General features: G+C 35.2%; 55 protein-coding genes and 7 pseudogenes (1 of these 62 running past the window's edge). 47 read left to right on the top strand and 15 right to left on the bottom strand.

Annotated features, from left to right (window positions below):
- The 4 genes from amyS to CQZ94_RS09420 all read left to right on the top strand — a co-directional run.
- A protein-coding gene (gene amyS, locus CQZ94_RS09435) for an alpha-amylase (RefSeq protein ID WP_105585197.1) crosses the window boundary here: on the top strand, positions 1–549 show its end. 993 nt of this gene lie to the left of the window's left edge; 549 of the gene's 1,542 nt are visible here — the last part of the coding sequence; its start codon lies off the left edge, out of view; the stop codon is at positions 547–549.
- A gap of 531 nt (positions 550–1,080) precedes the next feature.
- Complete coding sequence (locus CQZ94_RS09430) at positions 1,081–2,982, top strand: endonuclease MutS2 (RefSeq protein WP_105585196.1); 1,902 nt, start codon at positions 1,081–1,083, stop codon at positions 2,980–2,982.
- Between the two features lie 6 nt (positions 2,983–2,988).
- Positions 2,989–3,513: a GNAT family N-acetyltransferase gene (locus CQZ94_RS09425; protein WP_105585195.1), complete on the top strand. Its 525-nt coding sequence runs from the start codon at positions 2,989–2,991 to the stop codon at positions 3,511–3,513.
- 167 nt (positions 3,514–3,680) lie between these two features.
- Positions 3,681–4,391, top strand: coding sequence for a histidine phosphatase family protein (locus tag CQZ94_RS09420; protein WP_105585194.1), 711 nt, complete (start codon positions 3,681–3,683; stop codon positions 4,389–4,391).
- A gap of 65 nt (positions 4,392–4,456) precedes the next feature.
- On the opposite strand, the gene CQZ94_RS09415 is transcribed toward CQZ94_RS09420, so the two are convergent.
- Entirely contained in the window at positions 4,457–5,422 is a 966-nt protein-coding gene (locus CQZ94_RS09415; RefSeq protein ID WP_105585193.1) for a quinone oxidoreductase family protein, read from the bottom strand.
- Between the two features lie 123 nt (positions 5,423–5,545).
- Here CQZ94_RS09415 and CQZ94_RS09410 point away from each other — a divergent pair, with 123 nt between their 5' ends.
- The gene (locus tag CQZ94_RS09410; RefSeq protein ID WP_105585192.1) at positions 5,546–6,433 is read left to right on the top strand and encodes a LysR family transcriptional regulator; all 888 of its coding nucleotides are present in this window, start codon (positions 5,546–5,548) and stop codon (positions 6,431–6,433) included.
- Positions 6,434–6,622: 189 nt separating this feature from the next.
- On the opposite strand, the pseudogene CQZ94_RS09405 reads toward CQZ94_RS09410, so the two are convergent.
- Positions 6,623–7,111, bottom strand: a pseudogene (locus tag CQZ94_RS09405) (DinB family protein).
- Between the two features lie 205 nt (positions 7,112–7,316).
- On the opposite strand from CQZ94_RS09405, the gene CQZ94_RS09400 reads away from it, so the two are divergent.
- The gene (locus tag CQZ94_RS09400) at positions 7,317–7,772 is read left to right on the top strand and encodes a DinB family protein (protein WP_105585191.1); all 456 of its coding nucleotides are present in this window, start codon (positions 7,317–7,319) and stop codon (positions 7,770–7,772) included.
- Positions 7,773–7,862: 90 nt separating this feature from the next.
- On the opposite strand, the gene CQZ94_RS09395 is transcribed toward CQZ94_RS09400, so the two are convergent.
- Entirely contained in the window at positions 7,863–8,630 is a 768-nt protein-coding gene (locus CQZ94_RS09395; protein ID WP_105585190.1) for a DUF817 domain-containing protein, read from the bottom strand.
- A 268-nt stretch (positions 8,631–8,898) separates the two neighbouring features.
- Here CQZ94_RS09395 and CQZ94_RS09390 point away from each other — a divergent pair, with 268 nt between their 5' ends.
- The 5 genes from CQZ94_RS09390 (at position 8,899) to CQZ94_RS09370 (ending at position 12,984) form a co-directional block, all read left to right on the top strand.
- Entirely contained in the window at positions 8,899–9,933 is a 1,035-nt protein-coding gene (locus tag CQZ94_RS09390; RefSeq protein WP_105585189.1) for a FecCD family ABC transporter permease, read from the top strand.
- Positions 9,934–10,950: a FecCD family ABC transporter permease gene (locus tag CQZ94_RS09385; protein WP_105585188.1), complete on the top strand. Its 1,017-nt coding sequence runs from the start codon at positions 9,934–9,936 to the stop codon at positions 10,948–10,950.
- A 21-nt stretch (positions 10,951–10,971) separates the two neighbouring features.
- Positions 10,972–11,880: an iron-hydroxamate ABC transporter substrate-binding protein gene (locus CQZ94_RS09380; protein ID WP_105585187.1), complete on the top strand. Its 909-nt coding sequence runs from the start codon at positions 10,972–10,974 to the stop codon at positions 11,878–11,880.
- 226 nt (positions 11,881–12,106) lie between these two features.
- Complete coding sequence (locus CQZ94_RS09375) at positions 12,107–12,658, top strand: GNAT family N-acetyltransferase (protein ID WP_105585186.1); 552 nt, start codon at positions 12,107–12,109, stop codon at positions 12,656–12,658.
- Positions 12,659–12,756: 98 nt separating this feature from the next.
- Positions 12,757–12,984, top strand: a complete 228-nt coding sequence (locus CQZ94_RS09370; protein WP_002111012.1) for a coiled-coil domain-containing protein — start codon at positions 12,757–12,759, stop codon at positions 12,982–12,984.
- Between the two features lie 70 nt (positions 12,985–13,054).
- On the opposite strand, the gene CQZ94_RS09365 is transcribed toward CQZ94_RS09370, so the two are convergent.
- Positions 13,055–14,380, bottom strand: coding sequence for an ArsB/NhaD family transporter (locus CQZ94_RS09365; protein ID WP_105585185.1), 1,326 nt, complete (start codon positions 14,378–14,380; stop codon positions 13,055–13,057).
- Positions 14,381–14,642: 262 nt separating this feature from the next.
- Here CQZ94_RS09365 and CQZ94_RS09360 point away from each other — a divergent pair, with 262 nt between their 5' ends.
- A complete protein-coding gene (locus CQZ94_RS09360; protein WP_098220375.1) occupies positions 14,643–14,993 on the top strand; it encodes a YojF family protein in 351 nt (116 codons plus the stop codon).
- 15 nt (positions 14,994–15,008) lie between these two features.
- A complete protein-coding gene (gene bshB2 / locus CQZ94_RS09355; protein WP_105585184.1) occupies positions 15,009–15,671 on the top strand; it encodes a bacillithiol biosynthesis deacetylase BshB2 in 663 nt (220 codons plus the stop codon).
- A gap of 70 nt (positions 15,672–15,741) precedes the next feature.
- Here bshB2 and CQZ94_RS09350 read toward each other — a convergent pair whose 3' ends face one another.
- A complete protein-coding gene (locus tag CQZ94_RS09350; RefSeq protein WP_105585183.1) occupies positions 15,742–16,974 on the bottom strand; it encodes a MerR family transcriptional regulator in 1,233 nt (410 codons plus the stop codon).
- 186 nt (positions 16,975–17,160) lie between these two features.
- Here CQZ94_RS09350 and CQZ94_RS09345 point away from each other — a divergent pair, with 186 nt between their 5' ends.
- The 15 genes and pseudogenes from CQZ94_RS09345 to CQZ94_RS31680 form a co-directional block, all read left to right on the top strand.
- Positions 17,161–18,447, top strand: a complete 1,287-nt coding sequence (locus CQZ94_RS09345; protein ID WP_105585182.1) for an NAD(P)/FAD-dependent oxidoreductase — start codon at positions 17,161–17,163, stop codon at positions 18,445–18,447.
- Between the two features lie 13 nt (positions 18,448–18,460).
- Positions 18,461–19,933 (top strand): aldehyde dehydrogenase family protein, encoded by a 1,473-nt coding sequence (locus CQZ94_RS09340; RefSeq protein WP_105585181.1) that lies wholly within the window; start codon positions 18,461–18,463, stop codon positions 19,931–19,933.
- Positions 19,934–19,978: 45 nt separating this feature from the next.
- Complete coding sequence (locus CQZ94_RS09335) at positions 19,979–21,397, top strand: MATE family efflux transporter (RefSeq protein WP_105585180.1); 1,419 nt, start codon at positions 19,979–19,981, stop codon at positions 21,395–21,397.
- Positions 21,398–21,441: 44 nt separating this feature from the next.
- Positions 21,442–21,723: a cupin domain-containing protein gene (locus tag CQZ94_RS09330; RefSeq protein ID WP_105585179.1), complete on the top strand. Its 282-nt coding sequence runs from the start codon at positions 21,442–21,444 to the stop codon at positions 21,721–21,723.
- 186 nt (positions 21,724–21,909) lie between these two features.
- Positions 21,910–23,370: pseudogene (locus tag CQZ94_RS09325) on the top strand (CoA-acylating methylmalonate-semialdehyde dehydrogenase).
- 30 nt (positions 23,371–23,400) lie between these two features.
- Positions 23,401–24,756, top strand: a complete 1,356-nt coding sequence (locus CQZ94_RS09320) for an aspartate aminotransferase family protein (protein WP_181149470.1) — start codon at positions 23,401–23,403, stop codon at positions 24,754–24,756.
- A gap of 79 nt (positions 24,757–24,835) precedes the next feature.
- A complete protein-coding gene (locus CQZ94_RS09315) occupies positions 24,836–26,455 on the top strand; it encodes an amidohydrolase (RefSeq protein ID WP_105585177.1) in 1,620 nt (539 codons plus the stop codon).
- 481 nt (positions 26,456–26,936) lie between these two features.
- Entirely contained in the window at positions 26,937–28,136 is a 1,200-nt protein-coding gene (locus CQZ94_RS09310; protein ID WP_105585176.1) for a multidrug effflux MFS transporter, read from the top strand.
- Positions 28,137–28,932: 796 nt separating this feature from the next.
- Positions 28,933–29,034 (top strand): annotated as a pseudogene (locus tag CQZ94_RS31685) (DDE-type integrase/transposase/recombinase); the annotation flags it as partial.
- Positions 29,035–29,202: 168 nt separating this feature from the next.
- Positions 29,203–30,993: an ATP-binding protein gene (locus CQZ94_RS09295; protein WP_105585174.1), complete on the top strand. Its 1,791-nt coding sequence runs from the start codon at positions 29,203–29,205 to the stop codon at positions 30,991–30,993.
- A gap of 502 nt (positions 30,994–31,495) precedes the next feature.
- On the top strand, positions 31,496–32,209 hold the full coding sequence (locus tag CQZ94_RS09290) for a response regulator transcription factor (RefSeq protein WP_105585173.1): 714 nt from the start codon (positions 31,496–31,498) through the stop codon (positions 32,207–32,209).
- Positions 32,206–33,285, top strand: a complete 1,080-nt coding sequence (locus tag CQZ94_RS09285; protein ID WP_105585172.1) for a sensor histidine kinase — start codon at positions 32,206–32,208, stop codon at positions 33,283–33,285. The genes CQZ94_RS09290 and CQZ94_RS09285 overlap by 4 nt, the downstream gene beginning before the upstream one ends.
- A gap of 478 nt (positions 33,286–33,763) precedes the next feature.
- On the top strand, positions 33,764–33,976 hold the full coding sequence (locus CQZ94_RS09280; RefSeq protein ID WP_078174106.1) for a hypothetical protein: 213 nt from the start codon (positions 33,764–33,766) through the stop codon (positions 33,974–33,976).
- A 331-nt stretch (positions 33,977–34,307) separates the two neighbouring features.
- Positions 34,308–34,583, top strand: a complete 276-nt coding sequence (locus tag CQZ94_RS09275) for a hypothetical protein (protein WP_105585171.1) — start codon at positions 34,308–34,310, stop codon at positions 34,581–34,583.
- Between the two features lie 345 nt (positions 34,584–34,928).
- Positions 34,929–35,052, top strand: a pseudogene (locus CQZ94_RS31680) (recombinase family protein); the annotation flags it as partial.
- 186 nt (positions 35,053–35,238) lie between these two features.
- On the opposite strand, the gene CQZ94_RS09265 reads toward CQZ94_RS31680, so the two are convergent.
- The 3 genes from CQZ94_RS09265 to CQZ94_RS09255 all read right to left on the bottom strand — a co-directional run bounded on the left by CQZ94_RS09265 (position 35,239) and on the right by CQZ94_RS09255 (position 38,474).
- Positions 35,239–35,451 (bottom strand): hypothetical protein, encoded by a 213-nt coding sequence (locus CQZ94_RS09265; protein WP_105585170.1) that lies wholly within the window; start codon positions 35,449–35,451, stop codon positions 35,239–35,241.
- 118 nt (positions 35,452–35,569) lie between these two features.
- Complete coding sequence (locus CQZ94_RS09260; protein ID WP_105585169.1) at positions 35,570–37,813, bottom strand: N-acetylmuramoyl-L-alanine amidase family protein; 2,244 nt, start codon at positions 37,811–37,813, stop codon at positions 35,570–35,572.
- Positions 37,814–38,354: 541 nt separating this feature from the next.
- Positions 38,355–38,474, bottom strand: coding sequence for a YjcZ family sporulation protein (locus CQZ94_RS09255; protein WP_105585168.1), 120 nt, complete (start codon positions 38,472–38,474; stop codon positions 38,355–38,357).
- Positions 38,475–39,035: 561 nt separating this feature from the next.
- Here CQZ94_RS09255 and CQZ94_RS09250 point away from each other — a divergent pair.
- Complete coding sequence (locus CQZ94_RS09250) at positions 39,036–40,427, top strand: amino acid permease (RefSeq protein WP_142395793.1); 1,392 nt, start codon at positions 39,036–39,038, stop codon at positions 40,425–40,427.
- Between the two features lie 48 nt (positions 40,428–40,475).
- On the opposite strand, the gene CQZ94_RS09245 is transcribed toward CQZ94_RS09250, so the two are convergent.
- Positions 40,476–41,495 (bottom strand): zinc-binding alcohol dehydrogenase family protein, encoded by a 1,020-nt coding sequence (locus CQZ94_RS09245; protein WP_105585166.1) that lies wholly within the window; start codon positions 41,493–41,495, stop codon positions 40,476–40,478.
- Between the two features lie 165 nt (positions 41,496–41,660).
- Here CQZ94_RS09245 and CQZ94_RS09240 point away from each other — a divergent pair, with 165 nt between their 5' ends.
- Together CQZ94_RS09240 and aiiA are read left to right on the top strand one after the other, a co-directional pair.
- Complete coding sequence (locus CQZ94_RS09240) at positions 41,661–41,873, top strand: hypothetical protein (RefSeq protein ID WP_105585165.1); 213 nt, start codon at positions 41,661–41,663, stop codon at positions 41,871–41,873.
- Between the two features lie 135 nt (positions 41,874–42,008).
- Positions 42,009–42,761, top strand: a complete 753-nt coding sequence (gene aiiA / locus CQZ94_RS09235; protein ID WP_105585164.1) for a quorum-quenching N-acyl homoserine lactonase AiiA — start codon at positions 42,009–42,011, stop codon at positions 42,759–42,761.
- A gap of 41 nt (positions 42,762–42,802) precedes the next feature.
- Here aiiA and CQZ94_RS09230 read toward each other — a convergent pair whose 3' ends face one another.
- From CQZ94_RS09230 to CQZ94_RS09220, 3 genes are all read right to left on the bottom strand, one after another.
- The gene (locus CQZ94_RS09230; RefSeq protein WP_105585163.1) at positions 42,803–43,297 is read right to left on the bottom strand and encodes a hypothetical protein; all 495 of its coding nucleotides are present in this window, start codon (positions 43,295–43,297) and stop codon (positions 42,803–42,805) included.
- Between the two features lie 89 nt (positions 43,298–43,386).
- Positions 43,387–43,851, bottom strand: a complete 465-nt coding sequence (locus tag CQZ94_RS09225; RefSeq protein ID WP_105585162.1) for a DMT family transporter — start codon at positions 43,849–43,851, stop codon at positions 43,387–43,389.
- A gap of 13 nt (positions 43,852–43,864) precedes the next feature.
- The gene (locus tag CQZ94_RS09220; RefSeq protein WP_105585161.1) at positions 43,865–44,287 is read right to left on the bottom strand and encodes a DMT family transporter; all 423 of its coding nucleotides are present in this window, start codon (positions 44,285–44,287) and stop codon (positions 43,865–43,867) included.
- A gap of 134 nt (positions 44,288–44,421) precedes the next feature.
- Between CQZ94_RS09220 and yeiL the strand changes: the two genes are divergently transcribed.
- From yeiL to CQZ94_RS09195, 5 genes and pseudogenes are all read left to right on the top strand, one after another.
- Positions 44,422–45,114, top strand: a complete 693-nt coding sequence (gene yeiL / locus CQZ94_RS09215; RefSeq protein ID WP_105585160.1) for a transcriptional regulator YeiL — start codon at positions 44,422–44,424, stop codon at positions 45,112–45,114.
- Between the two features lie 13 nt (positions 45,115–45,127).
- Positions 45,128–45,481 (top strand): glyoxalase superfamily protein, encoded by a 354-nt coding sequence (locus CQZ94_RS09210; protein ID WP_105585159.1) that lies wholly within the window; start codon positions 45,128–45,130, stop codon positions 45,479–45,481.
- Between the two features lie 42 nt (positions 45,482–45,523).
- Positions 45,524–45,715: pseudogene (locus CQZ94_RS09205) on the top strand (metallophosphoesterase family protein); the annotation flags it as partial.
- A gap of 130 nt (positions 45,716–45,845) precedes the next feature.
- Positions 45,846–46,880 (top strand): flavin-containing monooxygenase, encoded by a 1,035-nt coding sequence (locus CQZ94_RS09200; RefSeq protein WP_105585157.1) that lies wholly within the window; start codon positions 45,846–45,848, stop codon positions 46,878–46,880.
- 288 nt (positions 46,881–47,168) lie between these two features.
- Entirely contained in the window at positions 47,169–47,417 is a 249-nt protein-coding gene (locus CQZ94_RS09195) for a hypothetical protein (protein WP_105585156.1), read from the top strand.
- A 49-nt stretch (positions 47,418–47,466) separates the two neighbouring features.
- Here the strand turns inward: CQZ94_RS09195 and CQZ94_RS09190 are convergent, their stop codons facing one another.
- Complete coding sequence (locus CQZ94_RS09190) at positions 47,467–48,504, bottom strand: serine hydrolase domain-containing protein (protein ID WP_105585155.1); 1,038 nt, start codon at positions 48,502–48,504, stop codon at positions 47,467–47,469.
- A 159-nt stretch (positions 48,505–48,663) separates the two neighbouring features.
- Positions 48,664–48,858: a hypothetical protein gene (locus tag CQZ94_RS09185; RefSeq protein ID WP_105585154.1), complete on the bottom strand. Its 195-nt coding sequence runs from the start codon at positions 48,856–48,858 to the stop codon at positions 48,664–48,666.
- 134 nt (positions 48,859–48,992) lie between these two features.
- Here CQZ94_RS09185 and CQZ94_RS09180 point away from each other — a divergent pair, with 134 nt between their 5' ends.
- A complete protein-coding gene (locus tag CQZ94_RS09180) occupies positions 48,993–49,274 on the top strand; it encodes a hypothetical protein (RefSeq protein WP_105585153.1) in 282 nt (93 codons plus the stop codon).
- A 28-nt stretch (positions 49,275–49,302) separates the two neighbouring features.
- Here the strand turns inward: CQZ94_RS09180 and CQZ94_RS09175 are convergent, their stop codons facing one another.
- A complete protein-coding gene (locus tag CQZ94_RS09175; protein WP_105585152.1) occupies positions 49,303–49,593 on the bottom strand; it encodes a DUF3784 domain-containing protein in 291 nt (96 codons plus the stop codon).
- Between the two features lie 125 nt (positions 49,594–49,718).
- Between CQZ94_RS09175 and CQZ94_RS09170 the strand changes: the two genes are divergently transcribed.
- From CQZ94_RS09170 to CQZ94_RS09135, 10 genes and pseudogenes are all read left to right on the top strand, one after another.
- Complete coding sequence (locus CQZ94_RS09170) at positions 49,719–50,000, top strand: MazG nucleotide pyrophosphohydrolase domain-containing protein (RefSeq protein WP_105585151.1); 282 nt, start codon at positions 49,719–49,721, stop codon at positions 49,998–50,000.
- Between the two features lie 150 nt (positions 50,001–50,150).
- Positions 50,151–50,924, top strand: coding sequence for a BcII family subclass B1 metallo-beta-lactamase (bla2, locus tag CQZ94_RS09165; RefSeq protein ID WP_105585150.1), 774 nt, complete (start codon positions 50,151–50,153; stop codon positions 50,922–50,924).
- Positions 50,925–51,333: 409 nt separating this feature from the next.
- Entirely contained in the window at positions 51,334–52,620 is a 1,287-nt protein-coding gene (gene hcp, locus CQZ94_RS09160; RefSeq protein WP_105585149.1) for a hydroxylamine reductase, read from the top strand.
- Between the two features lie 586 nt (positions 52,621–53,206).
- Entirely contained in the window at positions 53,207–53,527 is a 321-nt protein-coding gene (locus CQZ94_RS09155; protein ID WP_000429483.1) for a PadR family transcriptional regulator, read from the top strand.
- A gap of 76 nt (positions 53,528–53,603) precedes the next feature.
- Positions 53,604–53,945: a DUF1048 domain-containing protein gene (locus CQZ94_RS09150; RefSeq protein ID WP_105585148.1), complete on the top strand. Its 342-nt coding sequence runs from the start codon at positions 53,604–53,606 to the stop codon at positions 53,943–53,945.
- Between the two features lie 169 nt (positions 53,946–54,114).
- Positions 54,115–54,876, top strand: coding sequence for an ABC transporter ATP-binding protein (locus CQZ94_RS09145; protein WP_105585147.1), 762 nt, complete (start codon positions 54,115–54,117; stop codon positions 54,874–54,876).
- A complete protein-coding gene (locus CQZ94_RS09140) occupies positions 54,877–55,626 on the top strand; it encodes an ABC transporter permease (protein WP_105585146.1) in 750 nt (249 codons plus the stop codon). It begins immediately after the preceding gene.
- Between the two features lie 57 nt (positions 55,627–55,683).
- Positions 55,684–55,879: pseudogene (locus CQZ94_RS32360) on the top strand (PRK06770 family protein); the annotation flags it as partial.
- A gap of 691 nt (positions 55,880–56,570) precedes the next feature.
- Positions 56,571–56,775 (top strand): annotated as a pseudogene (locus CQZ94_RS32355) (hypothetical protein); the annotation flags it as partial.
- A gap of 46 nt (positions 56,776–56,821) precedes the next feature.
- On the top strand, positions 56,822–57,671 hold an 850-nt coding region (locus CQZ94_RS09135), incomplete at its 3' end, for an amino acid permease (RefSeq protein ID WP_308727705.1).

The raw sequence follows: 57,671 nt of genomic DNA, 5'->3' as shown, positions 1-57,671 counted from the left end.
TATGATATGAGAAATATTTTAAATGGAACAGTAATGCAAGATCACCCTGCACTCGCAGTTACTCTCGTTGAGAATCATGATTCACAGCCTGGGCAGTCATTAGAATCTGTAGTAAATCCGTGGTTTAAACCGTTGGCATATGCATTTATTTTAACACGTGCAGAGGGCTATCCTTCAGTTTTCTATGGTGATTACTATGGGACAAGCGGAAATAGTAGTTATGAAATTCCAGCGTTAAAAGATAAAATTGATCCAATTTTGACGGCACGAAAAAACTTTGCATATGGTACGCAGCGTGATTATTTAGACCATCCAGATGTGATTGGCTGGACAAGAGAAGGTGATGGTGTACATGCTAATTCTGGTTTAGCGACATTAATCTCTGATGGACCAGGAGGATCAAAGTGGATGGATGTTGGAAAGAATAACGCAGGGGAAGTATGGTACGATATTACGGATAATCAAATAAATACTGTAACAATTAATAAGGATGGATGGGGGCAGTTCCACGTAAGTGGAGGCTCAGTTTCAATATATGTTCAGCAGTAAATCTGCTATGAAAAGAAGAGGCAGACTGGAAGATAAGTTTTCCTCTTCTTTTTTACATGCCGTATAGTTATTAAAGTATGACACCTTTACTTCTTATAAAACATATAGTATGATGATTTCAATAAATTAGATTTCAATGACTATAATATAAATTAATGAGAGGTGCTTTTTGTGAGTGCGGTAGGTTCTAAATAGGAAAAATTTAATGAAATAAATCGGATAAGAACAGGGGATTTTTATGTGCATCATACCCCTAATTTTGTCATGGATTTATTTCGAAACCTATGAAGATACCTACACTACTTTATAAAGCGTGTAATATGAGGAGTGCCATATACTTTTTAGATGGCTTATTTCCTTATACGTTATTACACTTGCCTTGTAAATGTAAAAGCTGCGGTATCCCCGCAGCTTTTTTGTATATGTTTTCAATGTATAAAAATGGTAATTGAATAATGTAGAACTCATTGGAATCTAATGAATAGGTATCTTCATTGATGATAGAAATCAATCATAGTGAGGAGAAACAAAATGAATACGATGACTTTTGAAAAGTTACAATATAACGAATTAATGGAAATAGTGAAATCATATTGTGTAAGTGGATTAGGAAAAGAATTATTAAATAAATTAGTGCCGAGTACGAGTATAAAAGTAGTGAGAAATCGTTTAAATGAAACGACAGAAGCACGAGCTATACTAGATGCAGAAGGGCATGTTCCTTTCTTCGGAATTTCTAATATTGCTAGTACAATTCAAAAATTAGAAAAAGGGATGATTTTAGACCCAGCAGAGTTAGTGAGCGTTTCAGACTTTTTACGTGGGTGTAGAAAGATTAAAAAGTTTATGATGGATAAAGAATTTTTTGCGCCAGTATTAGCTTCTTATGCAAATTCAATGACTGAATTTAAAAGTATCGAAGAAGAAATTAATTTTTCGATTAAGGGAAATAGCATTGATGCAGCGGCTAGTAAAGAGTTGAAACGAATTCGAAATAACATTGATTCTGTTGATGGAAAAATAAAAGAACGTTTAACGAAGTTTTTAAATAGTAGTGCAAATAAGAAATATATTCAGGAATTCTTTATTAGTAAGAAGGATGATCGCTATACGATTCCGATCAAATCTACCTATAAAAATCAAGTTGCGGGAAGTATTGTTGAAGCATCTGCAAAAGGTTCTACTGTATTTATAGAACCACATACGGTTACAAAGTTAAATGCGGAACTAGCAAGTTGGAAAGCAGAAGAAGCGATGGAAGAGTATCAAATTTTAGCAACTTTATCAGGAATGGTATTAGAAAATATTTATCATATAAAAATTAATATGGAATTGATTAGCCAATATGATATGGTATTTGCGAAAGCGAAGTTTAGTAAATCGATCGATGGAATAGAGCCGAAATTAAACGATCATGGCTACATTCATTTAGTGAATTGTAAGCATCCGCTTTTAAGTGAGAAAGTAGTACCATTAAACTTTGAAATCGGTCAAGAATACCGTAGTTTAATTATTACTGGGCCGAATGCAGGCGGGAAAACAATCGTGCTAAAAACAATTGGATTGTTAACATTAGCGACGATGTCTGGTTTGCACATTGCTGGAGATAAAGAAACAGAAATTGCTATTTTTGAAAATGTGTTTGTAGATATTGGTGATAATCAAAGTATTGAAAACGCACTAAGCACATTTTCATCTCATATGAAAAATCTTTCCGAGATTATGAGGATGTCAAATAATAATACGTTGCTATTATTTGATGAAATAGGAAGCGGCACAGAACCGAATGAAGGTGCTGCGCTTGCGATATCAATTTTAGAAGAATTTTACCTTGCAGGATGTATTACAATTGCGAGTACGCATTACGGTGAAATTAAACGATTTTCAGAAATGCATGGTGATTTTATGAACGCGGCAATGCAATTTAATAGTGAGACATTGGAGCCGCTTTATAAATTAATGATCGGTAAATCTGGTGAAAGTAATGCACTTTGGATTGCAAATAAAATGAACGTAAAAGAACATGTACTGCAAAGAGCGAAAGAGTATATGGGGAATAAAGAATATCGTTTAGAAAAAGTGAATGAAAGTAAAATTAGAAAACCGAAATTCGTGCAAGAAAAAAGAGAAAATGACTATGAATATAAAATCGGCGACCGTGTGAATTTATTGGATCATGATGATTTTGGTATCATCTATAAGGAAAAAGATAATTTCTATAATGTCGTTGTATATTATAATGCTGAATTCGTTGAAGTGAATGTAAAACGTATTACTTTAGAGGTAGCGGCGAAAGAATTATACCCAGAAGGATATGATTTAAATACACTATTTGTCGATTATAAAGAAAGAAAAATGCAACACGATATTGAGCGCGGATCGAAAAAGGCGCTTCGTAAAATTGAAAAAGAAATGAGAAAGAATAGAGGATAATATAGAATGGTAACGATGAGACAAGAACAACAAAATGATTATAGTAAGACTGAAGAAGTTGTAAAAGCAGCGTTTTCAAAAGAAGAATTCAGTGATAAAACAGAACACGAACTTGTGAGTCGTATTAGAAAATGTGATGCATTTATTCCAGAATTATCATTAGTTGCGGTAGATGAAGAAATAGTTGGGCACATTCTGTTATCAAAAATTAAAATAGAACAGGATGGAACTTCTGTAGAATCATTGGCACTTGCACCAGTATCGGTTGCTCCAAGTCATCAGAAAAAAGGAATTGGTGGCAAACTTATATTAGTGGCGCTAGAAAAAGCGAAAGAACTTGAATATGGATCAGTTGTAGTATTAGGGCATCCGGAGTATTATCCGAAATTTGGTTTTGAACGCGCGAGTAAGTGGAATATAAGAGCGCCATTTGAAGTGCCGGATGAAGTGTTTATGGTTATGGAACTAAGATTGAATGCTCTTCAAGGTGTTGAAGGGGTTGTTCAGTATTCGAGTGCTTTTTCTGAATAAAAGTACCGATTAAGAAATGTAATCATAAAAAACGCTATCTTTTTGTAGGGATGTACAGAAAGATAGCGTTTTTTTATTAAGCAGATCCACTTACGTATATGTATATTTTGCTCAATGAATAATTGAGATGGTAAAATTGATATAGAAATGTAAAGGGAGAGAATATGATGAAGAAGCGAGAAGCTAATAGTAAAGGTAATCTAGTCACGCTATATGTTACAAGACACGGTAAAACAATGTTAAATGCTAGTCATCGCGTGCAAGGTTGGGCGGATTCTCCACTAGTAGAAAAAGGTGTTGAAATTGCCGCAAATTTAGGAACTGGATTAAAAGATATAAATTTTGCTAGCGTTTATAGTAGTGATAGCGGTCGAGCGATTGAAACTGCTAATTTAGTATTAAAATATAGTGAGCAATCAAAGTTTAAACTTGAGAAAAGAAAAGATTTACGTGAATTGAATTTTGGCACTTTTGAAGGTGAAAAGGTTGAAAATATGTGGGACGCTATTGGAAAAGCGGCGGGTGTTAAATCACCAGATGAACTAATGAAATTTTCTATTGAAGAAATTATTAATCTAATTAGGGCAGCAGATCCTACGAAACAAGCTGAAGATTGGGAAGTATTTTCTACTCGTATAAAAACAGAGATTGATAAAATTAGTGAAGAAGCTGCTGAAAATGGTGGAGGTAACGTTTTAGTTGTAGTCCATGGACTTATGATTACTGCATTAATAGAAATGCTAGATCGCAGTAAAACAAAACTTGGAGTGAAAAATGCAAGTGTGACGAAGATTTTATATCGAGATGGAACATACACCGTCGAATCGGTTGGGGATATGAGTTATGTTGAAAAAGGAAAAGAAAGTGTGGAAATATAATAATATCTCAAATAGAAATAAGAAAAGGAAGTTAGAAAAATCTAGCTTCCTTTTCAGTTTGTGAATTATGGGATTAATAAAATCTTCCCAGTACTTTTTCTGCTTTCTAATAATTCATGAGCGCAGGCACCGTCTTGTAAAGAGAATGTAGTAGGACTCGCGATTGTTACTTTTCCGGTCGCAATCCATTCGAATAATTGAGAGGATCGTTTTTTCCGTTCTTCATAAGTCGTAAGAACATTCCAAAGGTCTCCGCCAGTTAAAGTTTTTGAAGTATCCATAAGCATACGCGGATCAACGGGCGCAGGATTACCACCAGCCATTCCGTAAAATACGACAGTACCACCAGTTTTAGTAGCATTAAAACTTTCCTCTAATGTAGAGCCTACTGATTCATATACAACATTTACTCCAGTACCATTTGTTATTTCAAGTACTTTCGTATGCCATGATTCAGTATATAAAAATACGTGATCGGCACCAGCGAATGCGGCTACTTTTGCTTTTTCATTTGATGACGTTAGGCCGATTACTTTTCCGCTTTGTAGTTTAATCATTTGAATAAGAAGTTGACCAACACCACCAGCTGCGGCATGAACTAAAGCTATATCACCCTGTTTTATTTGATAGCTATCTTTCGTTAAATAATGTGCTGTTAATCCTTGTAATAAGACAGAAGCGGCTGTTTCAAAAGAAATAGAATCTGGAAGTGGGATTGCTTTTTCTGATGGAACGGCAACTAATTCTGCATTTGCAAATGGAACGTCAGCAAATGCAATGCGGTCTCCAGGATTGATTGTAGTAACGTCAGCTCCTACTTTTTCAACAATACCAGCCCCTTCATAACCTAATATATAAGGCGGGTTGCCAGCGAGATGATAATCACCACGGCGTCTATAAATATCAGCGAAATTTAAACCGATTGCTTTCGTACGGACAAGAATTTCATTTGGATTTATGATTGGATTAGGTATTTCGTTATATTGTAGTACATCCGGATTTCCGAACTGTTCGAAACAAAGTGCTTTCATATGGAATACCTCCATTTATATTGTTTGTAGATGTTCTTTATCATACAATACAACTATCAATAGAAAAAGAAGATTATTTCGATGAAATCAATCGGAAATACCGATTGAGAAGAGGGATGATAAATGGAGATAAAACAATTAATTACATTTAAAGTAGCAGCAGAAAGTTTGAATTTCACACAAACTGCGAAGAAATTAAACTTTGCTCAGTCGAGCGTGACAGCGCAAATTAAAACGTTAGAGGCTGAGCTCGGTACGCCGTTATTTGAGAGATTAGGAAAACGCCTTTTCTTAACTGAAGCAGGAAAGAAGTTTCAACTATATGCCGATAAGATGATTGCGCTTAGTAATGAAGCGAAAATGGCTGTGAAAGATGATGAGGAAATAGCAGGTACGTTAATAATAGGTGCGCAAGAAAGTCAATGTACATACAGGCTTCCTTCCATATTAAAGAGGTTTAAAGCACAATTTCCACAAATAAAGCTTATATTTAAACCTGCGCATTCCAATAAAGATGCGAAGGAACAATTGATGGAGGGGAAAGTAGACCTTGCGTTTATTTTAGACGAATGTAAAACAGAAGATGTTTTACATGTGGAGCCACTTTTGAAAGAAGAATTAAAAGTAGTAGTTGCTCCGGGGCATCGTTTACTTGAACAACCGTCCGTTTCTACAAAAGATTTAGAGAGTGAAACACTTTTACTAACAGAACTCGGTTGCTCCTATCGAACTTTATTTGAAGAGTTATTTCGTGCAGATGACGTATATCCAGCAAATAAGATTGAGTTTGTTAGTGTAGAAGCAATTAAACAATGCGTCATTGCAGATTTAGGTATAGCGGTTTTACCGGCGATAGTAGTAGAAAAAGATATACGAGAAGGAACGATAAAAGAGTTACATCTAGAAAATACAATCTCTCCAATTTTTACGCAAATTGCTTGGCATAAAGATAAATGGATGACAGCGCCGTTACAACAATTTATTGATGTAACGAGGGAGTCTTTTAATTAACAGGTGTTGCAGTTGGACGAGTAACATAATAAATGATTAAGCTTATTTATGGAAAGAAAGAGCGTGCTTTGAAAAAGATTGATCAAAACGTGCTCTTTCTTTTTGTGATTATTTAGTTCAGTTGTATTAGTATAAATAAATTTTAACGTTATTGGCGGTTATTATAAGTCGATCTTTAGAACAATTGAATTAACTAAGGTCTGTATCAGGAGGAGTGTATCCGAGGTGACGAGCCATTGATACAATTTGTCCTTTATGATGAAATTCATGTGTTTCCGTATGAGTTAAAAGCCATAGCGGAGTTGTGCTCCAAGGTTCTTTTTGTCATTTTACTTCATTTGCTATATTTTCGAGCCACCGGTCATTGTATTCATCTAAAAAATGTTGTACAGTTTCATCTACTAACTTAAACCTGGCACGGACTTTCGCGACATCTGCATGTTCAATTTCATAATCGCTAGCAAATGAAAAATCTGCTCGTTTTTGGTTAAATGCGAATGATCCGAGCCAGTATCGATAGCAATCTGCTACATGAATATGGGTTTTTATAATGCTGCCATTTCCGAAGTTAGGAACCGTGCTGTGCAATTTTTCTAGTGAAATTTCTTCTAAAAACGTAAATAAAGCTTCTCGAGTGGAGCTAATAAGATTATATTGTTGTTTTAAAACATCTAACATGTAATTACACTCCTCTTTTGTTTACTGAAATATTTGTGCAGTAAGTAATTCTATATTTACGAGGAGTGGACCTTTTTTTATTGTTTTCAGTAAGCATATTAGGTGTATTTCTTGATTGTTTCTGATAGATTAAACAAAGTGAAACTTTAGTCAGTGGGATATTCTCCGCTGATAATAAACTGTATATAAGAAAGGAAATGATAGAGTGAATAGAATAGTTGGTTTAAAACAATTTGAAATAACGCGTGGAGCATTACTTAAATTTATGGAAACTTTAGATGACAAAACTGCGGATACGCAGCCGGATGGCTTTAATAACACAATCCGTTGGCATATCGGTCACGTGTTAAGTGCAGCAGAAACTTTCATGTTTGGAAGAGAGTTTAAACACTTACCAACTGAATATCCAGGTATGTTTGGATATGGATCGAGACCATCTAAATGGGAAAAAGAAGGACCATCATTAGAAGTGTTAACAGCTCAATTAAAAGAACAAGCAAAGCGCATTCATGAAATTCCAGCAGAAGCATTTGAAAATAAACTTCCAGAGCCATTCCTAGGATTGGAAACAGTAGGGGAGCTTTACGGTATGATGCTTTACCATGAAGCGGATCATATTGGTCAAATGAAGGCGATGGAACGAATTATTAAAGCTCTTTAGTAAAAAAACGAAATCCTAGATGGATTTCGTTTTTTTATTGAGCAAGCAAAGAAGATTAGTTGTTTCTAATATGTATTTACATAATCATCATTATCTTTTCGACTGCTTCAAATGTTTTAATTGTGTAACAATCATAATGCTAATGACAACGAGTAAAAACCATGAGCTAATTTTGCTAAGGTGAACGAGGTTCCATGTTTCCCATTGATTTGGGTATTGCCATGCTCCGAAGAAAGTAGCGATGTTTTCTGCAATCCAAATAAAGAATCCAATAAGGAAAAAGGAGAGAACGAGCGGCATTTTATATGTAACACCTTGTAATGAAAATTCCACAAATGTTCGAAAGAAAACAATAAATAAAAGTAAAGTTAATACCCATCTAAAGTCATATAGAAAATGGTGTGTGAAAAAATTGAAGTAAATCATTGCTCCTAACGGCACGGCAAAAATGGCTTTCGGCCAATTATACATTTGTAAATGCAATCTTCTCCACGCTTGACATATGTAACTTGCGACGCTTGCATACATAAAACCGCTATAAAGTGGAACTCCAAAAACCTTCGAATACGCTTCTTCAGGATAACCCCATGAACCGAAATGTACTTTATATATTTCTAGTAGAAGGCCAATGAGGTGAAAAACAGTAATTACTTTTAATTCGTCTTTCGTCTCAAGTCCAGTCTTGTACATAATCCATTGCATAAGAAGACATACAATGAGTATGAAATCATAGCGATATAATCCTGGGATAGAAATGATTTTTGAAAGGGCTAGTGTTAAAAAAATAACGACTGGGAACAAGCAGGATAATGCTTGCTCGTAAGTGAAATGTAGTAGTTGTTTAGAACATTGTGTCACCTTCGATGCATTTATTAGAAAACTCAAAATAATGACTAAGTATACTACAATTTTAAAAATAAAACAGTAGTCTATTTTGCATGTATTTGTAAGTTTTAGAAGGGAATTGTAATAAGTGTTTTAATATTTTAACAAAGTAAAAAAATAGTTTGCTATTTAAAAAAAGTGGGGATATAATATCTAAATGAAAATGATAATTATTATCAATAATGATTATAAATAAAAAATAATTATAAAAAACAACTGAATATAAAGGATGAAATGAAACATGTTACATAAGTCTACTGTACATGCTGGTAATAATCGCTGGATACATATTAAGTTCGTATGTTTCATGAGCTTAACAATTGTATGTTTAATTGGATCTATATTTTTAGCCGTTGCATTCGGTGCAAAGGATATTCATTTGCAAACGGTATGGGCAGCGGTTTTTGATTACAATCCGAAATTAACGCAGCATCAAATTATTTATGAATTAAGGCTCCCAAGGGTAATTGGAGCGGCAGTTGTAGGAGCTGCTTTTGCAGTTGCTGGTGCTGTTATGCAAGGAGTAACACGAAATCCTTTAGCTGATGCAGGTGTGCTCGGAATAAATGCAGGTGCGATGTTTGTAGTAGCACTTAGTTTTGCCTTTTTCCCGCATATGCCGTATTCCTACTTAATGATTGTTTCCTTTATTGGAGCAGTTTTAAGTACCATACTCATTTTTATTATCGGATCGGCAACATCAGGAGGGTTAACACCGATGAGGTTAACGATTGCTGGGGCAGTTATGGCAGCGCTTTTACACTCATTAAGTTCAGGTATTGCAATTTATTATGATTTAAGCCAAGATTTAGCGTTTTGGTTTGCTGGTGGTGTTGCGGGGGTTAAGTGGGAACACTTGAAATTTTTAGTGCCTATTATTCTCATAACGATTGTTTTTGCAACAGTGCTAGGGCGATCTATTTCACTCATATCAATGGGGGATGATGTTGCTACGAATTTAGGTGTGAAAACGAACCGAACGAGAATACTTGGGATGATTATAGTAGTCATTCTTGCAGGTGTGTCTGTTTCAGCTGTTGGTTCCATTGGATTTGTAGGACTTGTTATTCCGCACATCGCTAGAAAATTAGTAGGTGTTAATTATCGGCTTATTATTCCTATGTCAGCATTATTAGGAGCTATGTTATTGGTGTTAGCTGATTTAGGGGCAAGAACAGTAAATCCTCCTAAAGAACTTGCGATAGGAATTATGGTAGCTCTTGTTGGAGTTCCGTTCTTCCTTTATATAGCACGTAAAGTTGGGAGGGAGTTATAAGTGAAGGATCTTTTTAACACGGATAAAAAGAGAGCTATTACTGTAACTACAATTTTCGGATGTATAAGTATCGCTGTAATTTTAATTAGTTTAAATACAGGTACGCTGAGCATCGCACCGCTCAAAGTAATTCAAACGCTTTTTGGCTATGGTGATTTTGAGAGTGCAACCGTGCTATACGATTATCGTATGCCAAGAATAATCATCACAATGTTAGCAGGTATTGGCCTTGGAGTTTCTGGTGCGATTTTGCAAGGGCTATCTCGTAATGCACTCGCAGATCCAGGTATTCTCGGATTACATTCGGGTGCATCTTTCGGGCTAATTGTATTCGTTACTCTCTTTCAGTCTATTAACGAGAGTGCATCGATTTTAATACCGTTATTTACGTTTGGCGGGGGAGTGTTAGCTGCATTTCTTATTATTTTACTTGCGAGTGACCGGTCAAAAGGTTTACTTCCTATAAGACTTATTCTCGTTGGGATTGCAGTTTCAGCTGGTTTTAGTGCACTTTCGTTATTTTTCTCTCTCAAGTTAAATGATGAGACGTATACATTCGCTTCTAGATGGCTAGTTGGTAACGTGTGGGGAAAAGATTGGATTCATGTTCTTGCATTAGTACCGTGGATTTTTATATTAACTCCGTACGCATGGTTAAAATCTAAAACGTTAAATGCACTGTCACTAGGTGATAGTGTAGCAGCAGGACTTGGTGTATCTGTTCAAAAAGAACGGTTACTGCTTTTAGCTACAGCGGTAGGATTGTCTTGTGCAAGTGTATCAATGGCAGGGGGAATTGGCTTTATCGGCTTAGTTTCTCCGCATATTGCAAGGAAGTTAGTAGGTACTACCTATCAACACTTCCTTCCGTTAGCTGGCATTATTGGAATGATTATTTTAGTACTCGCAGATACGATAGGTCGTTCTGTATTCAAGCCAAACTCTATTCCAGCTGGTGTAGTAGTAGCGGCTTTAGGAGCGCCGTATTTTCTTTATTTACTTACAAAAACAAAATAAATACTTCAAAGAGGAGAACATATGAAAAAGAAACTTTCCATTTTATTTAGCATTATGTGTATTTTCGTTTTATCAGCATGTGGTCAAACGAAATCTAGTGAAGAGGCAACTAAAAAAACAGGAAAAAGTAATGATCCAAAAATTGCTTCGATGTCTATTCACTTAACGAATAATTTACTTGCATTAGGAATTACACCAGTAGGTTCTGTTATTGGTGGAGATTTAAAAGATTTCTTACCGCACGCAAAAGAACGGCTGAAAGATACGAAGAAACTTGGTGTTGTAACAGATCCAAATATGGAAGCATTACTACAATTAAAACCATCTGAAATTTATGTTGATGAAAAATATGCTGGCAAAGATTTAGCGAAATACGAAAAAATTGCAAAAACACATTCTTTCAATTTAGATGAAGGCACGTGGAGAGATCATTTAAAAGAAGTTGGTAAGCTTGTAAACCGTGAGAAAGAAGCAGATAAATATATTCAAGACTATGAAGAACAATCAAAACGAGTAAAAAGTTTAATAGATAAAGAACTAGGTAATAACGAAAAAGTAATGGCAATTCGCGTTACTGCAAAAGAATTACGTGTATTTAGTACGAAAAGACCGATGGGACCAATCTTATTCCAAGACTTAGGATTACAACCTGCAAATGGTGTAGAGAAAATTGATGGAAACCGTCCTTTCGAAGTAATTTCACAAGAAGTATTACCTGACTTTGATGCGGATGCTATTTTCGTTGTCGTAAATAGAGACGATAAAGCAAAAGCAGCATTTAAACAACTTCAAGAAACACCGATTTGGAAAGATTTAAAAGCTGTTAAAGGTAAGCACGTATACATTATTAATGACCAACCATGGCTTGACTATTCTGCCTTAGGTAACAAAATAGCAATGGATGAAGCGGAGAAAATGTTTACGAAGTAATATCGTTTGGTTGTTAGGAAGGCCCTCTAAATTTGGAGGGTCTTTTTATCGTTGTTATTGTTAGAATAAATGAAAAATTATACAATGAAGTTAATTCAATGTAGAGGAGATGTGCCAATGTCGGCGCTTATTGTAAGTATCCCATTAAAAAAAAACAGTTTATGGAACAAGGGGATAAATAGGCTAGAATTACTGTCCCCGCTATTTTAAAAAAGGGGAGTTTCAGATGACAATTAATCTTTTTCGAGATAAAACAATTAAATTATCAGCTATTAGAGCAACGGATGCTGAAGTAATGGCTGTGTGGCAAGAGGATAGTGAGTATTTAAGAAATGTAGATACAGATTTAGCATTCCCGCAATCTTTACATGAAATATCAAATGATGAACTACTAAAGGGACGGAGATCAAATAGTATTTCTTTCATGTTAAGAACAGTTCAAGATGATCGCTTAATTGGTTTTGTTGCAATTCATGGCATAGAGTGGAATAACAGAACAGGTTTATTAGCCATTGGAATAGGGGATGCAAATGATAGGGGAAAAGGATATGGGAGAGAAGCAATACATCTTATTTTAAAGTATGCTTTCTATGAAATAAATTTACACCGGGTTGGTCTCGATGTTATTTCCTATAATAAAGCTGCCGTTGCACTGTATAAAAAGATGGGTTTTCAGATGGAAGGATGTATGAGAGAAGCAGTTCAAAGAGATGGAAAGTGTTTTGATCGTATGATTATGGGGATATTGCGGGATGAATGGATAGTGCTGCAAGATTAAAAGTACATTCCATATTATATATGTAGTATGCAGGAGATATAACGGTAATTGGCGAAAATTTACAGTGCACTGATTGAATTTATAAGGAGTTATGCGAGATGAACTTAGAAAAAAGTAAGCCAGTAAACGAAGAGGTCGCTGAATTAAAAGAACTAATTAAAGAACTACACGGAAGTGTACATCAACTTCAAAGTGAAGTCCAACAACTAAGACACGAAAGACCGGTTGTTGAAGTGAGAAAAGGTGTTCAATTATCACCGGCAATCATCGGACAAATTGGTGGTATGATTTTAGGTGGATTAGCAATTATAGGTATATTCTGGTGATGAAAAAGGTTTGCAGCACTATGCTGCAAACCTTTTGTATTTGACGATATAATTTCATGCAATACAACCTTTACATTAAATAACGCAAATAAATGTAAGCATGTGATAACAATAGCGCAATGATTGTTAATGGGAAACCGATTTTTAAGAAGTCCATATAAGAGAATCCATGTCCTTCACGTTTTGCAATACCAGCAACGACTACGTTTGCTGATGCTCCGATTAACGTTCCGTTTCCTCCTAAGCAAGCTCCGAGAGATAACGCCCACCATAGTACTTCGATTTGCGGAGAGTCGACAGATAGTCCGAGTCCTGTAGCTAAATCTTGAATAAGCGGGATCATTGTTGCGACAAATGGGATATTGTCGATCGTCGCAGATGCGATGCCAGATACCCATAAGATAAGTATCGCAGCGAAACCGATGTCACCGTTTGTTACGTCGATTACTTTTTTTGCGAGTGAAGAAATAAGTCCGATATCAATTAACCCGCCAACGAGAACGAATAGTCCGGCGAAGAAGAAAATGGTTACCCATTCAACGTGGGCGAATATATCTTCAATATCATGTTCTTTCACGCCGATTAACATAAGGAGTGTAGCACCTGTCATCGCAATAACGGCAGCGTCTACATGAATAATAGAATGAAGTACAAAGCCTAAAATAGTTAGTCCTAAAATCGTAATGGATTTTAAAAGGAGGCTTTGATCTTTAATATAATCTTTTTCATTTAATGCCATTAGTTTATCGATTTGCTCAGTTGTTGTTTTTAGTTTGTTACGATACATGAAGTAAATAATACCGAGTGTAACGATAGAAATAATGATTACGATTGGAGCTAAGTTTAATAAGAAGGCATTAAAGTCTAAATGCTTATTAGCTGATCCAATCATAATGTTAGGCGGATCACCGATTAATGTTGCTGTTCCGCCTATATTTGAAAATAGTACTTCTGAAATTAAATAAGGAACAGGGTTTACTTTTAAAATACGTGTAATGGATAGTGTAACAGGTACGATTAATAATACGGTTGTTACGTTGTCCAAAAATGCAGAACCAACAGCGGTTAATAGGGATAGTAATAATAAAATGCGGATTGGTTTTCCGCCAGCTGCTTTTGCTGCTTTAATGGCTACAAATTCAAATACGCCTGATTGACTCGTAATATGTACGAGAATCATCATCCCAATTAAAAGGGTGATCGTTTCCCATTGAATATGTGATGTGAAAGCAGTATGTAAATCTACAATTCCAAAAATAATCATAATAACAGCACCGAATAGTGCGATTACAGCACGATTCAATTTCTCAGAAATAATAAAACCGTACGTGACTAAAAATACGGCAATTGCAAAATAATATTGCCAATTTGCTACTTCATGTGCTGATTGTTCCAAGCATGTCACCTTCTTTAAAGTATGTATTCAATTGTCGAAATGTATCTCACTGCATTAACATGGGATAAAATATATTGTAGCAAATTCAAAAAAGAAAGAAAACTATTTAACAAAGTGAAGGAAAAAATGTGATTTTTACATATCATATAAAAAATATAAAAAACACAGTGCAAATTATTAGGAAAAGTGAGCGTTGTCCTCTAATATAGAGATAGCAATTTACATTATTTTTGCGTAAAATGGTTTAAAGAGGTGAATTCCGATGGAAATAGTAAAAGATAGTTCTCTTATTCAAAATGAAATTGAACGTTTTGTAAATAAAGATGTATATATTCATTTAGAAACGACGAATGGAGCGTATGCGTCACACTTTAATGAAAAGATGATGACAGTTGGAGCATTCATTCGAAATGCAATTATTCGCTTTGAGCGCGGGAAAATAACTGGAACAAACCCATACCGAGTTGGTTTGAAAATGGATCATGGCTGGGTATATGCAGAAGGCATTACGCACTGGGAAATAGACGATAAAGAGCGTTTATTACTAGCAGGGCATGATAACCAAGGTCGCTTAGCGGTAGCGCTTGAGTTAAGCTTAACACCATTTAAGTAAGAAGGAGGGAAACTTATGGAGAGACATGTACTTGTTGTATTTCCGCATCCAGATGATGAAGCATTTGCTGCGGGAGGAACAATTCGCTTATTAACAGACCAAGGAGTACCTGTAACGTATGCATGTGGTACTCTTGGACAAATGGGACGTAACATGGGGAAAAATGTATTCGCTAACCGTGAAACGATTCCAAATATCCGTGAAAAAGAATTAAAAGATGCATGTGAAGCGATGGGGATTCAAGATTTAAGAATGCTTGGTTTCCATGATAAAACGTTAGAATTTGAAGATGTTGATTTTGTTGCAGATAAAATCGAAGCGATTATTCAAGAAGTAAATCCATCTCGAATTATTACATTTTATCCAGAACACGGAGTACATCCAGATCATGATGCATTTGGCCGCGCTGTAGTTCGCGCTGTATCGCGTATGCCAAAAGAAGAGCGTCCAGTCATTCATGCGGTTGCGATTACGAGAAATCGCGAAGCTGTTTTAGGTGAGCCGGATGTTGTAAATAATATTAGTGAAGTATTTGAATATAAATTAGCTGCACTAGGCGCGCATCGTTCACAAACAGAAGCAATGCTTGAAGAAACACATGCAAAAATAAAAAACAAAGATGCAGCAACATTAAAATGGCTGCAACTTGAACAATTTTGGACTTATAAATGGGAGTAGGCTAGAAGGATCTCTTCTAGTATCTCTTACATATAAAAAGCGCCGTCACTTGTGATGGCGCTTTTTTGTGCTATTTTTTCGTACTAGCCAAATACATGAGCATGTGGAATTTTTCGTCTATTACATGATAATCAAAATAAGGTCCTGGATCTGTACAGTAACCGATATTTTCACTTTGCGTGATTTGAAATTTGTGGCCTGATAAATTTTCTTCTAAGTATTTTGGATATAAAATATGTTCGTGAGAATTTGGATATAAGGCTGAAATATTTTTCAAGGATTTGGCCGGGCTATCATAATACGAGTATCCGCCGACAATTGTTGAACTGCTATGTAAATAGTTTTTTAGAACGTGAATTGGGAACTGCGGATTGAGTAGTGAAAAATCAGTTACTGAAAAACTATCCACAAAAACATCGATGCTAAGCGGTTTCAATGGCAGATTTAAATCGGAATTTAAAATATAAAGGACGCGTGGCTTCGGATTCATACGCTCAATTCTGTTTCTAACCTTCTTGAGCATCGCAAGCGAGTAGCCACTGAATACATAGGATGCGCTTGGTTCAAGAACATCGATATATTTGGGTAGTGACACAAAAGCGTCAACGTTTGTTTCCACAATTAATTTGTTTGTCAAATCTATATTTTGTAGAACTTTTTGAAACTGAAAATTAATTTTTTCAAATAAGTTAATCATTTTGGGATTGATCTCTTTAATCGTTTCTTTATCGTAAAAATAAGATGGATAAGGAGACGTCTCGTACAAGTTCGCAGTAATGATAATACCCTCCTCGATAGCTGCTTCGTACCCACAGTTACAAGTTAAACTCCCCGTGTGAATGTAGACTTTTTTAATCGTTACATCTTTTATTTCAAGTGGAATGCGGCATTTCGGACAATAGAGCAGATTTACAAAGTCAAGCGGGATTCCTGTAATATTCTCTTCTTTGGATGAAGGCGAGCTAGTTTGAACCGCTTTTTCAATCAATTGGATAGCTTTTGATATGTCTTCTTTTTTTTGGGTCAGCTGTTCCTTTTTATCAATGAGCAAGTTGTTGTAGTAGTCGATATCCTCATGGTCCGAGAAGTTTGTGACACGCCGATATGATAAAATTCGTTGGATTTCTATCAATGAAAAATGAAGTTTTTTCAGCTCAGTAATAAAAGCCATGTCGTCGAAACACAATTGGTTCATTTGATACTGGGTGTTTTTTTTGTCTGGTATTAATAATCCTAGTTCAATGTAATAACGAACGGTATCAGTCGTAACATGAAAAAACTTCGCAAATGTACCAATTTTCATAGATGTCCCCCCAATGAAAAAAGTGGAGTTACTCCATTTTTTTCGCAAAATGAATTCAAAAAACTCTCAAATAGCTATTGACTTGGAGGAAGCTCCAAGTCATATGATTAACTTAATAAGTTTGAATATTGAGAATATTTTTGACTGTATTGTAACATACATGTCACGAAAGGAGAAGGATTAGCTATGGATAAGATGGATCATATGGATACTCTCTCACTATGGACAGCGACTGCAAACAGCTATGACAAAGGAAAACCTCTTGAAGGAAATGAAGAGGCGGATGTTGTCATTATTGGCGCAGGTTTCACAGGTCTTTCTTCTGCATATCATTTGCAAAAGTTAGGGAAGAGTGTCATTGTCCTTGAGCAGGAAACAATCGGATATGGCGCAAGCGGTCGCAACGGCGGGATGGTATTGCCGGGCTATAAGTCAACGATACAGGAGCTTGCCAAGAAGTATGGTGCCGAAGAGGCGAGACAGCTTAACGATCTTTCTCTGCTTAGTGTTGAATTAGTTAAAAACATTATCGACGAGCATCAAATCAACTGTAACTTCAGAAAGACAGGTCACATTGTGGCGGCTTACAAAGCCAAGCATTTTGAAGGATTGAAACATGAAAGTGAATACTTAAACAAAAATTTTGGATACGAATCAAGCGTGCTTAATCGAAGTCAGTTGCACCAAGAGATCGATTCCCCGCATTATTATGGCTGTTTAGTCGACAACTCGAGTTACTCGTTCCAACCACTGAACTATGCAATTGGTTTGGGAGAAGCAGCTAAATCGATCGGTGCAAAAATCTTTGAGCATTCGAAAGCACTATCTATTGAGTACGGCCGAAATAGTGTGAAAGTTGTAACAGAAAAAGGTGCTGTTACTGCGAAAGACATTATTGTGGCTACAGATGGTTACTCTGGAAAAATCATGACTGAACTGAATAAAGGCGTACTGCCAATTTCGGCACGTATTATTGCTACTGAACAGCTTCCAGAATCACTGGTGAATACCGTCATTCCTAAAGATCGCATGGTTTTTGATACAAGCAGTTTCCTTTACTATTTCAGGCGCACACCAGATAATCGGATCATATTTGGCGGTGGCGATATTCGTCCAAACTTAGGCGATGCTGTTTATCAAAATGTTTACGATGCCATGGTTAAAATAATGCCAAAACTAGAAGGAAGCAAGATTAATTTCCGGTGGGGTGGATTTATCGGGGTTACAATTGATACGTTCCCGGTTATCGGTAGATCCAAAGAAGGCGCATATTTCGCAACGGGTTATACGGGCCATGGCGCGTCTCTCTCGACATTGTTTGGTAAGTTATTGGCACAATGGATTGTTACGGGGAGTGCAGGTGGATACCGATTTGAAAAGGAACGCCTCAAATCATTCCCATTCTATAATCAGAAAACGATGCTGGTCAATATAGCACATATTGGTTTCAAACTGGTAGATATTATCGCGTAAAGGAGAGGTGTTTATGGAAATTAACATGTTCATTGACGGGAAATGGGTAGAAGCATTATCCGGTGCTAGACGAAACATTATCAATCCTGCAACGGGAGAGGTTATCGCAACGTCTGCTCATGGATCAGCAGATGATGCGAAGATAGCAATTAAGGTGGCTCGTAAAGCGTTTGACAGCGGAATCTGGTCGGATTTATCGGTTGATGAAAGAGCTGACTATCTATATAAGATTGCAGACCGTCTTGAAGAGAAGACAGCTGAAATTGCCCGTTTGGAAACTGCAAATAACGGTAAGGTTATCCGTGCAACAACCCATGTAGATATTCCGGTATCGATTCAATGCTTCCGCTATTATGCCGACTTGATCAAAGGTATGAAAAAGGAATCTTACACTCGTGCTGATTCTTCGGAAACAATTATTATTCATGAACCGATTGGTGTTTGTGGACTTATTGTACCTTGGAACTTTCCGCTTATGTTAGCTGTTTGGCAAATTGCTCCTGCACTTGCCGCAGGGAATACAATTGTAATTAAACCTGCTGACGTCACTCCTGTAAGCGTATTCAAATTATTTGAAATTATCGAAGAGGTTGGACTTCCGGACGGAGTGGCAAACTTGGTATTGGGACCTGGCTCAAAGGTTGGAAATGAGCTTGCAGAGAGCCATGATGTTGACAAAATTGCCTTTACCGGTGGAACAAAAACAGGTCAAAGTATTATGCGCGCAGCTGCGGGTAATATGAAAAAAATAACACTTGAACTGGGTGGTAAATCTCCACTTATTGTGTTCGACGATGTGGATTTTGAAACCGCAGTCGATAATGCGATGTTTGGTATTTTCCACAATGCTGGGCAAGTTTGTTCAGCTGCATCCCGTTTGCTTGTACAAGAGACCATTTACGATAAGTTTGTTGAAAGATTGGCCGAGCGTGCGAGCAAAATTGTAGTTGGCAACGGGGAAAGTGAGAACATTGAAATGGGAGCCCTCACAAACGAGTCTCATATGAATGAAGTTTTACATTATATAAAGAGAGGAATCGAAGAAGGTGCAAAATTAGTTTGTGGTGGTAAGCGCTTAACAGAAAATGGGCTTGATCGAGGGTTTTTCATTGCACCAACAATCTTTGCTGATGTAAATGCGAATATGTGTATTGTGCAGGAAGAGATTTTTGGTCCAGTCCTTGTTGTACAGAAATTTAAGGATGAGGAAGATGCCATCCAAAAAGCGAATGATTCCATTTATGGATTAGCCGGTGCTGTATTTACTGAAGATATGGACCGAGCAAAACGTGTTATTAGTAAATTGCGTGCGGGAATTACTTGGATTAATAGTTATCATCTCGCTTATGTGGAAGGCCCTTGGGGCGGATATAAGCAAAGTGGAATCGGCAGGGCGTTAGGTACTGTTGGGCTGGAGCACTTTATGGAAACGAAGCAAATCAATATCCACCAGCATGCTAAGCCTGTAGGTTGGTATGCGAATTAATTGAGCTTAACTTGCTATATAAATTATTTATAAGGGGATATGCTCATGAAAATAGTGGACAACCGTCCGTCATCAAAAATAGAGCAACCAGAAGTAATGAATAAGCCGGTGGATGATTCAGTGCTGGGAACCAAAAGTATTCCGTTACTATATTTACGGTTTGCTTTGGCAGGAATTATGGCTAACGTAATTCTAGGAGTTGTATCGGTTGTTGATGGTTATTTCGTCAGTGGCTTTCAAGAGCTGGAAATAGAAGGAATCGGAATTGGATTTACGGTCATGGTTATTACCCGTATGATTGGTGTTCTTTTGGGTGTGGGAGCCGGAGCGGTCATTTCACTTCGACTTGGAAAAGGGAAGATCGAAGAAGCTAGAAGTATTATGGGGCAAACTTTATGGTTTACTCTTTTCCTTTCCACTTTGTTAGCTATACTTGGATTGGTCTTTGAAAATGATATTATGATTTTATTCGGAGCAAGTGATGAAGCACTTCCATATGCAGTGCAATATAGCCGACTGCTATGGATTTCGTTGCCATTAACGATATTGGCCGTTGTATTAAGTATTTTAGCTAATATCGATGAAAAACCTATACTATCAATGAACAGTTGGCTAGTCGCAGCAGCTGTTGCTGGGATTGCAGAATGGATTATGGTAACGAAGTATGATATGGGGATGATGGGTTCTTCATGGGCCAATACGATTTCGCAATCAATTCCTGTTCTCCTAATCTTTTATTTCTGGTTTGGTAAAACAAAACTTAAGCCAAAAATGAAAGATATGATGATTAATCTCAAGAAGATTGGTGAAGTGGTTTGGACAGGCTTTGCATCTTTCTCGAGTCAGTTCATGATGTTTATTGCAATTATTTTCACCAACAACTTACTGCAAAGCTACGGTGGTGGTCTGCACGTTGCAGCTTTCACGATTCAAAACGGTTACATTACAAATCTCCTCGCCTTAGCAGCGCTCGGTGGGATGACAGGACTTCAACCAATTATTAGTTATAATTACGGTGCGGGCAACCTTGATCGTGTGAAACAAGCAATTAAGATGGGACTCATTTTTACAGTTTCCTTCTTTGTGATTGTGACAGCCATACTAATCATTTTTGCAGACCCAATTGTGTCATTTTTTTCTGGTGGTAATGCTGAATTGCAGAAACTGGGCATTTGGACGACAGTTATATTCAATTGTTTGTTTACGCTTAGTGCAGTTAGCTTGCTTATCTCTGGTTATTTCGAATCACAAGAGAGAAACTGGTCCGCAACGTTTATTAGTGTAAGCAAAATATTGTTGTTCATGTTACCGTTTCTATTTATTTTCCCGAAATTCTGGGGTGTAGAAGGTGTATGGTACGCTGCTCCTGCTGCAGAAATTCCAGGTGTTCTCATTGCCATATACTTTATGAAAAAAGAGTTTAAACGTTTAAAAAATACAAATGTTAAGACAGTAGATTTATAGACTTATTCCTTCAAAATTACCAATAAGAAAGAGAGAGGATCATTATGTTTTTTGCGAAAAAACTTACAGCAGAAGAAGCAGAGCAACTAGGTGCCTACACATGGGAACCATGGGTAGGCGAACCGAATAAAGGAACGTGGCATGTAGAAGAGCAGGAAGTTTTCTACGTGACAGATGGTGAAGTGTTTATTACTGTTGATGGGAAAAAATATCATATTACAAAGGACTGGATCGTTTCCTTGGCTAAGGACCTTGTTTGTGAATGGGATTGCCCAGTATTTCTGAAAAAGAATTATAAGATGAACCATGAGATTAATCTAAAATAATGTGAACTGGGGAGTGGACAAATGCTGAGAAGATGACTGCTCCTGCGTATGCAATGGATAAAATTAAGATTAGTAATGTTGAAGAAATGTATTGTAAATAAGTTTGCATACCGTCAAATGAATGCGCTTTCTTTTGTGGGTGCAATAAATACATAGGACGGTTATTTTAAAATAGGAGGCTTCACCATGGTAGTAATGAAAAATGTACAAACGTTGAAAAATTATATTGGTGGACAATGGATAGAATCCACAAGTAAACAAGTTGAAGATGTACCAAATCCAGCAACAGGAGAGATTATTGCTCGTGTGCCGCTTTCGACTAAAGAAGATGTAGATAGAGCTGTAGCAACTGCTAAAGAAGCATTCAAAACATGGAGAAGGATCGCAGTGCCTCGGCGTGCTCGGATTCTATTTCGCTATCAACAGCTATTAATTGAAAACTGGGAAGAGTTAGCTAAACTCGTAACCTTGGAAAACGGAAAAAGTTATAAAGAAGCATATGGTGAAGTACAGCGGGGGATTGAATGTGTTGAATTTGCCGCAGGTGCACCCACTTTAATGATGGGAGAGCAACTTCCTGATATTGCTACTGGTGTTGAATCAGGGATGTATCGTTACCCAATCGGAGTAATCGCAGGAATAACGCCATTTAACTTTCCGATGATGGTTCCATGCTGGATGTTTCCACTCGCGATTGCATGCGGAAATACGTTTGTATTAAAACCATCTGAAAGAACACCGTTGCTGGCTAATCGCATAGCTGAACTGTTTAAAGAAGCAGGTCTTCCAGATGGAGTACTAAATGTTGTGCATGGTGCACATGACGTCGTTAACGGCATTCTTGACAATGAGGATGTGAAGGCTGTATCTTTCGTGGGTTCTCAACCTGTGGCTGAGTATATATATAAAACAGCAGCAGCTAACGGCAAACGTGTACAAGCTCTTGCAGGGGCAAAAAATCATTCGATCGTATTAAAAGATGCGGACATTAGTTCTACAGTGAAAGAAATTACAAGTGCTGCTTTCGGTTCAGCTGGTGAACGATGCATGGCTGCGTCTGTTGTTGTCGTGGAAGAAGACGTTGCAGATGAGCTCGTTAATAGACTGCTTCAAGAGGCTAATGCTATTACTATTGGTAATGGCTTGGAAGAAGGTGTTTTCCTTGGTCCCGTTATTCGTGAAGGACATAAAGAGCGGACACTCGGATACATTCAATCCGGTGTAGAGCAGGGAGCGACACTTATTCGTGACGGACGTGAAGACGATGCAGTAAACAGCTAAGGTTATTTTGTTGGCCCAACGATTTTTGACAATGTGACACAGGAAATGAAAATTTGGCAAGATGAAATCTTCGCACCGGTTCTTTCTGTTGTACGCGTAAAAGACTTGATGGAAGCGATTCATGTTGCTAATGCATCGCCATTCGCAAATGGTGCATGCCTGTACACCGATAGCGCTAAAGCCATTCGTGAATTCCGTGAAGAAATTGATGCAGGTATGCTTGGGGTCAATCTTGGAGTTCCCGCTCCAATGGCATTTTTCCCATTCTCAGGTTATAAGAAATCCTTCTATGGTGATCTCCATGCAAATGGAAAAGATGGCGTAGAATTCTATACTCGCAAGAAAATGCTTACGGCTCGTTATTGAAAGAGTGATGTAAAATCATAAAAAGATAGAATGGAGTTGGTGATTGTGCAAGCGACAGAACAAACACAAAGTTTGAAAATAGCAGATGAAAAGTACCTTTGGCATGCAATGAGAGGAGCAGCCCCTAGTCCAACGAATTTAATTATCACAAAAGCAGAAGGGGCATGGGTGACGGATATTGATGGAAACCGTTATTTAGACGGTATGTCTGGTCTTTGGTGCGTGAATGTTGGGTATGGTCGAAAAGAGCTTGCAAGAGCGGCTTTTGAACAGCTTGAAGAAATGCCATACTTCCCTCTGACACAAAGTCATGTTCCTGCCATTAAATTAGCAGAAAAATTGAATGAATGGCTTGGTGACGAATACGTCATTTTCTTTTCTAACAGTGGATCGGAAGCGAATGAAACAGCGTTTAAAATTGCTCGTCAATATCATCAACAAAAAGGTGATCACGGACGCTATAAGTTTATTTCACGCTATCGTGCTTACCACGGTAACACAATGGGGGCTCTTGCAGCAACAGGTCAAGCACAACGAAAGTATAAATATGAACCATTGGGGCAAGGATTCCTGCATGTAGCACCGCCTGATACGTATCGCAATCCAGAGGATGTTCATACACTGGCAAGTGCTGATGAAATCGATCGTGTCATGACATGGGAGTTAAGCCAAACAGTAGCCGGTGTGATTATGGAGCCAATTATTACCGGAGGCGGAATTTTAATGCCTCCTGATGGATATATGGAAAAAGTAAAAGAAATTTGCGAGAAGCACGGTGCGTTGCTCATTTGTGATGAAGTTATATGTGGATTTGGCCGAACAGGGAAGCCGTTTGGATTTATGAATTATGGAGTCAAACCAGATATCATTACAATGGCAAAAGGCATTACAAGTGCGTATCTTCCTTTGTCAGCAACAGCAGTCAGACAAGAGGTTTATGAGGCATTCGTAGGTAGTGAAGATTATGATCGCTTCCGCCATGTGAATACGTTTGGAGGAAATCCTGCTGCTTGTGCCTTAGCTTTGAAGAATTTAGAAATTATGGAGAATGAGAAACTCATTGAACGTTCCAAAGAATTGGGTGAACGACTGCTAGATGAACTAGTGGATGTAAAAGAGCATCCAAACGTAGGAGATGTTCGCGGAAAAGGCCTTCTTTTAGGTATTGAACTAGTGGAAGATAAGCAAACAAAAGAACCGGCTTCCATTGAAAAGGTGAACAAAGTCATCAATGCTTGTAAAGAAAAAGGTCTAATTATTGGTAAAAATGGTGACACTGTTGCAGGTTACAATAATATTTTGCAGCTTGCGCCTCCATTAAGCATCACAGAGGAAGACTTTACTTTTATCGTTAAAACAATGAAAGAATGTTTAGCTCAACTTTAATTAATTATTGATAAATCTTGTTGAAAAGCGGAAGAGCCTATTGAGAGATATAACTTTAAATTCAGAAAGGGTTGAGTTTATGAAAGCTGATGTTGTATTGATAAATGGAGAAGTTATTACAGTAGACAAAAAGAATACAGTAGTCGAAGCTGTAGCAATAAAAGATAATCGTATCGTAGTCGTTGGCTCAAATCAGGAGGTTAAGAGTTTTATAGGAGAAAAAACGGTTGTAATTGACCTGCAAGGAAAAACGCTTCTTCCTGGATTCATTGATTCCCATATTCACCTCATTTCTCATGGATTGAATCAATTGGCGGTCAGTTGTAAAGCTGAACATATTGATTCTATCGAGGCTTTGTTAGATGATCTGAAAAAGAAGGCCTTAGAAACTCCAAAAGGTGAATGGATACGTGCTTGGGGCTTTAATGAAACCGCTGTGAAGGAAAAGCGTTATCCAACAATTACTGAGCTGGATGAAATTTCAGTTGAACACCCTATTATTGTATCCCGTACTTGCCACCACATAAGCGTGGTGAACAGTAAAGCACTAGGAATTGCGCAGATTAACGAGAACACACCGGATCCGAGTGGGGGGATTATTGAAAAGAATCAGGCAGGAAGGCTTACAGGAAAGTTAATTGAAGCAGCAAATATGAGGATGAGCGAAGTTGCAAGTTATACAGAAAGTGAAATGATGAAGGCTGTGAAAATTGCATCAGATCATTTCGTTGCAGCGGGCATAACAAGTATACATGACGCAGGTGGAGATGGACCTGAGAGTTACCGTTTACTACAACAAGCTGTGAAGAGTAAGGATATTCGTGTCCGAATATATGCAATGATATGTCAGATAAATAACTCCCATGAATTTGTTAATAAAATGGTCGAAGCTGGTGTGGTAACTGGTACCGGAGATGAGAGATTCAAAGTTGGACCAGCTAAATTGTTTACAGATGGAAGTAGCACCGGGCCTACAATTGCAACCCGTGAGTCGTACTCCAGTGACCCTAACAATTATGGCATTCTTTATTATAGTGAGGAAGAAATCTATCGGGTTTTAGGTGAAGCGCATAAAAAAGGTTATCAAATCACTGTACATGCACAAGGTGATAAAGCAATTGAAATGTATTTAAATTGTGTAGAAAAGGCATTGGAGGAATCACCAAGAAAAAACCACCGTCATCGGATCGAGCATGCGGGAATTTCTTCACCAGATTTACAAGAGAGAATGAAAAAACTCGAAGTGATTCCTATTCCAAATCCTCCATTCCCATATGAATTCGGAGAGATATATGCCCGGCACTATGGTGATCGTGTTAATCACATGTACGCTGCTCGGGATTTTATTGATCGTGGCATCATTGCAGCAGGTGGATCGGACGCGCCAGTTACTGACTATAATCCTTTATTAGGAATTCATGTTGCTGTAAATAGAAAAACCAAGTCTGGAATGGAGGTTGGTGCTAATCAATCTATAAGCGTAATGGAAGCTGTTAAATTATACACATGGAATGGCGCTTATGCGAGTTTTGAAGAAGAGATAAAAGGAAGCATAGAGATCGGAAAGTTGGCGGATTTAGTTATATTAAATGACAGCATTTTAAGTGTCAATCCAAACAAAATTAAAGATTTAAAAGTAGAAACAACTATTATTGATGGTGAAATTATCTATCAAGAAGAACAATCAGTGAAAATTTAGCCATAAAAAACTCCCCCTCCAATTGTTAGACTATGTATAACAATTGGAGGGGGAGTTCAGTTGTTTAGTTGAGCTTTTTAAATCCTGTCTAATTGACAAGGGTCACTGCATTATGTTTTTGATTGGTCAATTCATAATCGTGAAGGTACGAATGCGAGAATTATTTCATAATAAGGTAATTGTATTAAGTTATTAACTTTTTTGAAACGAATCGATTTTCCGAGAGAATAAAAAGGACATTCGTCTACTAACAAATATTCAGATTATGAACACTAGAAAACAAATACAACCTATCATATAATTGAAAGACTATATTGTAAAATCAATGTTAATATTACCCTCCTATAAGTATTAACATACGTGATTGAGGTGTTTTCTTTGTTGTTTTATGATCGAATTTCTATAATGGCCCCTCCTGTTCCATAGCTAAGGAAAGTCTATTCATTTCTGAGATTTTCAAAGTTATAGGAGGGTATTAAAAATGAAAAAAGTCTCAGTACCATCGCTTTGGTTAATGATAATTCTTGTGGCATTTCCGCAAATTAGTGAAACGATTTACACACCGTCTTTACCTGACATTTCAAAGGCGTTGCACGTAAGTAATAATGAGGTACAGTTAACACTTAGTGTTTATTTTGCTGGATTTGCTTTAGGTGTATTTTTTATTGGATGGTTATCCGATATAATTGGTCGTCGCCGGGCAATGTTACTTGGAATTGTCGTATATGGCGCTGGAAGTTTCTTATGCTTTATTGCAAGTTCCATTGAAGTTTTATTGTTAAGTCGTTTTATTCAAGCGTTTGGAGCAAGTGCTGGTTCAGTTGTGACACAAACGATTCTTCGTGAAAGTGTAGAAGGGCATAAGCGTCATGTTATGTTTGCTCAAATTTCAGCAATCATTGCTTTTACACCAGCGATAGGTCCTTTAATTGGGGGCTTTCTTGATCAAATGTTTGGATTTAAAATGGTGTTTTTAAGTTTAGTAGTTATGAGTGTTGGAATTTTGCTGTATACTTTTGTTTCTCTTCCGGAAACAAAAACGGACACAGTAACGGACAAAATAAATGTGTTTTCAGTGTTAAAAAGATTAATTACAAATCCGAAAGTAGTAACATACGGTCTATTGATTGGAGGAGCGAATGGTGTTTTATTTAGCTACTACGCAGAAGCGCCGTTTATCTTTATTGAATACTTTCAGTTATCACCTAGTATGTACGGATTTCTAGGAATTGTAGTTGCGTCTGCTTCTATTATTGGAGCGAAAGTTTCAAAACGGTTACTGCCTATTTATAAACCGGAGAAAATCATATATATAGGTTGTATTGTAATGACAGGGGGAGCAGTCATTTTATCTGTTATTACTTATGTTGGATCAAATCCCAACATAATATATATGATTGGATTTTTAGTAGCGATGTTTATATTGCTATTAGGAATTGGGGTAGCGTTACCGAATTGTCTTAGCTTAGCGTTAGTAGATTTTCAGGACGTCATTGGTACAGCAGGAGCATTGTTTAGCTTAGGGTACTATATAATAGTGACGGTGACAATTTGGGGTATGAGCCAGCTGCATACAGGTTCCTTAGTAGTCATGCCCCTATATTTTTTAGTTATTGTAGTAATTATGGTAGTTTTCACTCGAGTATTTATTTTGAATGATAGAGCTGAAAATTCTGTTTAAATATATAAAAAAGAGAGTCTCATTGAAAAATGAGACTCTCTTTTTTATAAAAATTATCATTCGAGCTGATAATTTTAGTACTACAGTTTTACAAATTTTATTTATTAAACAAGAGATTTTTTTAGCAACTGTTTTTTATCATCTACAATAAATTGTGAATATAGTTGCCATGTGGGGGGATATAAGATTTTATCTAAAATCTGGTATTGGCCTGTGTTTGTTCTACGTTTGGTTTATATTTGGTTTATGCTTGGTTTATGCTTGGTTTATATTTGGTTTATGTTTCGTTTTCGTTTGGTTTATGTTTGGTTTCATTAATTACAAAATCAGTTACAAAAGTTACAAAAGCTATTTTTGTTATCAAAATAGACTTATATTACGGAGGAGAGCATGAAAAAATGTCTTTAGGAGGGGACAAAAAATTTTGGTGAATAAAAATGTATTATCAAACTTGGACATACTCATGTTATGAATCTAAACATAAAGGGAAATAGTATGAATAAACCAATAGCATTTAAATGAAAACATTATTAATCAAAAATTTATGCTCATTTTAAGATGGCAGATATGATACAACATAAGATTTCGAGATTTGATAGGGATGATGAAACGATGTAATTATTTCGATTACAACGTTATCAGTAGTTGCTTAGTTTGTAAATATTAAAATTAGTAAAGATAATAGGGAAATATAGATTGTTTTTTGTTTGTACAATGATTATAAACTAGGTTTATCAGTATGATTTAGAATTAAATAGTTTATATAAAAGTAAGAAGATAATAGATTTACTTATAGCGTGCCGTTGATTCAGAAAGAAATACAATTGATTTTTATTTAGGTGAAACAAGAAAGCATAAGGCCGCAGAGCGTTTTTTTAAGAAAGCTTTGCGGCCCTTTTTATAGTTTAAACCTTTGTATTATTACTCTATACAAGTATGCGGTTGGTCCTAGGGTATTTCAGAACGAATCCATCATTGTAATAGGGAATTGTTTATTGTTTCTAGTTGGAAAATTTATATTGGGAGTCTTAAAGATATAGTAAATATAAAGGAGATGGGTTAAATAATGAAATACACACTTAAAGATCTTATAAATATAAACGAGTTTAAGAATATAACAGAGCAATTTTATAATTTAACTAAAGTTCCATTCTGTCTCCTTGATAATAATCAAAATGTTATATTTTCCAAAGGTGACCCTTTTTTTCATAATCCAAAAATCCAATCGTCCCAAGAAATGCATATTCCAATCATTATTGAGCAGGAGCATATAGCAACCTTTGTTATAGGAACAAGTATTAATAAAGAGGTTATTGCGGATTCTCATATAACACATTTTAAATGCATTGCAAATCTAATTGAAGAGATGGCAACACAACAATTACACCTTAAAAAATTTCATGAAAAAGATTCACAAATAAATGCGATAACAACTCATGAAGAAATTTGTTTAAGTAGTATATTACAAAATATGCCGATTATGATTAATGCTATTGATGAAAAAGGAAATATTATTATGTGGAATCGGGAATGTGAATTAGTAACTGGATATAATGCAGATGAAATAATTAACAATCCAAAAGTGATGAAATTGCTACATCCTCATAGACCTTATAGTAACGATTTGTTGGAAAATGGTCACGATTTTAGGGATTGGGAGATGGATATCACATGTAAAAATGGTGAGATGAAAACTATTATGTGGTCCAATATTTTACATAGTATTCCAGCTTTAGGATGGAGTATCGGAGCAATTGGAATTGATATAACTAAGCGTAAGAGGATGGAAGAGAAACTTAAACAAACCTCGACTGAACTAGAATTAATTTTTAAAGCAATTCCTGATTTGTATTTTTTGTCGGACCTTGATGGGACCATTAGGGACTGTAAAGTTAATTCCATATCTAAATTTTATGTTCCAATTGAAGAATTTATAGGAAAGAAATTCCAAGAAATATTACCAGTTTCTATTATAAAGCAATTTGAGAAGGCTATTAATCAAATAAAAACTTCAGCCGCTCCTGTATTAATAGATTATTCTCTACAACTAGATGATGAAATTTATTATTTTGAAGCAAGACTTTTACCGCTTTTTGAGGATGAAATTATGATTATTGTACGTGATATTACAGAACGTACAATAACGACGGAGTTATTAAAGAAATCAGATACCCTTAATGCAGTAGGACAATTGGCAGCTGGGGTCGCTCATAAAGTTCGTAACCCATTAACAGTAATTAAAGGGTTCGTGCAATTATTGCAACAGGAAGTAGGGAAGGATAAAGAATATTTAAGCCTAATACTTTCTGAAATTAGTAGTATTGAAACAGTTCTTCAAGAATTTTTATCTATTGCAAAACCGAATGCTGCAGTATTTGAGCCTAAAAATCTTTGTACTATATTAGATAATGTAGTTGACTTAATAAGTACACAAGCAATTATGAAGAATATTCGTATTGTATTAAATATGGATGTTGAAACCTTATTGGTTGAGTGTTGCGAAATTCAATTAAAACAAGTTTTCTATAGTATTTTACAAAATTCTATTGAGGCTATACAAAATGGTCAAGAAATCATTATAAGCGTGAAAAAATATAATAGTACCGAAGTTAAGATTAGTATTTTGGATAAAGGAGTAGGTATTCCTTCAGAAAGAATTAAAAGACTAGGTGAACCTTTTTATAGTACAAAAGAAAAAGGGACGGGTGTTGGGCTTATGATGAGTTATCGAATCATTGAAAGTCATGGTGGAAAAATCAGTATAAAAAGTCAAGTTGGGAAAGGAACTGCTGTTACTCTGTTTTTCCCAATTTATAACGGTAACTCAGTTGGTGATGCTAGTACAAATAACATGTAATCATAACTAGCAAATAAATCTCTGAAAATGAAAAATCAAACTATTATCTTGTAGAAACATAGGGAGTCTGAAGTGATTTGATCAGGCAAAGAAAAATGGATTTAATAGGGATAATTTAACTTGAATTTGAAGTACAACTCCTAATTTTATTAGACGTTACATTTTATGCATGAAGTAAAAGGATTCTTTCAAAATTTACTTAATAAGTTAGATTGATAATTCATGATGTAACAGAAGATAAAAAAGTTAATTTAGGGAAAAGAAGGTCGCTCTAAATACCATTTAGGTTAAGTTGCATGTATGTCTTAAAAGTGAAAAGTTTCTTTTTCTCGGCTATAGAAAAAGAAACTTTTTTACTTGAGTGATAATTTTTTATGATAGTTGTGAAAGGGTTTTGTTATATTTTCGAAAGAAAAATGCAATGTATATAAACTAAGATGAATTTACGCATATTGATTTTATATCATTCGCCATTGATGAAGGAACAGAGGAGATTTAATGTATGAAAACAAAAATTGCAATTATAGAAGATGAAGATAATATACGAGAGATATGTAAACGGTACCTAGAAAGAGAAGGGTATGAAGTATGCACTGCTGTGAACGGAACAGAAGGATGGAATGTATTTCAAGAATTTCAACCTGATCTAATTATTTTAGATTTGATGATGCCAGAAAAAGATGGATGGGAACTATGTGAGGAAATTCGCCAACATTCCAATGTACCTATTATTATGTTAACTGCGAGAGGAGAAGAAAGAGAACGGATTTTAGGATTAACAATGGGAGCGGATGATTATGTAACAAAACCCTTTTCACCTCGTGAATTAGTATTAAGGGTACAAATTATATTAAGAAGAGGAAGTCAAGTGACAATTCAAGGAATAGAGCCTACATCAGGAATGATAGAGTTTCCAGATTTGAAAATTGATCCAACGAAAAGAAGTGTATTTGTTTGTCAATATGAAATAGAGTTAACGGTGAAAGAGTTTGAGGTACTTTATCTCATGGCAAAACATCCTAAACAGGTGTTTTCAAGGTCTCAACTTCTTGAACAAATTTGGGGATTTGAGTATGAAGGTTGCACAAATGCAGTAACTGTATTAATGAGTCGTTTACGTGAGAAATTGGAGAAGCCTGCAACAAAGAACCGTTGGGTTCATACGGTTTGGGGCATCGGTTATTGTTTTGAACCAGATGGAGGAAACGATAAATGAAGTTACGAAATCAACTTTTATTGATGAATCTATTAAGCACGGGTATCATGGTAATTTCTATATGGTACAGTGAAAGGCAAATGTTACTTAGACCAGAACAGACACGTTTATTAATAGTAATAGTAATTGTAGCGATGATTATATCTACAATTATTTACTGGTTAATGACACGTCCTATTATGAGATCTATTCAAAATTTAATTGCCTTAACCAAACAATTTAGTGATAGACAATTTGGAACGATGTACATAATAGGGAAAGAACCGGAAGAGTTTAAAGAATTAGCAGAAGCTTTTCAAGAAATGGCCAAAAAATTGGACGAAAGCTTTGCTAAGTTAGAAAAAGGAGAAAAAGCGCGTACAGAGCTGATTGCGAATATTTCCCATGACTTACGAACTCCCATGGCTAGCATACAATTGATGATAGAAGCGTTACAAGATGGATTAATTGAAGATCCTAATATGAAACAACAATATTTAACGACAATCCTAAATGATATACAACGATTAAGTGGATTAATTAATGATTTATTTGACCTTTCTAAGTTAGAACTTGGACAAGAAGTTTTTTATCCAAGTTTAATACATGTAGATAGCATTCTATTAAAAGTAATAGATTCACATGCTATCTTATTGCAAGATAAAGAGATTGATTTGCAATTGCACGTTTCTGAGACATTACCAAGAATTTGGATTATGCCATGTAAAATAGCGCGAGTTATCAATAATTTGTTGCATAACGCGATTCGGCATTCTCCTACATGTGGAACAATCGAATTAATTGTAGAGGAAAATAAACAGAAGCAGCAAGTCCAATTCACTTTGTGTGATGAAGGGGAGGGGATTTCTCCAGAGGATCAATTGCGTATATTTGACCGTTTCTTTAGAACGGATCCATCAAGAAGTTCACAATCTGGAGGCTCTGGACTTGGTTTAGCTATTGCAAAATCGCTAGTTGAACTGCATAAAGGACAAATTGGTGTTCGGGACCGCCAAGATGGGAAACAGGGATGTGAATTTTGGTTTACTCTTCCTGTTACATCAGAAAAAAATGAGGCGGTTGAAAGACTTTTGTAACATTTACGAAAGGAAATTGAAAGATATATATAATAAGAGTACTGTATCGAAGGTGATTATATTTTAATCTGAAGTATAATTTCATCTTTTGTGATTTTGTAGATATGATGAAAGAGAGGAAGAAATAAAATGGATCAAATGAAAAAAAAGTAACTCCCGCAAGATTAGTATTTGCTGTTCTAGTAAGTCCAGTTTTTTCTTTAAAAGCGGGAGCAAGTACAGTATCTTCAGCTTTTAGTGCGATCACTTCTGTTGAAAAAAAAACCCCGTCATTAAATATTAAAAATGGACAGGTGCCAGAAGAAAGTTTCAATTTCAACAGATGTAATTAAAACAGATGATTAAAAACTAGTTCGTTCAGATGTACTAGAAAAATAAAGTGGTATGGAAAAGGAACCTTATTTTCTAAACTGCCTTTATAGAATGAAAATAAAGAATCACATACATAAAAAATATACGGAACAGAGGTAACTACACGATGATTTTAAAACTATTATTTATACTTTTTGGCGTAATCTTAGTATTATGGGGTATATATAGAATGAAAACGGATGAAGCATTTATAGGAAAAACACAAACAAGAAAAAATATTTTTAATTTCTTTATTTTAGGAGAAGCAGCGGGACTGGGACAATTCTTAAGCGGAATTGCATGTATAATTATAGGGATTTTATCTTTTATAATTAAATAGTTTATAAATAAAAGGAACACAACTTTAAAATAAAAGTAGTGTTCCTTTTATTTTTGTCACCTGTCAGATTTACAATTTATCAGGTAGCAAAGTAAAACAGGGAGCAAGCATAGAAAATTTATTTTTCCTTTTTGTAGAGCTTCGTACGCCAAATACAGATGATCTTGAATCATGTAAACAGCTTTATATTCGCTTAATTTTTTTGCTTTTTCTGTAGTAACAATTGTCTCATTTTGGGATATGTACGAGACAGGTGTAAATTCAGGGGAATCCAATATTTCCTATTTGGGTATGATAGAATAGTAATATATCTAAAACGGAGGAAAGACAAATGGACTCAAACACAAAGCAGTTTATTTATGATATCCGGCAAAGACAGAACAATTATATGGAAGATGTATTAACAGCAATACAGCACCCTAAAAAAGAGCAATCTAAACAAGTCATTCAAAATATAGTAGAGAAGATGGATATGATGATCAGTTTAGTTACTACTTACATGGCTATTGAATCAGAATCTATGAAAGAATTAAAAGAGCTTCAAGAAGAAATTATTCATGCTCAAGCATATATTCAAAAAAGAAAATTTGAAGAAACACAGAGATAATATCCTGTGTTTTTATTTTCGTTTCTTTCGGCTAACGACCTAAAGAAGTGTATACATAAAATGAATGTGTTGAAATTTTAAAAAAACTAAGCTGAGGTTTCCAATAGCATCTACAACCTCTTGTTTAAATTTTTCTTGGTTCTTTTTTTGCTATAAAAATATCAGTTCTGGTGCAAAAAGATGATAAATAAAAAAGAATCAAGGATTCCTAACAGAATCACCTGTTAAGCAGTTAATCCAAACAATTCGTTGATAATGTTTCCACTTAAATATATTCTCCTTTTCCATACTGATCACACACCTTTTATAGAGTAGTACTATCAATATGTCCAAGTTTGATAGACCATTTCTCGTAGCACGAGGGATTTATTTGAATTAGTTGATTATAAAAAATAAAAAAGCTAACTTAAACTCATTAAAAGATACATGGTTGGATTTATCTGAAGAAAATCCAATTGCTGATTTTTTAAATGTTGATAGAACCACTATCTATCGCATATTAAAGCGAAATGGTTATTAAGAAAATTATTCATAACGAGTGCCATCTATACTTCTATAGACTATGTACATTTTTAGAAAAAATCTTTGTTTTGCCTAAAGACTTTATCATCATAAAAGGAGCTAAGTTCTATATCTTAGCTCCCTTATTGGCAAATTATTTAATTATAAAGGCTACGATTGCTAAAACGATACACACAATCCCACTTAATAATTGTCCTATTCCAGAACTCTGTCCATTAATTAACAAGTTGAAAAGATTTTTTCTGGTTTGAGTTTTTCCTACGAATGCATCATACTTCTTCATTTTATATACACCCGATAAAATTAATGCTGCACCAATAACGATAAGTACTACTTTTAAAGCCACTATATTTGCCTCCGCTTATTATGTATATGTTGAATTTTTCTCAATCATTTTTTAGTTGTTGTTATAGTCGTGAACAACACTCGTCTATAATTTATAAAAAATAGACTTTTTGTATCATTTATCGTTTGTGTCCATGACTGTCAAATTTATAACTCCTGCCATTAATTTCAACAGTGACGTCTTGATAAATTGAACCGTCCGCTTTAGCATAATATGAAAAGTATCCATAACCATGGGTAGTGGTTTCGTAAGGACCTTGGAACCATCCTATCTTAGCTGCTCCAGAATCATCGGAATAATACCATTTACCATCGATTTGTTGCCAACCCTTTTGCATTTCGCCTTTATCGTTATAATAGTATATCTTACCATCAACTTTATCAAATCCTGTTAGTTTAGCTTCTCCGTCATGATTAAAATAATATCTTTTTTCCTCAATGGTTTCATAACTATCTAAATTACTGTTTTTACCATCTTCGAAATGATATTTTTTACCATTAACTTCCTTCCAACCAGTATAGTTAGGCCCTTCTTCTAAGCTGTAATATACCAGTGTAGGCTTCTCTTTTCCATCCCATCCAGGTAAAGAAATTTTAGAAACCCCATTTTTTCTAATAGAACCATCTTTTCCGAATACTAACACTTTGTCATTAAAAATAACAGTCTCCCAATTATTATCTAGCGCTTCTCCATTGAACTTAGAAGCTCTCTCAAGTACGCCTTTGTCAGAAAAGTGAAGAATTCTATTTTCATCTTCTACACGTATTTCATTTGTAGTTGCCTTGTAATTTTGGAAATAATAAATTTTACCATCAATTTCCCGCAAACCTTCTTTAATAATTGCTCCAGAAGCATCAGAATAGTGTAGACCATTTTGATCTTCCTTCCATGCTGATCGTAGCACAGAACCATCGTCATTGAAGTTGTAGTACTTCCCATCATTCTCGAATCCATTTGTATTGATTAATCCTTCATACAAGCCAAAATAATATGTCTTTCCCTCAACTTCATGCCAACCTGTCAAGAGAATTCCATCAGAGCCTGCATAATACTGATTGCCATCTCGGTTTACCCAACTGTTCTTTATTACGGTTCCAGAAGAATCTTTTGCAATCTGTTTAGTAGGATCCTTTTCATCAGCTATTATCTGTATTCCGTCATACTTCTGTTTCTCATTTTCTTTACCTGGATACCACTCTCTTAGCCAGTTATGAATTTCATTGTTGCTTTTTGCAGTGAAACGAATTTCGGATTTGAAACTCCAATCAGTAGCGAATCCATGAATGTTTTGATTACCAGCCAAACTTACTCCATTCTTGTTTTTCAAATGGAACTGAACATTATTGTAAAAAGATTTTTGATCAATCTGGACAAGTTCAAACACTTCATCATCACCAATTGAATCGGAATATTGAAGTGCATTTCCTTCTTTCCCTGAAAGATATTTTGAACCTGTTTTTACCAATACTTTATTCGTCCCTTTTTTATAGGGGATAATTTGATAAGGTTTACCATCATTTAGTGTAGTAAATGGTAGTGCAATAGGTGTCTCTAGGATGCTAGTACGATCTGCCAATATATCAGGTAACCGATTATTAAAATCTGCAAGAGCTTCGGAGTTATTCGTAACATAATTAGAAAGAACATCTTTGCCTACTGGCTGTGAAGTAATTGTTGCTAATATTCGTTTTCCTTCTGGTAGTTTACTAAAAAGATCTTCATTAACATAACGAATATCACGTAAACCAGAACCATTAGTAAGAAAATATCCTGGGAATTCTTGACGTTCAAATTCAGCTGCTAAAACATTTTTACCACCGCTATTGTCACTTTTTAGATAATAGGTTTTGAAATTCGTAAGTGAAACACCCGTATTTCCTTCATCTAATTGTTTTTGTGTAATATACAAAATATCATGTTTAGATAGTTCTGGTTCATCAGGAGTTAAGTCTACTATTGTACCAGCGCCCTTAATACGAATTTGTTCTCCATGCTTGATTGTTTTATATTCAACTTTCCCATTGGTATAAGCAATTTTAATTTTCTTGCTAAAATTCTGATCTTTATAATAATCAAACACACTAATACCAAATTCCCCTTTGTTAAAAGTAGGAGCTTTATAAGCAACATTTTCTAAACGAGATGCATAACTGTTTTTTGCATCTTGTTCTTCTAACCATTTCCCAAATGGCTCTTTAAGAAACGTGTCATATACATTTCCAAATGTTGTAACAATCGTTGCGAATGTATCAACATCTGCTTTCACTTTATATTCTGTTACGGGGCTGGCGCTGAATAAAATCCCCATTGCAATCCCTACAGGAAGGACTTTTCGCATACTTTTTTTTGCATTTCCATTCATAATTGTGCTCCTCACTTTGTGCTACCTTATTTTTTCTATTTGTTAAACTGCATTTAACGTTCCGAAGTTTATCTTAGTATAAACACCTTTCAAATTTCTTTCATAAATGTTACAAAAGTCTTGCATGAATACCGTATAAAATTCTGAATTTTATACGGTATTCTATATTTTTTCAGCCTGACCCCATGCTCATTAAGCGAAGATTTTTAAGTATCCCAAAATAAAATTTTCATTTGTAAAATGAATTAAGTAGTAAACAAGAAAGGCTGGCAAAATGCCAACCTTTCTTGTCTTTTGGGTCTCAATTTTTATTTTAATAAATCAATAATAACTAAAAGGAATAGTTTATATCGTTCTTGTTATACAAAGGCCTTTTTATTAAACTATCCATTTTATGGGGTACAGTTCATTTCGTATTGGGTTATTTGTTAGCCTGATGGATATGTAGCGAAACCCAGGACAGTAATACCTAAAAAAATATGAGTGTTATTACAATTTAAAATGAATTCATAAGAAAAGACACTCTTAAGAGTGTCTTTTCTTAGCAGCCGAATCCGCTGCAGCTAGCTCCAACTATGATTAATAAGATAAAGAGCACAACTAGTAAGGCGAATCCGCCACCAAAACCACAGCCTCCACTGCAACTACCACCATATCCCATAATAATTTCCCCTTTACGTAAGAGGGGAAATTATTGTTTCACTCTTTTGTTTTAACGGGTTTACATTACTTTATGTTCTTTAATAATGAATGAGCAGGTCCTTTGAGAAATGATTAAAGAAAAACAACATGCAGGAATAAAGTTAGCGAAACGAAAAGGAATTTACAGAGGAGAGATAGTTAAGGTTTTGTTGAATAAAAATGCGTTACAATAGTTTATTATTTAATAGAGAGTTTTGGAAAAAAACCTTTATTTTTCAATAATATTGAATTTATGTTTTTAGTTACTAATATAGTGATGGATTGTATTCGATTCGTATATAACAATTTTCCAGAAAAAAGTAATTGTATTTTTCAGATAAATGAATTATTATAAAATAAGAAATTTTACAATTTTAAAAAGGGAGGAAAATGAAGAGGCTTTTACGACTTAATAATAAAGAACAACTTTTAAGTGTGATAAAAATGATACTCGCCTCATCATTTTCAGACCAAAAAGGAATTAGGGTACAGCGTCTTACTTTAAAATGCGGCTATGAATCATCTAAGAGGGGGAAGTGAAGTGGCAAACAAAGAATTGAAAAGAGGTTTAGAAGCACGTCATATTCAAATGATTGCTTTAGGCGGAACAATTGGTGTTGGTTTGTTTATGGGGTCAGCCAGCACGATTAAATGGACAGGTCCTTCAGTAATGCTTGCATATGCAATTGCAGGTATTTTTATCTTCTTCATCATGCGTGCCATGGGAGAAATGTTGTATATGGAGCCAAGTACAGGCTCATTTGCGACGTTCGGTCATAAGTATATTCACCCGTTAGCTGGTTATATGACAGCTTGGAGTAACTGGTTCCAGTGGGTTATCGTTGGGATGTCAGAGATTATCGCGGTTGGAGCGTATATGCAATATTGGTTCCCGGATTTGCCAGCTTGGATACCGGGTGTTATTGCAATGGTTATTCTTGGTGCAGCTAACTTAATTTCTGTTAAGTCATTTGGTGAATTTGAATTTTGGTTTGCGATGATTAAAATCGTTACGATTTTATTAATGATTATTGCGGGGTTTGGTCTTATTTTCTTCGGAATTGGTAACGGCGGAGAAGCAATCGGCATATCTAATCTTTGGACAAACGGTGGTTTCTTTACAGGTGGTTTTTCAGGATTCTTCTTTGCATTATCGCTTGTAGTTGGAGCATATCAAGGTGTGGAATTAATCGGGATTACTGCTGGTGAAGCGAAAGATCCGAAGAAGACACTTACAAGAGCAATTCAAAGTACAATTTGGCGTATTTTAATTTTCTATATTGGTGCTATTTTCGTTATTGTAACTGTTTATCCTTGGGATCAATTAAGTTCAATTGGTAGTCCGTTCGTAGCGACTTTTGCGAAGGTCGGTATTACGGCAGCTGCTGGACTTATTAACTTCGTTGTTATTACAGCGGCAATGTCTGGTTGTAACAGTGGTATTTATAGTGCTGGACGTATGCTTTATACGTTAGGTGTAAATGGACAAGCACCAAAATACTTTGCGAAAATTTCTAAAAATGGTGTACCTTTATTCGGTACAGTTGGCGTGATTATCGGTTTAGCGGTTGGTGTTGTTTTAAGCTACATTGCACCGAAAAACTTATTCGTATATGTATATAGTGCAAGTGTACTTCCTGGTATGGTACCATGGTTTGTCATTTTAATTAGTCAAATCCGTTTTAGAAAAGAAAAAGGAGCAGAGATGAAAGATCATCCGTTCAAAATGCCATTTGCTCCTGTTACAAACTATTTAACAATTGCCTTTTTAATTATGGTATTAATCGGTATGTGGTTTAATGATGATACTCGTATTTCACTAATTGTAGGTATTGTTTTCTTAGCTATCGTAACAATTAGTTTCTATGCTTTCGGAATAGGGAAGAGAGCTCCGTTAGACGTTCAAAATGATCAAGAGATTTCAAGTAAATAAAGGTAATAAAAAAGTCCGATTTCTTATTTAGAAATCGGACTTTTGTTATTAAAACTTTTCTAATACAATCTTCCCAATTGTACGTCCACTTTCAAGTAATGCATGTGCTTTTTTAAGGTTTTCTGCATTAATTGGTGTTAACGTATCATTTAAAGTAGTTTGAAGAATACCTTCATCTAATAGTTCGCTTACTTTATTTAATAGTTCATGCTGCGTAATCATATCACCAGTTTCATACATCGCTTTTGTGAACATAAACTCCCAAACGAATGTAGCGCTTTTACTTTTTAAAATCCCCATCTCAAGAGGGTGTTCATTTTCTACGATAGAGCAAATTTTCCCTTGTGGTTTAATGATGTCACCCATCGCGTGCCAATGTTGATCAGTATTGTTTAAGCAGAAGATATAATCTACATCTTTTAGCCCAAATTCTAATATTTGATCTTTTAAAGGTTGGTGATGATTAACTATATAATCGGCACCGAATTTTTCAACCCAGTGTATGGTTTCGTTGCGGGATGCGGTTGCGATTACGTTTAGTCCAGCCCATTTAGCTAACTGAATAGCAATCGAGCCAACCCCACCAGCTCCGCCGATAATTAAAATGTTTTTAAATGAATTTTCATCTTTCTTATTATAATCAATCCCTAAACGTTCAAACAAACCTTCCCATGCTGTAATGGCTGTTAAAGGAAGTGCTGCAGATTCAGCGGCAGTTAAAGTTTTTGGTTTTTTACCGACAATTCTTTCATCAACTAAATTGTATTCACTATATGTACCTTGTCTCGTAATACTTCCAGCGTAAAATACTTCATCGCCTTCTTTAAATAATGTACAACCTTCGCCAGTTTGTACGACAATACCACTAGCATCCCAGCCAAGTATTTTCGCTACATCTTCTTTTTTATCTTTCGGAGAGCGAACTTTTGTATCAACTGGATTAACGGAAATAGCGTTAATTTTAACGAGTATATCTCTTCCTGTGGCAACAGGTCTTTCAACTTCAATATCAATTAAACTGTTTTCTTCTTCAATAGGTAAGTATTCATGTAAACCAATTGCTTTCATTTGTATTCCCTCCATTAAAGTAAGAGTCTATTCTTTTTTATTATAGTGGGTAAAGCACCGTTATGTAAAAAAGTAGACTCCTTTTTATGCTGTCGTTTGTTTAGTTTTAAAATTCTGATAAATAATGTGCAATCGGTATAGAAAGCGATGCGAGGTGAATGACTAATGACAGTAAAACTAAGCAAAAGCGATTATTTAATCGTAATGGCAATTATCATTATGTATTCGTTAATTGGTCACGTATTAAATTTAGATGTTTTAAAAGTTATGGCTATTCAACAAAATGGATTTAGCATTAGTTTTGTAGGCATTGCTATATGTTATATCACGGCTGTTTTATTGTTTTTTGTTATTCGGAAATTAAAAACTGATAAGTAATGCTGTAATGAAGAATTTGTGAACAACCTGAAAAAATAGTTGAAACAATGAAAGAAGAGAAGGAGTTTATTCCTAACAGGCGGAATGCTTTACTGTATTACTTTATTCAAAACTAAATGTAAAGGTGGATACATAATGACAGTAAAGAAGCTTTATTTCGTCCCAGCAGGTCGTTGTATGTTAGATCATTCTTCTATTAATAGTACACTTGCATCAGGTGAATTATTGAATTTGCCTGTATGGTGTTATCTTTTGGAAACAGAAGAGGGGCCTATTTTAGTAGATACAGGTATGCCAGAAAGTGCGGTTAACAATGAAGACCTTTTTAACGGCACATTTGTTGAAGGACAAATTTTACCGAAAATGACGGAAGAAGATAGAATCGTAAATGTTTTAAAACGTGCAGGGTATGAGCCGGAAGACCTTCTTTATATTATTAGCTCTCACTTGCATTTTGATCATGCAGGAGGAAATGGTGCTTTTATAAATACACCAATCATTGTACAGCGTGCTGAATATGAGGCGGCACAGCATAGCGAAGAATATTTGAAAGAATGTATACTGCCGAATTTAAACTACAAAATCATTGAAGGCGATTATGAAGTCGTACCAGGAGTTCAATTATTGTATACACCGGGCCATACTCCAGGGCATCAGTCGCTATTAATTGAGACAGAAAAATCCGGTTCTGTATTATTAACAATTGATGCATCTTATACGAAAGAAAATTTTGAAGATGAAGTGCCGTTCGCTGGATTTGATTCGGAATTAGCTTTATCTTCAATTAAACGTTTAAAAGAAGTTGTGATGAAAGAGAACCCAATTGTTTTCTTTGGTCATGATATGGAGCAGGAAAAGAGTTGTAAAGTGTTCCCTGAATATATATAAGTAGAAAAAGTCATGGGCCTATTAGCTCATGACTTTTTCTATTAAATAACCTTTTTAAATAAGTTATATACTTTTTTCGAATTACCTTCATTTAATTGATAATAAGTAAGATCTACGTCATCAGGAGTTTTTTGATGGGCAATCATAACTTCACTACTATTGTTATCTACTATCCAAATTAAATATTGTTTATAAGTCCCATCTTGGAAAGTAATCCACATGTTACAATCTACTAAATCAGAACCTTCTTCATCGAGCGTTAAATCGCCTTTTTTTGCTGTATCCATACTGTTAATGAATGTTTTTAATTCATCTGTTTTTGTAAGGAAGATAGATTTTTTTGTCTTAAGCGACTCTACATGTATATCTTTTATTTCCTGTTTTCCTAAAAAAACAGGAGGTGCATTTGGGTCTCTTTGAGTTGAAATAATAGTAGCTTTCTTCTTCGGTTTATTTGTTGTATAGAAATCTTGAATAGATTTTCCAGAGTTTAAAAACCATACGATTCCAAAAACAATGAATGCGCTACCTAGCAGTAAAATGATTTTCTTAATAGGGTATTCTCCTCTCTATTGCTTCATGTGAAGAGCTTTTCTATTAATATATGATAGGTAAGCGTAAAGTATTATAGTTGAACGTGATTATGCTTCACGGTTTTTATAGGGCGGTCAACGAGTAAATTGTAAGTAAGCCCAATTAATACGAAAATTCCACCGACAACTTTGCCAATTGAAAGTTCGTTTGACAGGAAGAGATCAATGACAGTTCCCGTAAACAATTGTCCAATAAAGATGAGTAACGTTAAATAAAACGCTGGTATTTTAGGAGTAATATAGTTTGATAATGAGATGACGATAACGCCTACTAATCCGCCTAAGTATACGGCGATAGGAATTGATTGCAACGTATGACTAGGAATATACAATGAATCTGAACTGAAAATTAAAAATAACATAGAGAAAAATAATCCAGTAATATAATTGAAAAATGTACCTTCCCAATTTCCAATTTTCTTTGCTAAATTCGCGTTAATAATTCTTGCAATAACGATAGAAACACCAGCTAAAATAGCGATACAAATATATAACATTTTCTTGCCTCCATTAATAAATTGTCATGATTATAATTCCAGAAGAGATGAATAATAATCCAATTAGTTTTTTCTGTTCAAACTTCGCAACCTTCATTCCTAATAAACCGAAATGATCAATAACAATTGAAGCAATGGATTGACCGAGTAAGCTTAATGCGATCGTAATAGAGGCACCAAGGGCGGAGAAACTTATGTTGTTAAAAAGAACAGTAAAAACTCCAATGGCTCCGGCGCTATATAAATAAAGTGGAATACCTTTATCAAAATGGATTTTATTTTTGTTAATGATTAAAACGAAAATGACTGCTATTAAACCTACAAGATGAATGATAACACTCGCTGTATAATTGCCAGTCGACCCAGATAAAATCCCATTCAATGGGAGCATAATGGCAATAAGCACACCAATAAAGACAGAAAGAAAGTTATACAATGTAATATCCCCTTTTTATATTTCATATTTGTAATGACTGTATCATGCTGAAATTGTGTATTACTATGACATATGTCATAGTGAAAGAAGAAAATTTTGTTTACAATTGGGATAAGTTGTAAAGGTGGGGGACTATGAAGAAAGTATGTAATTCTAATAAATTAGCAGAGTATATGAAACAAAATAATATTGATTCATTTTTTAGTAGTGATATGAAACCATATATGGAACTTATATTTTTTAAAAAGAATGAGTTTATTTGTAGAGAAAATGAAGAGATTGATTATTTATATTTTTTTGTTGAAGGAAAAGCGAAAGCATTTAACACATTAAGTAACGGGAAATCTGTATTACTATGTTTTTATGATAGTTTGCAGTTACTAGGAGATGTTGAGTTAATTCACTCTCAAAGAATCACTTCAAACGTACAAGTAATGGCAGATTCTTATTGTGTTGGTCTACCTTTAGGAAAAGTGAGAAACCAACTATTTCATGATGCGAAATTTTTAAGATGTATTTGTGGATCATTAGCTCACAAATTAAATAGACTTTCAAAAAATAGTACAATTAATTTACTATATCCACTTGAAAATCGACTTGCGAGTTACATGTTAGCAGCAGGGGAAAGAGCGGTTCAGCACGGAAACAGAATTGTATTTAGTGGGAATTTAACGGAAACAGCTGAATTGTTAGGAACGAGTTATCGGCATTTATTGCGCACATTGAATACGTTTTGTGATAAAGAGATTATAAAGAAAAATAATGGTTGCTTTGAAGTGATGAATGTAAATGTTTTGCGGGAATTGGCGGCGGATGTTTATAAATAGGAGGGTATTATAAATGATTACACCTATATTTAGAATTTTTGATATTGAAAAAGCTCAGTTATTTTACTTTAACTTTTTAGGATTTAAACTGGATTGGGAACATCGGTATGAGGAAAATATGCCATTATATATGCAAATTTCGTTAAATGGTGCTGTAATACATTTATCTGAACATCATGGGGATGCTTCACCAGGCGGTGCAATTCGTGTGAAAATAGAGGATTTAAAAAGTTATTATGCTATTTTATCAAGTAAAGATTATGCGTATTCAAAACCTGATATAGCGAGAACACCTTGGGATACAATGGAATTAACTGTGATTGATCCATTTTTGAATAGAATAATATTTTATGAGGAAATGGTTTAGAAATTGAGGTGTCATAAATAATTTATCAAAATAGGGGTTACAATGAAAAGAAAACTAGCGATAATTTCAGATATTTATGGAAATAGTCACGCTTTAAAGGCGGTATTAAAAGATATTTCACGTCGTAAGGTCGAAATGATAATAAATTTAGGTGATAGTGTGTATGGGCCGTTAGATCCTTTAGGGACAATTGAAATATTAATGAGTAACGAGATGATACATATTAAGGGGAGTTTACTTTATAGTGAACTGCTCTTTTTATTTTGGGTAGATATTGAATTATATAAAAATAAAATGTTATGATTACGGAAACGCATGAACACATGAACATATATTCATGTGTTTGTGAGAAGGAGGGATTGGAGTGAAAGATATAATTATCGTTGGAGCTGGACAAGCTGGATTAACAATGGGATACTACTTGAAGCAGGAAGGATATAATTTCTTATTACTTGAGGCGGGAAATAGAATTGGCGATTCTTGGAGAGACCGCTATGATTCTTTGCAGCTCTTCACACCAAGGGAATATAGTAGTTTACCAGGTATGATATTAAAAGGAGAAGGTAATGGATTTCCATGTAAAGATGAAATTGCAATTTATTTAGAAGAATATGCAAGGTATTTTCAATTGCCGGTACAATTACAGACTGAAGTTTTAAAAATAAGAAAAGAGAAAGAAACTTTTGAATTACACACTCCTACAGAAATTTTACAATCGAAAAAAGTTATTGTTGCAACAGGTGGTTTTCAGCAACCATTCATCCCCTCATTTTCACAACATCTTTCATCACATATTTTTCAAATACATTCATCACAATATAAATCACCATTACAAATTCCAAAGGGAAAAGTACTTGTAGTAGGTGGTGGGAATTCAGGCATGCAAATAGCAGTAGAACTTGCAAAAACTCATGAAGTTACAATGGCTATAAGTCATCCTTTAACGTTTTTACCGTTATATCTTTTTAGAAAAAGCATTTTTAATTGGTTAGAAAAAATGGGTTTATTGTATGCCGAAATACATACAAAGAGAGGAAGGTGGTTTCAGAAAAGAAAGGATCCCATTTTTGGTTTTGAAGGTAAGGAACTTATTCGTAGTGGAGCAATGAAACTACAGGGAAAAGTAGTAAGTGCATCAGAAAATAACATTATGTTTCAGAATGGTGATACGTATAGTGCACAAAGTATTATATGGTCAACTGGTTTTGTTCAAGATTATAAATGGATTGAAATAGAAAAGGCAGTAAATGAGAATGGATTTCCTAATCATATAAAGGGAATCAGTCCAGTAAAAGGATTGTATTATATTGGATTACCGTGGCAATCTCAAAGGGGTTCTGCGCTTATTTGTGGTGTAGGAAAGGATGCGGTGTATTTGCTTTCTGAAATCAAAAAATAGATCAGTAGCAATAGCTACTGATCATCCATATGTACATGAATTAGGAGAGGTCAAACATTTATTAGCTTTATTATAATAGATTTTCATAGATAAAAAAACTGAAAATTCGCATTTAAATGTTGAGAAAGTTTTTTGTATCGAAATATATAAAAAAATGGGGATTTTTATTGAAAGAAAATATGATATTTATATTTTAGTAAAGTATGATATAGTCTATATAAGATTCGTTTCCTTAAATTAGGTTTTTTGTATAGTAATTACATTCACAGTTGGGAAGGGGAAAAGATTGTGAAGTTTGATGATCAACGTCTACTAGGAATACGATTAGGTTCTGTACTCATAACAGAAGAAAATCAATATTTAGTAATTAAGAAGAAAGATCATTATGCACTATTAAACATACATAGTTTAGAATGCACACATGTCGAAGTGCAGTTAGAGCATATTGAAGAACTGCTGCATGAAGATTTCCAAGAAAGTATAACGGAAATTATCGCACCAGAACATATTAAAATTGTGGTGAAAAATGTTATATAAAGAAAGAAGCTGGGAGAATCAGCTTCTTTCTTTATATCTGTTTCGCTCATTATATAGATAATATTTTTAAAACCTCACCAATAATCCCATCCTTTTGATGGACACCTAAATCGGAATTCGTCATAATAACAGCGCCATTACCTCGGTATGGATTACATACCATCATACATTGAAATCCAACACCCCATCCAAGTGAGTAAATTTGTAAGTCTTCATTAGAATTATCTAGAAAAACACCTAACCCAGTCCATTTTGAGCAGCCTTGAGGAGAAATCATATCTAGTACTGTTTTTTGAGAAAGTTTTAGTTTGCTATTTCCCTGTAAGGAATGAATGATTTCAATAATTAAAGTTGATAAGTCAGTTGGTGTTGTCCAAATGCCTGAAGCAGCTGCGAATGGATAAAATGGATACTTCTCATTTGTTACAGTTCCATCTTTATTATGCCCGCAAGCAAAATCATCGGTTTTATCTATGTCTTCGGGAGAGAAGAGTGTACTATTTTTCATTTGTAGTGGCTGGAAGATAAGTTCTTCTAGTAACTGACTGAAGGATTTCCCCGTAATATCTTCAAGTAGTTGTTCGATTATACAAAAGTTTGCGTCTGAGTAATGAAATTCACTTTCTGGTTCATAATTCATTTCTATAGGTACTGGGCAATATAATGTTCTACCAGAAAGGAGTTCAGGAATTTTAGGTATTCCTTTCTCTAGCTTATAATGTTCAAAACTATTAGGAGGATCAATGATTCCAGATTGGTGACTTAATAAGTTTCGCAACGTGATTTTTTTCTTTGAAGTAAATAGATTGGTAGGGATATTCCAAGATGTGAGTCGATTATTTACGTCTTCATCTAAATGTACGATTTCTTGATCAGATAATGTTAGTACGAGTATTGCGGTGATGAATTTGCTAATAGAACAAGAATTGAATATGGAATCCGTAGTGACAGTTCTAGTTGTTCCAGATTCAAGTGTTCCGAAGGCAGTCGCTTCATCAAGTCTACCATCACGTATAACAGCAAGGCTTAATCCGGCAACGTAATATTGGTTCATTTTCTCGTATATATTGTTACTTTTTAAGTTCATAGTAACTCCCTTCTTTTAAAAACAGAATATTTATTTTATTATACATGAGTAAATAGAGAGAGGATCTGTAATTGAAACAAAAAGAGAGGTTTTAATAGAGGGAAGGAGAGTAAAAGCAAACACTTCATCTTTTATCGATGAAGTGTTTCTTATTTTAAGTTAATTCGAAGTGAACATGTGAAGGAATTTATCCCGGTACATGTACATAAGCCATGAGGTTGTTATTAAGGAAATAAGTGCTCCTTTGTTTTCAATTGGTGCATTGAAAACAAGCCAACCAACTATATCAAATAATAAATGTAGTGCGATTGAAAGAACTACAAATAGTAATAATGTCTTCAAAAATCTTTTCATAAAGTGTCCCCCTAAAATAAAAGGTTTTATCAATAATGTTGTATATTACTATTATACATTAAATGTGTCTTGTGGTAAAATTTACATAAGTTACTTAAATAAAACATATGAAAGCTAGTGAAGGAGGAGCAGTCATGGGATTTTGGATTGTCATACCGATTGTGGCTTTTGGGTTAATTTATATTGCGGAGAAACTAAATAAAATTGAAAAGAGAACAGATGCAAGGTTAAAAAGGATTGAGAAGCAGCTGCAATTAATTACGAAAGAAATGGGGATTGTAGAAAGAGATCCTGAAATTAATAAAGAATTGCGTCAGCTTGTGGAAGATGGAAAAACGATTACAGCAGTTAAGAGAGTAAGAGAAGCATTTGGTTTTTCAATACTAGAAGCAAAGCAATATGTCGATAAATTATAAAAAAGATCATCCATTTGGATGATCTTTTTTAATGAATCATTCGTGTATTTACATAAGCCGCAATTAAAACGTGGCCAATTACAATGATGGGAATAATAATTTTGACGTTAGGAGTAGTGAAGACACTACCGAGTGTTGCGAGGACACCAGCACTTAAATTATAAAGCCCAACAATTTTTGATAACTTCACTTTATCTGATACACGGCGTTCATTGTAACCTGATAAAAGCCAAGTGTACTGTTTTACTCCAATGAAATAAGCTAGCGAAAATGAGATGATTGCTACTATGAATAATGATGGAGAAGCGAAGAGGGTCACCGGAACCACCTCCATTAATGAACTATAAATTAATTATAGTATGAATGTTATAATTTAACAAAATACAATTGTGATTATAAGCTTAATAGCAAAAATGGAGTATTTGTTAGGAAGGGAGATTACATATGAATATTTCAGAATTCCAGAGATATGTAGCAAGTTTTAGTAAAGAAAAAGGGTTTCAACATACAACAATTGAAGAGCGTACGATGTATGCAATGGCGGAATTAGGGGAATTAACAGAAGCTATATTAAAGCGTGATAAAATACAAGATTCGAAACGAGAGATCGGTTTAGAAATGTTTGATGTAATTTGGAATGTATGTGATTTAGCAAATAAATTAAATATTGATTTAGAGAAGGCGTTTGAAGAAAAAATGATGATTAATAAAAAGCGTGAATGGTAAAAGGAAGGTTAAGTTTCAAAGTGTACAAAATTTTGTACGCTTTTTTATTAATGGCATGAAAAATATGTAAGTAAAGATGGAACAAACTTTTGAAATGAATTGTCTATTTTAGGTAATAACCATTTAGTTTGAAAGAAAGGATCGATAAAAATGAAAACGAATATATTATTAAAAGTAGGGTTATGTGTAAGTTTACTAGGAGTAACTCAATTTGTTAGTGCAATATCTTCCGTGCAAGCAGAACAAAAGCTAGGGCAAAAAGTAATAAAGAATGAGACAGGAACAATTTCAGTTTCTCAGTTAAACAAGCATGTATGGGTTCATACAGAATTAGGTTATTTTAACGGAGAAGCAGTTCCTTCGAACGGTCTAGTTCTTAATACTTCTAAAGGGTTAGTACTTGTCGATTCTTCTTGGGATGATAAGTTAACGAAGGAACTAATAGAGATGGTAGAAAAGAAATTTCAGAAGAGAGTAACGGATGTCATTATTACACATGCGCACGCTGATCGAATTGGTGGAATTAAAACGTTGAAAGAAAGAGGGATTAAAGCACATAGTACAGCGTTAACTGCAGAACTAGCAAAGAAAAATGGATATGAGGAGCCGCTTGGAGACTTACAAACGATTACGAATATGAAGTTTGGAAATATAAAAGTAGAAACGTTCTATCCAGGTAAAGGGCATACAGAAGATAACATTGTTGTATGGCTGCCACAATATAATATTTTAGCTGGAGGCTGTCTAGTAAAATCAGCTGACTCGAAAGATTTAGGAAATGTTGCTGATGCGTATGTAAATGAATGGTCCACATCGATTGAAAATGTGTTGAACCGATATGGAAATATGAAATTAGTAGTACCTGGTCACGGTGATGTAGGTGGCAAAGGATTGCTTTTACATACAATGGATTTGTTGAAATAAGAAACAAGAAATAAAATACGCTATTCTTTCTATTGGATTATAGGAAAGAATAGCGTATTTATATGTGAAATTCTGTATTCATTGAATCACAATTATTTACTCAAGAGATTCAAAACGCTTTATCGCCAAATATATTAAGAAATCTTAGTTTTGTACAATGAGCTAGTAAAAGATTCATTTTTATTTATATATTGCTAGACGTTCTTTAAAGTAATTATTTAGCCTTTTGGAAGCATCAACAGAAGTGTACATGCTTATGTATGAATTTTATGGTGTCAATAAAAAAATTATGTCAACAAGATGAACTGTCACAAATTTTTATATATTATTGTGATTGATATCACATCCCTTTTTCTCAATGGATATTATGCTTAGTTTGTAAGGAATGATTGGGAGAGGGTGGGATGATATGTTTTGTTATCAATGTGAACAAACGCCAACAGGCGGATGTAAAGTAATGGGTGTTTGCGGTAAAAATGAAACAATCGCAAGTTTACAAGATACGATTGTGTTTGGATTAAAAGGAATTGCGGCTTATCGTACGCATGCTGCTCAGCTAGGGTATACAGATGCATTTGTAGACGCTACAACGCAAGAAGCGTTATATATGACATTAACAAATTCTAACTTTAATGAACAAGAGCATATTGATATGGCTATGAAAGTAGGGAAATCAGCTTTACGAGTGATGGAGTTGTTGGATGAGGCACACACGAATCACTTTGGTGTTCCAGAGCCTGTTCAAATTACACAAAACCATGTAGAAGGTAAGGCAATTGTAGTTACTGGTCATAATCTATTTGCATTAGAGGAATTATTAAAGCAAACAGAAGGAAAAGAAATTAATATTTATACGCATTCCGAAATGCTACCAGCACACGGATATCCAAGGCTGAAAAAATATAAACATTTAAAAGGAAACATTGGTAAGGCGTGGTATGATCAACGACGTCTTTTTGAAAAATTTACTGGTGCAATATTGGCAACAACGAATTGTGTTATGCCAATTAAAGGGTCATACTCTGATCGATTCTTTTCATATGACATTGCAGGCCTAGAAGGTGTACGAAAAATTGAAAATGATGATTTTACACCATTGATTCAAAAAGCGCTAGAACTTCCAGAAGTACATATGGAGTCGGATGAACAGTTAGTAACAGGGTTTCATCATAATACCGTATTATCATTAGCTCCAGAAATTATTGAGGCAGTAAAGGAAGGGAAAATAAAGCGTTTCTTTGTTATTGCAGGTTGTGATGCCCCAGGAAAAGGCGGAGAATATTATCGTGAATTAGCAACGTCACTTCCGCCAGAAACGGTTATTTTAACAACTTCTTGTGGGAAATTCCGCTTTAATGATGTAAATTATGGTGTTGTTCCCGGTACGGAGATTCCACGTTACATTGACTTAGGACAATGTAATAATTCAATTTCTACAGTGAAAATAGCCGCCGCTTTAGCAGATGCTTTTCAATGTGAAGTGAATGAATTGCCAGTGAGTATTGTCCTATCTTGGTTTGAACAAAAAGCGGTTGCCATTTTACTTGGGCTATTTAGTCTTGGGATTCAAGATATTCGCATTGGTCCAAAGGCACCTGAATTTATTTCGCCTGGTGTGCTTGATGTATTACAAGAAACATTTGGTTTAAAACTAATTACAACCGCAGCAGAAGACATGAATATGATGTTATCGTAACAAAAAGGATGTCCTATATGTAGAGTTGGCTTTATAAAGAATTTGTATGTATTCGCAAACTTATGTATTAGATGCACAGGTGCATTAGTAGAAGAACAAAAGAATGATCCGTCTCCTTAATAAGGAGAGCTAGCCACATTCATTAACTTCGGAATAGTATAGCGCCCCAAAACAAAAATGTAGAATTTTTGTTTTGGGGTATTTCTTTTTCTTAGCTGGATAGGTATGTGGTGAGATTTCTTAAAAAGAAAATAGGCAGTATCCAATAGGTAATAGCGGATTTTTTAAAAAAATTTAAAAGTCTAGTTGACATTCACCGCTACTTAGTCATACAATGTACTTGTAATAAGCAATACTGAATAGCGTGGTTTCTAAAAATATATTCAGTATCCAATAGGTAATAGCGGATTTTAGAAAAAATTTAAAAATCCAGTTGACATTCCATCTACTTAGTCATACAATGTAGTTGTAATAAGTAATACTGAATAGTGAGGCTTCTCAAAAGCTATTCAGTAAAAATTCGCCTTAGTACTCTGTTATACTGAATATAAGTCAGACAGAATAGGGGGTAGAGGAGGATCAGAATATGGAAAATTTAACTGAAATGCTGAAAGGTTCGCTGGAAGGATGTGTGCTGGAAATCATTAGTCGCCGTGAAACCTATGGCTATGAGATTACCCGTCACCTGAATGATCTTGGGTTTACCGAAGTTGTGGAAGGAACAGTATATACCATCCTCGTACGATTAGAGAAGAAAAAACTTGTGAATATTGAAAAGAAACCGTCAGATATGGGGCCGCCTCGCAAGTTTTATTCGCTTAATGAAGCTGGCCGCCAGGAGCTTGAATTGTTTTGGAAAAAATGGGATTTTGTATCGTCAAAAATTAACGTCTTGAAGTCAAACTAGCTTCATAAGATAAGTTATTGCGTCTAATGTTTTTGGAATTTCTTGTTCTGCTTTATAAAAAAGGAGGAAAAATAATATGATGGAAATGTTCAAAAAATTAATTGGTGATAAAAGAGAGTACAAAATGATGATGGCACGAGTTGGGGCTCTGCCAGAGGACTATCAGTTTGTGTTTAAGAAAATTCAAAACTACATGTGGAATTTTTCGGCAGGTAACGGGATGGATATGTTACACATACAGTATGAATTAATCGATTTGTTCGAAGCAGGTGCGGCGGAAGGAAGAGAAGTGCTTGAAATCACTGGGGATGACGTGGCTTCCTTTGCTGACGAACTAGTGGCAAACGCTAAAACCTATGTTTCCAAGTATCGTGAAGATTTGAATGAGAGTATCATGAAGCAATTGAGAAAAAAATAAATGCAATAGATAATACCGACTGATTAGCTGGTTACAAATATGAATTGCTGCCATCGCTATTCAGTTATATTTTTAACTCGGTACTAAGTAGTACGGATTATCAGTGGTACTAAATAGAGAGGTGTAGGTAATCTATCTTCGTAAAACATTTTTATAAGGAGGAAAAAGTATGAGTAATGCAGCAATTTCTGTAAAAGGGTTAAAAAAATCTTTTAAAGACAAGGAAGTTTTAAAAGGGGTGGATTTTGAGGTGCAGCGTGGCGAAATTTTCGCACTGCTGGGATCAAATGGAGCGGGCAAGACGACAACGGTCAACATCCTCTCGACGCTGATGAAGCAAGATGGCGGCGAAGTAGATATTTGCGGCTTTGACGTCCAGCGTCAATCAGATCATGTTCGTCAGAGCATCAGTCTGACAGGGCAGTTCGCAGCTTTAGACGGTATGCTTACCGGGAGAGAAAACTTGATAATGATCGCCAAGTTGCGTGGAGTTTCCAATCCTGCTCAAGTCGCTGACAATTTGCTTGCAAGATTCAGCTTGACCGATGCAGCAAATCAGAGAGCAGACCAATATTCAGGCGGGATGAAGCGCCGTCTTGATATCGCTATGAGCTTGATCGGGACGCCAGCAGTCATTTTTCTCGACGAACCAACGACAGGGCTTGACCCTGAAGCGCGGATTGAAGTTTGGGATACCGTTAAGGAACTTGCCGGCGCAGGCACAACTATCTTATTGACGACCCAGTACTTGGAGGAAGCCGAACAACTGGCGGACCGTATCGCTATCTTGCATGGCGGAAAAATTATTACGACTGGTACTCTTACTGAACTTAAAGAGATGTTCCCGCCAGCAAAAGTGGAGTATATCGAGAAGCAGCCGACATTGGAAGAAATTTTCCTTGCGATCATCGGCAAAAAGGAGGGGATGTAAATGAAGAGCAAAACAGGGGTGTTACTAGGGCGTTTAATGCGCAACATTATGCGCAGTCCGGATACGATTATTACAGTAGCGATTACACCAATTATGATGATGCTGTTATTTGTTTACGTATTTGGCGGTGCAATAGAGACAGGAACGGATAACTACGTCAATTATTTATTGCCGGGAATCTTGTTGATGGCTATCGCATCCGGTGTCGCTTACACTTCCGTGCGGTTGTTTACGGATGTAAAAAGTGGATTGATGGCACGTTTTATTACTATGCCTATCAAGCGCTCGTCGGTATTGTGGGCTCACGTATTAACCTCACTCGTTGCTAATGTGCTTACTATCGTGGTGGTTATCCTGGTTGCGCTTTTAATGGGCTTCCGTTCTAGTGCTAATATTCTAGATTGGCTCGCGGTAGCTGGAATACTTGGGATGTTTACGTTGGCACTGACATGGCTGGCTGTCATTCCCGGGTTGACAGCGAAGTCTATGGAAGGGGCGACAGCCTACTCGTACCCGCTAATTTTTCTACCATTTATCAGTTCGGCCTTTGTTCCTACCGAAACTATGCCAAAAATAGTTCGTGCGTTCGCTGAAAACCAGCCTGTGACTTCAATCGTGAATGCGATTCGTGCCCTCTTATATGAAGGGACTGTTGGCAACGATATTTGGGTAGCGCTTGCTTGGTGCGTGGGCATTATGGTTATCGCTTACTTCTTCGCGGGTAAAGCATTTAAACGCCAGTTAGGATAAGTACACCATCGGTTCGGTTCCTTATGGAAATTAAATATTCTGAAATAAAATATATGTTTGGAAAAGTGGATTAAAATCACATTAATCTTAGTTATTTCCATAGTTGTTGGTATTTTTACTGGTTACACATTTGGCACGTAAGTAGGTTCAGACGTTGAGAAAAAGCAGACTGAGAGAGTTAAAGGGGAAGAGATAATATTTTGACCGCAATTCTAATTGCCATATAATAAATGCAATTTTTATACATGAAAAGCCCACCTATTTCCGTAGGTGGGCTATATCTTTATTACACAATACAAAAGTATACTCTCTTTTTCTTACAAACTTTATGCAATTATGCATATTTAGAAAAAACTACACTTAATAAATATTACATATAGTAAATGGAAACTTATAGTGTTATTCTTTTAAAAGGCGTAACATGTCAATCATTATAGAAGATGTGGCGGCTCCTTGGGGGAGAAGTTCCTTTTTTCTGAAAAATGAATATAGATTCAATATATATAATAAATATTCACAAAAATAATTTTATGTTTTCTTAATTTATTTCTTTACATCTGCATTAATCATTTAGTATAACAGTTTTCACGTCTAAAATAAGGTGCTTGAACAAAGGAGAATATAAGTATCTTTATAACGAGTTCCTAATATAATCAATGTGTTAACAAAAGGAACTCTGTATTATTTTTGTTTTTCTACCGACTAATACAGCTTCAAACAATGGACACAATTGCTACATACCACTTGGAATTAATTATCTATTCATAATTCAGTTTATTCAATCTTTCTAAAAATAAAAAAAAATTGGACTCGTAAATATTAACGTTATAATGAGGGCGTCGAGAGGTAATCTATTACCGACGGAGAAAATATCAAACATTTTAAAATTGGACTGACACGATTACTTTAAGAAAGGTGTGTGCTTAGAAGGGGGATTTATTCAAAATAGTTTAGCTGCAGTGGACATCGCATTAGCTAGCATAAACAATATCAAAACTGCTGGCGAAGTTATTGAAGCGATGTATAGGGTTGGTTGGAGGATAAATGCCTCGCAAATTAAGAGAGAGACAGACAGGTTTAGGTGGAATCGATTACAATGTAACAAATTTTGTAAGCGATTCATTTTTCAAAAATGGTCTATATTCCTAAGCCTAAAAAAGAGACGTAAGAATAGGATACAAGGGGGATTTATTATATGAATGGGAATACTGCAAAAAAAATAGAATTTCAAGCTGAAAATACTGCAGTGAAAAATGAGAAATATCTAGATCCTAAAAAGTGGCATAAACAAGATACTACCTGGGCGTTGAGCCTTTTTGGAACAGCAATTGGAGCAGGAGTACTCTTTTTACCTATTAATGCAGGTTCAGGTGGTTTATTATCATTACTGTTAATTACTATACTTGCATTTCCTGTTATGTATTACTCACATAGGGCGCTTGCTAAAATGATATATGCTTCTAATTCTGCTGATGAGGGGATTACAGGTACAATAAGAGAGTATTTTGGCAATAAGGCAAGTATAATTTTTAACATAGTATATTTCGTCTCAATTTATACGATCGTACTGATGTATTCGGTTGCACTTACAAATACTGCAAGTAGTTTTATCGTGCATCAATTGCATATGAAGGAGCCTTCAAGGGCCATTTTATCTCTTATATTAGTACTCGGTCTTATAGCTATACTAAACTTTGGTCAAGATATCATTGTAAAGGTAATGAGCATGCTAGTATATCCTTTCATAGCTTCTTTACTTTTTATCTCAATATCTTTAATTCCACAATGGAATACGTCAATGCTTAGTTTTTCAAGTGTTTCTACTGCTTCAACAGGAACAGGGTATTTTGGAGTGATATTGATGATACTACCAATCATAGTGTTCTCGTTTAATCATTCTCCTATGATTTCGTCATTCGTTATGAAACAGAGAGCTACGTATGGAATAGACGCTACTGATGCCAAGTGTGCTCAAATACAAAAAGTTTGCTATATCATGACATTCGCTGTTGTTATGTTCTTTGTTTGGAGCAGTACCTTGAGTT

This window comes from Bacillus sp. MYb209, from assembly GCF_002975175.1.
GTDB lineage: Bacteria > Bacillota > Bacilli > Bacillales > Bacillaceae_G > Bacillus_A.
The sequence above is the reverse complement of the archived record's forward strand: the minus strand, read 5'-3'. Positions and strand labels throughout refer to the sequence as shown.

Excerpts from the sequence above, each read along its gene's own strand:
- CQZ94_RS09290 (WP_105585173.1), top strand. The coding sequence starts at position 31,496 with ATGAAAACAAAAATTGCAATTATAGAAGATGAAGATAATATACGAGAG.
- CQZ94_RS09245 (WP_105585166.1), bottom strand. The coding sequence starts at position 41,495 with ATGAAAGCAATTGGTTTACATGAATACTTACCTATTGAAGAAGAAAAC.
- CQZ94_RS09225 (WP_105585162.1), bottom strand. The coding sequence starts at position 43,851 with ATGTTATATATTTGTATCGCTATTTTAGCTGGTGTTTCTATCGTTATT.
- CQZ94_RS09410 (WP_105585192.1), top strand. The coding sequence starts at position 5,546 with ATGGAGATAAAACAATTAATTACATTTAAAGTAGCAGCAGAAAGTTTG.
- CQZ94_RS09170 (WP_105585151.1), top strand. The coding sequence starts at position 49,719 with ATGAATATTTCAGAATTCCAGAGATATGTAGCAAGTTTTAGTAAAGAA.
- CQZ94_RS09155 (WP_000429483.1), top strand. The coding sequence starts at position 53,207 with ATGGAAAATTTAACTGAAATGCTGAAAGGTTCGCTGGAAGGATGTGTG.
- CQZ94_RS09340 (WP_105585181.1), top strand. The coding sequence starts at position 18,461 with ATGGAAATTAACATGTTCATTGACGGGAAATGGGTAGAAGCATTATCC.
- CQZ94_RS09330 (WP_105585179.1), top strand. The coding sequence starts at position 21,442 with ATGTTTTTTGCGAAAAAACTTACAGCAGAAGAAGCAGAGCAACTAGGT.
- CQZ94_RS09185 (WP_105585154.1), bottom strand. The coding sequence starts at position 48,858 with ATGAAAAGATTTTTGAAGACATTATTACTATTTGTAGTTCTTTCAATC.
- CQZ94_RS09390 (WP_105585189.1), top strand. The coding sequence starts at position 8,899 with ATGTTACATAAGTCTACTGTACATGCTGGTAATAATCGCTGGATACAT.
- aiiA (WP_105585164.1), top strand. The coding sequence starts at position 42,009 with ATGACAGTAAAGAAGCTTTATTTCGTCCCAGCAGGTCGTTGTATGTTA.
- CQZ94_RS09280 (WP_078174106.1), top strand. The coding sequence starts at position 33,764 with ATGATTTTAAAACTATTATTTATACTTTTTGGCGTAATCTTAGTATTA.
- bla2 (WP_105585150.1), top strand. The coding sequence starts at position 50,151 with ATGAAAACGAATATATTATTAAAAGTAGGGTTATGTGTAAGTTTACTA.
- CQZ94_RS09380 (WP_105585187.1), top strand. The coding sequence starts at position 10,972 with ATGAAAAAGAAACTTTCCATTTTATTTAGCATTATGTGTATTTTCGTT.
- CQZ94_RS09140 (WP_105585146.1), top strand. The coding sequence starts at position 54,877 with ATGAAGAGCAAAACAGGGGTGTTACTAGGGCGTTTAATGCGCAACATT.
- hcp (WP_105585149.1), top strand. The coding sequence starts at position 51,334 with ATGTTTTGTTATCAATGTGAACAAACGCCAACAGGCGGATGTAAAGTA.
- CQZ94_RS09275 (WP_105585171.1), top strand. The coding sequence starts at position 34,308 with ATGGACTCAAACACAAAGCAGTTTATTTATGATATCCGGCAAAGACAG.
- CQZ94_RS09255 (WP_105585168.1), bottom strand. The coding sequence starts at position 38,474 with ATGGGATATGGTGGTAGTTGCAGTGGAGGCTGTGGTTTTGGTGGCGGA.
- CQZ94_RS09315 (WP_105585177.1), top strand. The coding sequence starts at position 24,836 with ATGAAAGCTGATGTTGTATTGATAAATGGAGAAGTTATTACAGTAGAC.
- CQZ94_RS09285 (WP_105585172.1), top strand. The coding sequence starts at position 32,206 with ATGAAGTTACGAAATCAACTTTTATTGATGAATCTATTAAGCACGGGT.
- CQZ94_RS09240 (WP_105585165.1), top strand. The coding sequence starts at position 41,661 with ATGACAGTAAAACTAAGCAAAAGCGATTATTTAATCGTAATGGCAATT.
- CQZ94_RS09180 (WP_105585153.1), top strand. The coding sequence starts at position 48,993 with ATGGGATTTTGGATTGTCATACCGATTGTGGCTTTTGGGTTAATTTAT.
- CQZ94_RS09295 (WP_105585174.1), top strand. The coding sequence starts at position 29,203 with ATGAAATACACACTTAAAGATCTTATAAATATAAACGAGTTTAAGAAT.
- CQZ94_RS09345 (WP_105585182.1), top strand. The coding sequence starts at position 17,161 with ATGGATAAGATGGATCATATGGATACTCTCTCACTATGGACAGCGACT.
- CQZ94_RS09320 (WP_181149470.1), top strand. The coding sequence starts at position 23,401 with ATGGAGTTGGTGATTGTGCAAGCGACAGAACAAACACAAAGTTTGAAA.
- CQZ94_RS09370 (WP_002111012.1), top strand. The coding sequence starts at position 12,757 with ATGAACTTAGAAAAAAGTAAGCCAGTAAACGAAGAGGTCGCTGAATTA.
- CQZ94_RS09260 (WP_105585169.1), bottom strand. The coding sequence starts at position 37,813 with ATGAATGGAAATGCAAAAAAAAGTATGCGAAAAGTCCTTCCTGTAGGG.
- bshB2 (WP_105585184.1), top strand. The coding sequence starts at position 15,009 with ATGGAGAGACATGTACTTGTTGTATTTCCGCATCCAGATGATGAAGCA.
- yeiL (WP_105585160.1), top strand. The coding sequence starts at position 44,422 with ATGAAGAAAGTATGTAATTCTAATAAATTAGCAGAGTATATGAAACAA.
- CQZ94_RS09415 (WP_105585193.1), bottom strand. The coding sequence starts at position 5,422 with ATGAAAGCACTTTGTTTCGAACAGTTCGGAAATCCGGATGTACTACAA.
- CQZ94_RS09310 (WP_105585176.1), top strand. The coding sequence starts at position 26,937 with ATGAAAAAAGTCTCAGTACCATCGCTTTGGTTAATGATAATTCTTGTG.
- CQZ94_RS09350 (WP_105585183.1), bottom strand. The coding sequence starts at position 16,974 with ATGAAAATTGGTACATTTGCGAAGTTTTTTCATGTTACGACTGATACC.
- CQZ94_RS09375 (WP_105585186.1), top strand. The coding sequence starts at position 12,107 with ATGACAATTAATCTTTTTCGAGATAAAACAATTAAATTATCAGCTATT.
- CQZ94_RS09425 (WP_105585195.1), top strand. The coding sequence starts at position 2,989 with ATGGTAACGATGAGACAAGAACAACAAAATGATTATAGTAAGACTGAA.
- CQZ94_RS09335 (WP_105585180.1), top strand. The coding sequence starts at position 19,979 with ATGAAAATAGTGGACAACCGTCCGTCATCAAAAATAGAGCAACCAGAA.
- CQZ94_RS09145 (WP_105585147.1), top strand. The coding sequence starts at position 54,115 with ATGAGTAATGCAGCAATTTCTGTAAAAGGGTTAAAAAAATCTTTTAAA.
- CQZ94_RS09360 (WP_098220375.1), top strand. The coding sequence starts at position 14,643 with ATGGAAATAGTAAAAGATAGTTCTCTTATTCAAAATGAAATTGAACGT.
- CQZ94_RS09420 (WP_105585194.1), top strand. The coding sequence starts at position 3,681 with ATGAAGAAGCGAGAAGCTAATAGTAAAGGTAATCTAGTCACGCTATAT.
- CQZ94_RS09430 (WP_105585196.1), top strand. The coding sequence starts at position 1,081 with ATGAATACGATGACTTTTGAAAAGTTACAATATAACGAATTAATGGAA.
- CQZ94_RS09210 (WP_105585159.1), top strand. The coding sequence starts at position 45,128 with ATGATTACACCTATATTTAGAATTTTTGATATTGAAAAAGCTCAGTTA.
- CQZ94_RS09150 (WP_105585148.1), top strand. The coding sequence starts at position 53,604 with ATGATGGAAATGTTCAAAAAATTAATTGGTGATAAAAGAGAGTACAAA.
- CQZ94_RS09190 (WP_105585155.1), bottom strand. The coding sequence starts at position 48,504 with ATGAACTTAAAAAGTAACAATATATACGAGAAAATGAACCAATATTAC.